Below are 57,363 nucleotides of genomic sequence, written 5' to 3'. Positions count from 1 at the left end.
TCGATCCTTTCTGGGCCTTGGAAAGAGAGGTCGCTTTTGAAACCGATGTCCAGTTGGTTTCAGACACATGGTTGCGGGAAATCGTCTTGATGGGGCCCTACGCTCCGCCTGGTCGATGGATGCCGGGCTCTCGACTCAGCGATGACGGTATCCACAGCAACGCTCGCGGTAGCATGGCGATCGCAAAACAGGTCGCGAATGCGATTCGCCAGATGTACGGTGATACCATCTTCCAACCTGGCTACCAGTGAAGGTGGGTCAGCTAAACTCATTGATGGTTGGTGTCTTCGCCTCGTCCGAGAGAGTCTCGATGAAATTTAATTGCTGCGTTCTGGTCGGTTTCCTGACGACTTGTTGCTTGATCCATTTGGCTGACCAAGCTATTGCGGGAGAGTTCAATACTGTGCTGGACATTGGCGATCCGGCGCCCGAATGGAACGAGTTGCCCAGCACAGATGGAAAGAAGTCATCACTGACGCAATGGTCCGATTCGAAGGTCGTGGTTCTGGCATTCACTTGCAACAGTTGCCCTTACGCGATCGACGCGGAAGAACGCTTGATCGCACTGACCAAGGATTACGCTGAGAGATCGGTCTCGGTGATCGCGGTCAATGTCAACACGATCGAAGAGGACGCGATGCCGGCGATGAAGGAGAAAGCGAAAGAAAAGCAGTTCCCGTTCGCTTACCTCTACGACGAATCGCAGCAGATCGCCCGCGATTACGGCGCCAAGTACACGCCCCAGTTCTTTGTGCTGGATGCCGATCGGAAGATCGCTTACATGGGCGCGATGGACGACAGTCCCGATGGTCGCAACGTGACTCAGCCCCACCTCCGCAATGCGATCGATGAAGTCCTGGCTGGCAAGCCAGTGACCGTTTCCGAAACGGTTCCGGTGGGATGCCGAATTCGAATGGAACGACAACGCCGTTCACGTCGCGAACGCTGAGGAAGCGGCTGTCAATGTTCGCTAGGCCGAGGTGCGGGCCAGGTCAATCCTTGGCAGCAGGATCGATTGCCAGTGCGTCGGGGTGCAAGCGTTCCCAGATCGAAGCGTGGACCAGTGGCTCCGAGACCGATGCATCGATATCACGCACCAGGCCCTGCTGCCGATAGTGATCGAGCAACGGTTCAGTTCGGGCCTCGTAGATCCGAAACCGCTCTCGGATGCATTCCTCGGCATCGTCGGCCCGCTTCTCTGTTTTGCCCCGTTTCCGGAGACGTTTGATCAGCACATCGGCGGACACCTGAAGGTGCAGCACGTGATCAAGCTTGACTGAGTCAGCAATCAGTTGCTGGTCAAAGGCACTGGCCTGGACCTGGGTTCGCGGGAAACCATCCAACAGATAACCGGTTTGGCTGTCTGGTTGTGCCAATCGTTTGGCGACCATTTGCAACACGAATTCATCAGGAGCAAAGTGCCCCCGATCGATTCGGAGATGAATCTGCTCGCCTCGGTCCGGTTCCAAGGCTCTCAGCATTCCACCCGTGCCAATGTGCGGCACGCGGAGGGCTTTGCTCAGCAGTTCACATTGAGTGCCCTTGCCCGCACCTGGCGGACCGATGAAGACAATTCGCACAACACTGCCTGGATCAAACGACCGGGGATGTGCCGCCGCCGGCACCTTCCAGCAGTCCGCGATAGTTTCGCATCACAAGGTGACTGTCGATCTTTTGGACCAAGTCAAACGCCACGCTGACGGCAATCAGCAGGCCCGTGCCGCCGTAGAAACCGGCGATCGAGTAAGGAACACCCAGCGAACCGTAAACGATCGTTGGAACAATCGCGATCAGACCCAAGAAGGCAGCACCAACATAAGTGATCCGGACCATCACCTTTTCAAGGTAATCCGTTGTGCGGCGACCGGGACGATAACCAGGAATGAACGTTCCCGAATCACGCAGGTTGTCGCTCATTTCTTTTGGGTTGAACGTGATGGCTGTCCAGAAGTAGCAGAAGAAGAAAATCAAGCCGACGTACAACAGGTTGAAGAAGTACGAGGTCTGATCGCTCATCGTCAAGCTGATCAGGTTGAATCCGCGGAACAAAGCTCCATCGGATGCGAACTGGCCAGCCAGGAAGCCGAACAGGACGCCGGGGATCATCAGCAGCGAGCTGGCGAAAATGATGGGCATCACGCCGGCTTGGTTGATTCGAAGGGGCAAGTGCTGACGGGTGCCGCCGTAGACGCGACGACCGCGAGTGAACTTGGCGGATTGGGTGGGGATCTTGCGTTGTCCCAAGGTGATGAACACCACACCGAAGACGACGACAACAAACAGCACGACCAAGATGATCAGTGTTTCAATTCCGACCTGTCCTTTGGCCAAACCGGTCAGTTCGGTCTTCATGCCCAGCACCAATTCGTAGAGTGCCTTTGGCATCTGAGCCAAGATACCGGCCATGATCAGCAAGCTGATCCCGTTGCCGATCCCGTATTCATCGATTTGTTCACCGAGCCACATCAGGAACACGGTTCCCGTGGTCATGACCAAAACGGCGACGATCTGCCAGCCAAAGAACAGCTGTTCGTTGGCGTTCATGAAGTTCGGGTTGATGCTGCTTTGCCCGTTGGCTCCCGCCATCAGCATGAACTTCAGGTACATGTAACTCTGAACCAGGCAGATCACCACGGTCAGGTAACGAGTGTATTCGTTGAGCTTTTTGCGACCTGCTTCGCCTTCCTTCTTCAGTTCTTCCAGCGGCTTGTAAACGCTTCCAAGCAACTGAAAGATGATCGACGCGGAGATATACGGCATGATTCCGAGGCCGAAGATCGTCGCTTGACGCAGATCGCTGGCCGCGAAAACACTGACCTTTTCGAAGAAGTCAGCAGCACCACCACCGGCGCCACTGTCCAAGTTCGTCGCGATCATCGGCAACGGGATGTGGAACCCGATCCGGTAAATGGCAAGCAACCCGATCGTCAACATGACCTTCTTGCGAAGCTCAGGGATCGAGAAAATGATTCGCAGCTTTTCAAACATCGATCCGTCCGTCGTCGATCGTGCAGGGTGAATTCGTCGCGCCCTACCAAGAGAAATGGTAAGCACGCACAATGTGTTTCAGGCAGAGCGAAGAGAAACTCTCATCGCCAAGGCAATCAAACTAGCAACCTAAGACCAATCGCGGAAGAACGATTGCCAGGAAGCCGAGGGTCGATTGCCAATTCTATGAAAACAGGCCTGACGAGATCGCCAAGGCCTGTTGTTGATTCAGTTGTATGGAGCATCGCGATGCAAAACGATCGCTGATTGAGCCAATTACTTTTCGCTCTTCAAAGCAGCAACACGTTCGTCTGGCGTGCGTTTCGGAGCCAGTTTGTCCACTGTTCCGCCGGCAGCCGAGATCTTTTCTTCGGCCGACTTGCTGAATCGGTGAGCTTGGATCGTGAGCTTCTTGGTGATCTCGCCATCGCCGAGAACCTTCAGTTCGTCAAAGTTGCCTTTGGCGAGGTTCTTTGCCGCGAGGGCTTCCAATGTGACGGTTTCGCCATCATTGAAAGCTTCGTTCAACTTGCCAACGTTGACCGCGAAGATCGTCAATGCCCAGCGGTTGTTGAAACCACGCTTGGGAACGCGGCGGAACATTGGCATCGCTCCACCCTGGAAGTTGGGCTTGCGACTGTAACCGCTGCGGCTCTTGTGTCCCTTGTGCCCACGACCCGACGTTTTGCCGGTGCCGCTACCAGGACCACGACCGATGCGTTTTCGAGAGCGGTGTTTGGTAATACCGCGATGAACGTCGTTGAGTTGCATAGTAGTGATGGAAAGGCTGGGGGCGGGATACTGAACGGAAGGCGTCAGTCATGCTGCCCGAGTGTTTGAATGAGTGTCTGTGCCAATGGCGTCCAAGGTCTGTCGCTGCAATGCGAAGTGAACTGATTCAGCCGGTGTTGACGGGAGCAAACTGCCCCCGATGTTAGGCTTCGATCAGGTCGTCTGGGTTCAGACCACGCAAGGCGGCAATTTGTTCGCGAGTTCGCAACTTGCTCATCGCGTCGAGGGTGGCTTTGACCAAGGTCACTGGATTGTTGGTTCCATACGACTTTGTCAAAATGTCGTGGATCCCGCATGCTTCGCAAACCGCACGAACCGCTTGGCCAGCGATGATACCCGTACCAGCACCAGCAGGAATCAAGAGCACACGAGCGGCACCATAACGACCCCAGATTTGGTGAGGAATGCTGCCTTCCACCAAGGGAACGTGAATCATGCTGCGGGAAGCTTGCTTTTGCGCCTTTTGAACGCTTGGCGGAACTTCGTTGGCCTTGCCGTAGCCCCAGCCAACTTGACCGCTGCCGTTGCCGACAACCACCATCGCAGCGAAGCTGAAACGACGACCGCCTTTGACGACAGCCGCACAACGTTTGATCTTGACCACTCGGTCCAGCAGACCTGCGTCCAGACCTTGCTCTTCGTTCTTGTTGTTGCGTTTGTTTCGTGCGTTGCTCATGGCGGACTATGTTGATTCGTTGCGATGAATGTCGCGGGATGGGAAAATTAAAACTGCAAGCCAGCTTCGCGAGCGGCATCTGCGAATGCTTTGACTCGGCCGTGGTATTTGTTGTGACCACGATCCAACTTGACGGCTTTGACACCCGCCTCAGCAGCTTTCTCTGCGACCAGCTTACCAATCAAGGCTGCGGCGTCACAGTTGCCACCCGCTTTGACCTGTTCACGGACCGATTTGTCACGTGTGCTCGCACTGAAAATGGTCTTGCCCGCTTGGTCATCCACGACCTGGCAAGCAAAGTGCTTCAGCGTGCGCTGAATGCACAAACGTGGCTGGTCGGCGTTGCCTCGCAACTTGTTGCGAACATGGCGCCGGCGACGCAGGCGTTTGCTTTGGAGTTTTTTATTCTTGTCCATAGTGACGACCCACGATGATCGTTGTGAACGGATGAAATGAATGGGAACAGCGGAGCAACGCCCCGCCAAATGCGACGGCAAACCTACTTGGTGGCCGACTTACCTGGTTTGATCTTGACTTGTTCGCCCTGATAGCGAATCCCTTTGCCCTTGTAAGGCTCAGGCTTCCGAAGTGATCGAATTTCGGCGGCAAATTGGCCGACGCTTTGTTTGTCACAACCTTGAATCACAACGTGAGTCTGGTCGGGGCAGCTGACCGTCAGGTCGGAAGGGATCTTGCGATGCAATTCGTTGGCATAACCAACGCGGAGTTGCAACGTGTCACCACTGATCGATGCCAGGTAACCGACACCGACGATTTCGAGCTTCTTTTCGTAACCCTCTTTCACGCCGACCATCATGTTCGCGACGATCGCACGGGTCAGGCCGTGAAATTCTCGCGATGGACGATCGTCAACATCACGCGACACAATGACTTGGTTCGTTTCGCTATCGACCGCAACCGTCACTTCTGGACGATGTTTGAACGACAGTTTGCCCTTGGGACCTTCCACATCAATGTTGCGGTCAGCAATGCTGATCGTCACACCGGCGGGGATCGCGACTGGCTTGTTACCAATGCGGCTCATGGCTGATTACAAATGTACGGGGAGAATATGAATGGTTTGGCAAGTTGGGAGTCAACGAGTGTCAATCAAGACACTTCGCAGAGCACTTCGCCGCCGATCTTTTCGCGGCGTGCTTCGCGATCGCTGATCACACCTTTGCTGGTGCTGATGATTCGGATTCCCAAACCACCCAGCACGGGTTTGAGTTCTTTGCTGCGGCTGTACAGGCGACGGCCGGGCTTACTGATTCGGCGGATGGACTGGATCACGCGTTCTCCGTTGGGACCGTATTTCAGTTCCAAACGAAGAAAGCCAACTGGCTCTTCTTCCAGTTTTTCTTCTTTCCAGTCCCAGATGAATCCCTCCCGTTTGAGAACATCGGCCACACCACGCTTCACGCGGCTGGCGGGGATGTCCACGAACGGTCGCTCAACGCGTACTGCGTTGCGGATTCGGGTGAGCATGTCGGCAATGGGGTCGGTCATCATGGCTGTGGTTTCCCTTTAAATATCCAAGCTCACCAGCTGCTCTTGCGAACGCCAGGGATCAATCCCGCATTGGCATTCTCACGGAAACAAATTCGGCACAAACCGAATTTGCGGTACACCGAACGTGGACGACCGCAAAACTTGCATCGGTTCTCTTTTCGAGATGAAAATTTAGGCGTGCGAAGCGCCTTGGCGACCTTGGATTTGCTTGCCACGAAAGGACCTGCGGTGTACGAATCGGGGAGCGTCTCAAGCGAGAGACGTGCGACGAATTGAAATAAAACGATGGGGTGGTTCCGGGGGGAACCGGATCAGGCCGCGCCGGCCTGTTCTTTTTCTTTGGGTTGTTTGAACGGCATGCCGAACAAACGCAACAGTTCTCGAGCTTCGTCATCGGTGTTTGCCGAGGTAACAAAGCTGACATTCATCCCTTGTGGACGAATGAATTTGTCTGGGTTCAGCTCTGGGAAAACGAGTTGTTCGTTGAGTCCCAGGGTGTAGTTGCCGTTTCCATCGAACGCCTTGCGGCTGATCCCGCGAAAGTCACGGACACGAGGAAGGACAATGGAAACCATGCGGTCCAGGAATTCGTACATGCGTTGGCGACGGATCGTCACCATGCAGCCGATTGGCATTCCCTCACGCAGGCGGAAACCTGCGATGGATTTTCGAGCGATGGTCGTGACAGGCTTTTGGCCGGAGATCTGGGTCATCGAGTCGATGGCCAAGTCAAGGACCTTCTTGTCGCCGACTGCGGCACCAACACCCATGTTCATACTGATCTTCAGCAGACGTGGCACTTGGTGCACGTTCTTGTAGCCGTACGTTTCTGTCATAGCGGCACGAACGGATTCGTCGTATCGCTGTTGCATTCGTGGAATGTAGCTGGACATGTTAGGCACTGCGCCGCCGAGGAAGAAACGGCCAATAGGGTAAGGTGTGTGTGGTGGAGGTCGTCAATCAGCTGGATGCTTTGGAAGCTTTGGCTGGCGCGATTTGCCCGAGGCTATCGCCGCTGGCTTTCGCGAAACGCTCTTTGCTGCCGTCGTCCAAGAAACGGACTCCGATGCGGGTCGGTTTGCCGGTCGATGGGTCGACCAACATGACGTTGCTCGCACTCATGGGCATCTCTTTGTTCAAGCGACCGCCCTGTGGGTTCTTTTGGCTTTGCCGAACGTGTTTCCACACGCGGGCAGCACCTTCGACAACGACCTTTTCTTTGTCGCGATCGACTTTCAAGATTTTGCCGCGATGACCTTTGTCAGCTCCGGCAATCACAATGACTTCATCGTCAACGCGAAATTTCATGGTAGTAACTTTGAGCGATAATTTGTTTGCGAATGGTGGTGGTTTCGACCGATGACTCAACGGAAGGTTGAGCAGTCGGGTCAGACCACCTCGTTGGCGAGGCTGACGATTTTCATGAAGTTGCTTTCTCGCAACTCACGAGCGACGGCACCAAAGATGCGAGTGCCTCGAGGGTTGCGGTCTTTGTCGACCAACACAACTGCGTTGGAGTCGAAACGAATGTAGCTTCCGTCAGGACGACGGGTGGGCTGCTTCACGCGAACGATCACGGCACGCACAACGGCCTTCTTCTTCACTTCGCTGCCCGGAATCACACTCTTGACGCTGCAAACGATCACATCGCCAACAGTGGCGAAACGACGCCGACTGCCGCCGAGCACCTTGATGCACATGACTTCTCGAGCACCAGTGTTGTCGGCGACATCGAGGCGGGATTCTTGTTGGATCATATCTGTTTACTTCAACGACAAAAACGTTGGACGATTGTGTGGAGGAGGTTGCGATTAAGCGTCCGTGGCGGTCGATTCTGCTTCGGGTTCACCAGCGTGAGCTGCGGCCAAGCCTTCGGCTTCGGCATTCTTACGAGCAGCACGCAAAGCGACAACGTCCACGGCGGTGCTCTTTTCGAGCACGCGAACCAAACGCCAGCGTTTGAGTTTGCTCAATGGTTCCGATTCAATGATCTCGACCTTGTCGCCAACACCCGAATCATTGTTCTCGTCGTGAACGTGACACACCGTGCGGCGGCGAATGTACTTCTTGTATTTTGGATGCTTGACCAAACGAGCGATCTCGACGCGACGCGTCTTGCTCATTTTGTCGCTGGTCACAATTCCGGCTACGACGCGTTTGGGCATGGTGCTAGGTGGACGTGCAGTGAATGGATGGGTGAGTTTGAGAAGTCAATTAAGCTTGCGGTTGAGCAAGTTGACGTTCTGTTTGGATCGTCTTGACACGAGCGATCGTTTTTCGGTTCTTCTTGATTTCGCTGGGCGTGTTCAAACGCTCGGACTGTGATTGGAACCGCAGGCGAAACAATGTTTCGGCGGCTTCAGTCGCAGTCGCGTCGAGCTGTTCGTCGCTCATTTCGCGAAGTTCGGTCAGTTTGGTCATCGAATTAGACAAAGGTCAAAGGGGATGAATCGTTCAAAGGCCAGAATCGTCTGGGTTGCAAGCCGTTTGACTCCGTAACCCCGATCAACGGAACAATCGATGTTTCGATCATTCACGTTGTTCATGTAGGCTGAAGTCTCTCGGGCGAACCCTGTCATCAACCCGCCGATCTACCGGATCGCCTTGCGATCAAGCAGAGCGACGTTCGACAAATCGGACTTTGACCGGCATCTTACTCGCCAGACGCGCAAAGCACACCTTGGCTTGTTGTTCGGTCACGCCACTGAGTTCGTATAAAATGGTTCCCGGCTTGACGACCGCGGCCCAAAAGTCAGGCTCCCCTTTACCTTTCCCCATCCGTGTTTCCAGCGGAGTGCTGGTCACAGACTTGTCGGGAAAGATTCGGATGTAGAGCTTGCCTTGGCCGCGAACGTATTGCTGGGCAGCGATTCGTCCGGCCTCGATTGTCGTAGCTTTGATCCAGCCGGCATCCAATGATTGGATACCATAGTCACCAAAGACGACCGTATTGCCGCGAGTCGCGTTACCTTTTATACGACCTCTTTGGCTTTTTCGATGCTTGACCCGTTTGGGCATCAGCGCCATCGTTGTCGTCTCCGTAAGTACCTTGGTTAATCCACACTTGAATCCCGATGTGCCCCTGTGGCGTCATCGCTTCGGTGAATCCGTAATCAATCTTGGCTTGTAGCGTGCTCAATGGAATTGAGCCAGCACTTTGCTTTTCGCGACGGGCCATTTCGGCACCGCCCAGTCGACCTGCCATTTGGATTTTGATGCCTTTGGCACCGGCGTCCATCGTCTGTTCGAGCATTCGTTTCATTGTGCGTCGGAAGCTGGATCGCTTTGCCAATTGCTGAGCGATGTCCTCGGCGACCAACTGACCTTGCAGTTCAGGTCGGCCCACTTCTTCCACTTTCAGGTTGATGCGACGTCCGACCAGGTTCTGCAGTTCGGCTTGCAGGATCTCAATTTCCTGGCCCTTCTTGCCGATGATCAAACCTGGGCGAGCGACAAACAGCATCACCCGTACTTCATCGCGGGTGCGTTCGATCTCGATGCGATCGATGCCCGCACTTTTGTATTGTGACTTCTTCGGGTGCTTGGTGATGAACTCGCGAATCTTGCGATCTTCCACCAGCAGGTCCGCAAAATCCTGCTTCGAGGCATACCAACGACTTCCCCAACCACGGGTGACGCCGGTACGAAACGCAATCGGATTGACTTTTTGACCCATGGGAGAGTGCTGAGTGCTTAAGGCAGGGAGTTGAATAAACGGTGTTGTATCAGGTGTCAGAGTGAATCACAGAGCAAGTTGCTCGTGCGAGTCATTTCACTCGACGCTTTCGATGTGTGTCAGGCCCACACGAATGTGGCTGGAGCGTTTCTTGATCATGAACGCCATCCCGCGAGCACGCGGTTGAATACGTTTGAACATCGGTCCGCCATCAACGCGGACGTCGGTGATGACCAACTCCTCGATGCGATGGCTTCGGCCGCTGTTTTGATCTGGGTCTTGAGCGTTCCCGACAGCACTCTTGATCACCTTCTCAAGCATTCGAGCTCCACGTTGGGGCTGATACTTCAGGGTGTCCAAGGCTTCGTCGGCAAACATGCCTCGAACCAAGTCGGCAACCAGGCGCACCTTTTGTGCGCTGATGCGGGCGTTCTTATGATATGCGTTGAATTGAGACATGTCTGTCGCTAGATCGTTTGACTCGTGAATTTCACCAACCGGATGGAGGGCCGCTTTGGATTAGCGTTTACCCTTGCCGCCGTGACCTTTGAAGGTCCGTGTGGGAGCAAACTCGCCGAGTTTGTGACCCACCATGTCTTCGGTCACCAACACTTTGATGTGCTGGCGTCCGTTGTGAACCATGAACGTGACGTTCACGAATTCTGGAACGATCGTGCAAGATCGCGCCCATGTCTTGATCGGTTCTTTGGAGCCAGTTTCGGCTGCTTTCTGAACTTTGAAAAAGACTTTCGGGTCAACAAAAGGACCCTTCTTACTGCTTCGACTCATGATTTTTTACCGGAGTTGCCGCTGAAAGGGTGGCCTACTTGTGGAGTTTCAATTGACCGTAGCGACGACTCTTGCGTCGGCGAACGATCGACGAATTGCTTGGTTTGCGTTTCTGACGCGTGCGTCCGCCCTTGGCACTCTTGCCTGATGGGCTGACCGGGTGACGTCCACCCTTGGTTCGGCCTTCACCACCACCGTGCGGGTGATCGACTGGGTTCATGGCAGTACCGCGAACGTGAGGTCGGCGACCGAGCCAGCGTGAGCGGCCCGCTTTACCGAGGACGACGTTCATGTGGTCGCTGTTGCCAACTTGGCCAATCGTTGCACGGCATGCACTGGGCACTCGGCGGACTTCGCCAGAGGGCAACAGCAGCTGAGCCCAATCGGCTTCGCGGGCTTGAAGGGTGGCTTGTGTTCCCGCTGAGCGGCACATCACTGCTCCGCGTCCGGCTCGCATTTCAATGCAGCAGACCGAGGTGCCCAACGGGATGTTCTTCAGTGGCAGACAGTTGCCGACCACGGGAGGAGCGTCGGGGCCGTTTTGCAGTTTGTCGCCAGCGGCAACGCCCGTTGGTGCGATCACGTAAAGCTTGGCACCGTCAGGGTACTTCAGCAATGCGATCCGAGCTGTGCGGTTGGGGTCATATTGAACCGAGTCAACCGTTGCAACCATGCCGTCTTTGACGCGACGGAAGTCGATGACACGGTACTTTTGCTTGTGTCCACCACCACGGTGACGTGAGGTGATCTTGCCTTGGTTGTTCCGTCCGCCGGTTTTGCTTTTTGGACGCAGCAAGGAACGTTCTGGCTTGTAGCCAGGCGTCAGTTCCTTGAAGTCGCTGACCGACGCGTTGCGTCGGCCGGCGCTGGTCGGCTTGTAGATTCGGATGCCCATGAGTATCGCTTTTTCGTGCGAGCTGTTTCTGTGCGGGGAAGTGTTTTGTGGTGATCGGTGTCAGAACTTGGGTGAACCCAATGCTCTTCACTGTGTCCTAGAAGAAGTCGATTCGGTGATCTTCGTGGAGTGACACGATCGCCTTTTTCCAGTCGCTGGTGCGGCCGATTTTGTGGCGGAACCGGCGGGCTTTCCCTTTGCGGGTTTGGGTGCGGACCTTGACGACTTTGACGTCGAACAGATGTTCAACAGCCTTTTTGACGTCGAGCTTGGTTGCGTCGCGGTGGATCTGGAACGCGTATTGGTTGTTCCGGGTCGCGCGGTGCACGCCTTTTTCGGTCACGAGCGGTTTGAGCAAGACCTGGTGGGGTTCCAGTTCGATCTTGCGTTCAACGGGTTTGGGTGGTTGGATCGCAGACATGTTAGGCCGCTGCCTCCGCTTCGTTGGTGTTCTGGGTGGAACCGGCGAATGTGCCGTCTTTGACTCGATCAAGAGCTTCTTGTGTGAAGAGCACTCGTTTCGGAGTCAGCAGAGTCAGTGCGTTCAGTTGGCGAACGGGTTCAACCGTCACGCCACTGATGTTGCGGCCACTCTTGAAGATGACTTGGTCATCGTTGGCAGTGGCGATCAACGTGGTGGTCTTGTCCAGGCCCAGGTTCTTGAGGATCTGAGCGATTTGGCTGGTTTTGGGTGCGTCCAGCTTGATTTCGTTGATGATCACGATTTCGCCATCGTCAATGCGAGAGCGGATGGCCATGCGAGTGGCGATCTTGATCGCCTTCTTGGGCAGGCGGTAGCTGTAGTCGCGAGGTTTGACGGTGCGTGCGACGCCACCACCACGGCGAACATTGGTTCGCTTGGAGCCGGCCCGAGCGTTGCCCGTTCCTTTTTGGCGGTACATCTTTTTGTTGGTGCCGCTGACTTGGCCACGGGTTCGCGTGTTGTGCGAGCCTTGGCGTTTGTTGGCTTGGTACATGACCACCACGTCGTGCAACAATTGCTTGCTGACTCGGTTGGCGATTTGTTCGGTGTCGATCTCGTACTGCCCGACTTCTTTGCCGGATGCGTCGAGGATAGGTAGGTTTGCCATGTGTGTATTCCTCAGCCGACTTTGTTGGTTTGACGAATCGAGACAAAGCCGCCGTTGGGGCCAGGAACCGCACCGCGAATCATGAGCAGATTGTTTTCTGCGTCGACGCGGACGACTTCGAGGTTGCGGGTGGTGACGTTGGCGTTGCCGTACTGGCCAGCCATTCGTTTGCCTTTGAATGTTCGGCTCGGTGACGCACTCATGCCTGTACCACCAGCGTGGCGGTGGCACTTCTTCACACCGTGCGTGGCACGTTGGCCAGCGAAGTTGTGGCGTTTCATGACGCCGGCGAAGCCGCGTCCTTTGCTGGTGCCGGTGACATCCACCTTTTTGACTTCGTTGAATTGCTCAACGGTCAGGGTGTCGCCGACAGTGGCGTCAGCTGATCCACGGAACTCGCGGATGAATCGCTGTGGTTCGCAGTCTGGCTTGGTGGGAGCTTCGATGCCAGCGGCGGAACGCTTCTTGGAGCGTTTGCTTTCGATGGTAGCGACTTGGCCACGCTCACTGCGTTTGGCCAAGCGGCGAGGTTTGTCTTCGAAACCCAGTTGAACAGCTTCGTAGCCGTCGCGATCTTTGCTGCGGACTTGCAGCACGTGGCAAGGGCCAGCTTGCACGACCGTGACGGGAACAGCGGTTCCGTCTTCCAGGAAGATCTGAGTCATCCCGATTTTACGGCCAAGGATAGATGGTGACATAACAGTTCCTGCCCGCGGTTAGCGAGCGATGTGCGATTCGTTAGGAGTTCCGAGACTTTCGTGACGATCGACTCAGTTGGTCGGCAAGTGCCGGGGCTGAGTGATTTCGTCGCGACATCCGTCCATGCGGAAAACCGTGACCAATTCGTGTGTGTGATGGGTAACTTGAGTCGGTCCCCGGTGAAGTGGCTTGTTGCCGTGGGGTCCGATCTTGTCCTGACGGGGAGGCCGGTGGAGAGCTGATCTTGCTCGCAGGGTTTCCCGTGAGTGCTGGATCAGTGTCGGCTCTTTGTCAGTTGAATGCCGGGGTTGCGAAATGCGATTGTCGACCAATCAGCGGGCGGACGCCTTGATTTTGATATCGACACCAGCCGGCAGGCTGAGCTTGTTGAGTGCTTCGATCGTCTTGGCGGATGCCTGAACGATGTCCACCAAACGCTTGTGCGTTCGGATTTCATATTGTTGGCGAGCCTTCTTGTTGACAAAGGGGCTCGACAGGACTGTGTATTTTTCGATTCGAGTTGGCAAAGGGATGGGGCCATGCACGATGCTGGCGGTCGCTTTGACTGTATCGACAATGTCGCGGGCACTCTGGTCCAGCACGGCATGGTCGTACGCTTCCATTCGAATGCGGATGACTTCGCTGGGGCCGGTTGACACTGCTTACTTCCAAGTCGTGAACGAGAAATGAGTCAATTCCTCACCGCAACTTTGCTGTGAGGAGGCGAGAATGTACGGCTGACGTCATTGAGCGTCAACGGCTTTTGAACAATTGATTAAAAAAAGCCGTCGAATTTGCCAGGATTGAACTTGGCAGCGGGGGTGTTTGGCCTTAATCGACGCTGGGAGGCGTGTTTGGTGCTTCGCGGAACCCGCCGTTGTTGACGTTTGGGTCAACCGAGGCAATGGTCATCGTCGCGTTTCCTGCGGTTCCTTGAGTCGGTGTTGCGGGAGTTGTCGTGAATCGACGAAGCGGGGTGGGGTGAGGTGGCGTTTCGGGCGTGCTTGGGGTGGGTGCTTGCGGGGTTTTGTCTTGCGTTTCCCCTCTCGGCCTTGCTGTGCTGTGTCTTGTTGTTTCGGGTCTTGTCGTTCTGGGTCAGTCGGTGTGCGTGGGTAGGTTGTGTTTCATTGGGGGTGTCTGTGTTTGGGTTGTCAACGAATCGTTGTGGTTGGGGCTTTCGGGGCTTGATGGTTGCTGGCTTTTTGGTCGGCGGCGGCTTGTTGGGTGTCTCGCGTTGTTTGTCGCCTTCCTCAGCAGGTTTGGGGACTCATCAGCAATTGGGGTTGCCGCCCTGTTCCATGCGTTTGCTGTTTGGGATGCGGTGTCCTGCGTGTGGAATGACGACGTCGTGGAGTTGGTTGACAAGGGGTGAGTTGGTTGCGTCTGCGCAGGCGAATGTTTCGGGGATGCTACTTGGTTTGTTTGTGTTTTTGTTGTTGCTGGTGGCGGTTCGTGTGGCCTGGAGCGGGCGTCGTCCGTCCGTTGAGGCGAACTGGTGGATGGGGTTTGGTGTCGTGTTGATTGGTGTTCTCAGTGCGGTTGAATGGCTTGTTCGATTGCAGTTGGATTGAATTTTCCAGTCAAAAGTTTGATTCCCCCTACACGAAAGTGGCGGGTGCGTGAGAGAATGCCGCCCGTGTCGGTCACTCAGTGGCTGGCGAGTTTGGTTTTTTCCTGGCAATTTCCCTCTTGGCGTCAAAATGAGTGACACCTTCAATCCCGACACGCCCAACATCGACGCTCCTGCAATCGATTCGCCCACGACGGATCCAGAGCCAGCGGAATTTGAAGTGAAGATGGCCTCGCGAGTCGATCGCTTGCCGCCGTACATGTTTGGTCGCATCAACAGTTTGCTGTACCAGAAGCGTTGTGCGGGAGACGATGTGATCGATCTTGGGATGGGGAATCCCTCGGATCCGCCGGACCCGGTCGTGATTCAGAAGCTGACTGACGCGGCGTCGGATGTTGGCAATCACGGTTACAGCAAATCCAACGGGATCACGAATTTGCGTCGTGAGGTGGCCAGCAAATATCACCGAAAATACGGTGTGAGCTTGGATCCAGAAGGCGAGATCATCGCTTGTTTGGGGAGCAAGGAGGGCTTCTCGCACATGTGTTTGGCTCTGATGGGGCCTGGTGACACGGCGATTATCCCCTCGCCCTATTTCCCGGTTCACATGTACGGCGTGATTCTGGCTTCCGGAAATGTTGTGGCGCTGGATGTCGCGGATCCGGATAAGTTCCTGAGTAATGTGGCCTACACCTGCGAGAATTTGACGCCTCGCCCGAAGGTTTTGATCGTCAATTATCCCCACAACCCTTCGTCGGCTGTGATCGAAGCGGACTTCTTTGTCGAGGTCGTTCGGCTGGCGAAGAAGTACGGCTTGATGGTCATTCATGACTTCGCTTACGCCGACGTGGCTTTCGATGGCTATGTGCCGCCGAGTTTTCTGTCGGCGCCTGGGGCCAAGGACGTGGGCGTTGAGTTCACGACGATGAGCAAGGGGTACAACATGGCCGGTTGGCGTGTTGGGTTCTGTGCTGGGAATGCGGACATGGTCCGTGGGTTGGGTACCATCAAGGGTTACTACGATTACGGCATGTTCCAGGCCATTCAGATCGCGGCGATTGTCGCTCTTCGTGAGACCGAGGCAACTGTTTTGCAGCAGTCGCAGGTTTACCAAGGCCGGCGTGATGTGCTGGTCAGCGGTTTGCGTCGACTGGGGTGGAATGTCAATCCGCCCAAGGCAGGCATGTTCGTGTGGGCAGAGGTGCCGGAGCCTTGGAAGAGTCAGATGAGCACGATGGATTTCGCGATGAAGTTGCTGGAGGAAGGCAACGTTGCTGTCAGCCCAGGCAGTGGCTTTGGTGCGGCTGGAGAAGGCTATTTGCGGATGTCATTGGTTGAGAATGAGCATCGGTTGCGGCAGGCGGTCCGGCAGATCGGGAAGTGTTTGTCGCCCGGTAGGAAGGGTGCTGATTCGGTCGCCTCGTCGGCTTCGTAGTCGTTTTTTATTCGTGCTGGGGTTTGCCGGGCGCGATGGTTTGTGTTGGTCGGCCGGTTTGGGTCGTGGTTGGTTCTTGAGGTGACATCGAGATGCGTTTGGGTTTGGCTCTGAGAGCTTTTTGGAAAGCGATGTTTGACCGTCAAGTCGCCGAGCGCGTCGCGCTGGCTCTGGATGGCGTCGATTTGGCGTCGCAGTCAGCGGCGGAATCCACGCCGGCAGTCGTTGGGAAAGAACCGGTGGGGGGCGCCCCGCGGGAGTCTGCTCAGAGCGATGCTGTCACGTTGTTGGCGGCGCTTCAGCGGGACGCTCGTTTGGTCGATCTGATCCATGAGAATCTGGATCAGTACGCGGACGATCAGGTTGGTGCGGCGGCTCGCCCGTGTTTGAAACAGTGCCGTCAAACGCTGGATCGGTTGTTGGGGATCGTTCCGCTCGTGGAAGTGGGTGACGGGCAGGTGCTTCCGGTGGATGCGTCCACTTCCTCCGCTCGTTTGCGCTGGGTGGGTGAGTCCAGCGGTGCCTCGCAGGGCAAGGTGGTTCATCATGGTTGGGTTGCCACTCAGGTTCAGTTGCCCGCTTGGTCAGGCAGTGCCGACGACGCGTTGGTGATTGCTCCGGCGCAGGTTCAGGCTACCTAGTTCGTCGCGTGATGCCCTTCCCCGGAAAACTCGCTGAGCGCTCGTTTTCCGGCCCCTCCCAACTTCGAGGTCGTGCAGTTTTTTGGTGCTGGGTTTTGGCGGGTTTCTGCAGCAACCACCAATCACAACCCGAAGCGTGAGCGAGGGACGCCCCAACTCCCACGACGGCACCGTCCGGGGCGACCGTTTGTTTTCCGGCATCGGTCTCTCGGGGCTTCCGCCCCGAGCTAAGCATGACGGCCCCATCCGGGGCGATACCCAGACGCCCGCCACCAAGGTGCTGCAAGTCGTTGCTGGGTCGGCACTGAAGCGCTGCGCGGCCTCGGTTAGGTGGGGGCGCTGCGTAGCAGCACACCCCCGGAAACCGTGCCTCCCAATAAACTCTCCATCCCGCCGTGGCCAATCGCCACGGCGGGATGGAGGGTGGCGGCGTGGGGTTTGCATGTCCATCGGTGGCGCTATCGCTTACCGGCGGCTACCGTCTTGCATCCCTACCGGGATGAAAACTTGCGCAAGCGACAATGCTCTCCAACCCAAACGTTCAGCAGCCCAAACGTTCAGCAGCCCAGGCGAACGCCCAAGCGGCTCACATCGTTTTGCCCGATCATTTCTGCCGACGTGCTTAGTACTGGAAGCTGTCCGCGTCTTCTTGGGGAGCTGCTTGGTAGCCGTAGGGTTCCATGCTGCTTCCTGCTCGGCCTTGGCTGAGGCTTCGTACGGCTCCGGAGTAGCCGAACATCTCTTTGAGTGGAGCGTGGGCAGTGATCACGGTCATGGCTCCACGGCTTTCGGTGGAGGCGATGATGGCGCGGCGTTGCTGCAGGTCGCCGACGATCTCCCCCATGTAGTCTTCTGGCGTGGTGACTTCGACTCGCATGACGGGTTCGAGTAGCACGGGGCCTGCCGCTTGCAGTCCGCTTTCAAAGGCGTCGCCGGCAGCGATTCGGAAGGCAACTTCGTCGCTGCCTTCTTCTGCCGTTTCCGCGTCCAGCACATCGATTCGGACGCCCGAGAGCGGGAAGCCAGCGATCATCCCGCCGCCTTCTGCTCGGTCGCGGAGTTCTTCGATGGCGGCGCTACGGACGGCGTTGGGGAGGCCGACGTCGGGCGGGAGTCGGTCGAACACGACGACAGGGTCGGATGGGGTTTCGGTGGGGCTGATCTTCACTTTCAGGCGAGCGAACATTTGTGTGGATCCGACCACTCGGTTGCATTGGCCGACGATTTCGGCTTTGCCGCCGATGGTTTCACGGTAATTCACGCGAGGTTTGTAGAACTTGACGTTCAATCCGAAGTCGCGAGTCAGGCGGTGCTGGATGACCTCGAGATGGAGTTCGCCCATCCCGCTGATGATCGTTTGCCCGATCTCTTCGTTGTCGATCGCTCGGAAGGTTGGGTCCTGTCGGCGGAGCATGTCGAGTGTTTCTTCGAGTTTCTTTCGGTCGGCAGTGCTCTCCGGTTCGATTGCCATGGACAGCACTGTTTCGGCGAACTTGATGCTGGGCAGTTCGATCGTCTCTTTGGTGTCGCAAACGGTGTCGCCTGTGATGGCAAATCGGGGGCCGATCACGCAGCAGATGTCGCCTGCACCGACGGAGTCCACTTGTCCGTCGCGTTCCTTTTTGGAGGCGTGGATTTGCCAGATTTGGGCGATGTTTTCCTTTTTGTCTCGGTTGGGGCACTGCACCCGTGAGTTTTGTTTGAGCTCCCCGCTGTAGATCCGGATCCAGTAGTTGTCGCCCGTTTTGGCGGGCAGGATCTTGAAGACGAGTCCGCAGAAAGGCTCTTTGGGGTCTGGGTTTCGCGAGAGCGTTTGGTCTGGTTTTTTGGGGTCGTGGCCTTCAACAGGCGGGCGGTCCAGGGGGCTGGGCAGGAAGTTTCCGACGCCGGTCATCAGGGGTTGGACTCCGATGCCATGCAGCGCCGAGCCGCAGAAGACGGGTTGGATGATTCGTTCGAGGCAGCCGTGTCGGAGTGCTGCCAGGATGACTTCGCGAGGGATTTCCTTTTCCTCCATCGCCAGGGCCATGGCCTCTTCGCTGATTTCGTAGACCGCCTCCATCATCTGTTCTCGCCAGATTGCAGCGTCGTCGGCGAGTTCGGCGGGCAGTTCGGTCTCTGTGATCTGCTTGCCTTCCGTTTCTGGGTCGAACTGCAGGAGTTTCATGTCGACCAGGTCGATCACGCCGCGGAACGGGTTGTCGACGTGGGCGGGGCCTTCTCCGACCGGCAGTTCCACCGCGACTGGTCGCCCACCGAGTCGTGGTCCGATGTCGTTGAAGACGGTCTCGAAGCTGGCGCCTTCGCGGTCCATTTTGTTGATGAAGACGATCCGTGGGACTTCGTAGCGGTCGGCCTGGCGCCAGACGGTCTCGCTTTGGGCTTCCACGCCTTCACGGGCAGAGAAGACCACCACGGCCCCGTCGAGGACTCGGAGGCAGCGTTCCACTTCGGCGGTGAAGTCAACGTGTCCGGGCGTGTCGAGGAGGTTGATGTTGTAGTCGCCCCAGGCGTACTTCACGCAGGCGCTGAAGATCGTGATGCCGCGTTCTTGTTCCTCGGGGTCGTCATCGGTGTCGGTGGTGCCGTGGTCCACTCGGCCGACCCGGTGTTTCGCCCCGCTGAGGTAAAGCATTCGCTCAGTGACGGTGGTTTTCCCCGCGTCGATGTGGGCGATGATACCGATGTTGCGAATCTTGGATATGTCGGCGGCCATGGCGAGTCGGTGCGGTGGGAAGCGGTTTGGGGCGGGTGCGCAAAGAAAAATCGCGATCCGGCAGAGCCGAATCGCGACCAATTGTGAACGTTAGAGGGCGTTGCGCGTAGCGGCTGAATATGAATTCAGACGTTCGCGGCAGATCACCAAGCGAAGTGAGCGAATGCCTTGTTGGCGTCAGCCATGCGGTGCGTGTTTTCGCGTTTGGTGTAAGCGGCGCCTTCTTTCTTGAAGCCAGCCAGCAGTTCATCGGCCAGTTTCAAGGCCATTGGGCGGCCCTTTTTGTCGCGGACAGCGGACAGGATCCAGCGAATCGCGAGGCTCTGTTGGCGAGCCTTGTTGACTTGCATTGGAACCTGGTAGCTGGCACCACCGACTCGCTTGCTGCGAACTTCGATGTAAGGCTTGATGTTTTCCAGGGCTGCTTCGAAGACTTCGATGGGAGTCTCTTCGCCTTCGTGGCGTTTGCCAATCTCATCCAGGGCATCGTAGAAGACTCGCTGAGCGGTGGTCTTCTTTCCGTCCAGCATCAAGCAATTGATGAATTTGCTAGCCAGCAACGAGTGGTGCCGCGGGTCGCCTTTGAGTTGCGAGCGGCTGGAAGTGATGCGTCCCATGAATGTCAGATCGAGCTACGAAGGGAATGGGTGGGTTGGAAACGACGGATGCCGAGAAGAGGAAAGCCGAAGCTTTACTTCTTGGCTCCGTAACGGCTGCGAGATTGCTTGCGGCCATCGACACCCAGTGCATCGCGTGAACCGCGAACCACTTGGTAACGAACACCGGGCAAATCGCGAACGCGGCCACCGCGAACGAGCACGATCGAGTGCTCTTGCAGGTTGTGGCCTTCGCCGGGGATGTAAACCGTGACTTCTTTGCCGTTGCTCAATCGAACCCGGGTGATTTTCCGCAGAGCCGAGTTTGGCTTCTTGGGGGTCATGGTCCGGACTTGCAGGCAAACACCCTGTTTTTGAGGGCATTTCTCGAGAACCGGCGACTTGCTCTGGCTCTTCTTCTGCTTCCGGTTTTTGCGGACGAGTTGATTGATGGTTGGCATGAAAACAATGCAATTGAACGGTGATGTGTCGCGGCACGCAACTTGGGCCGAGATTTTTGCAAGCGGCGAAGTATGGCGGCTGTGCCATTTCTGTCAAGGCCGAAATGCGGTTGAAACGCATTCTGGTGGCATTCTGGGGCGTTTGCAAGGACTCCCCATCCCGATGTCGTGACAAAGCTTCGCGAATCGCGTGGCTTCGAATGAATCTCTTTTCGTCTGGGTGTGGCGTGTTCCCCAGTTTTCTTCGCTGTGGCAGGATGATTTGCCGAGGAAACAGGTCTCGTTGTAGAACGATTGTCCTTGCCGTCGCCACCATCCATGTTTTTTGCTTTTGACTCTTGGTGACCTTGTGAACCAGCCTCGCGAAATCCTTTCGTCACCGAAGTGGCCGCTTTCGGTCGGGGCTCCGGTCTGGGCCTGCGACGGTTGGGCTGGCGTGGTTTATCCCTCCAAGACCCCGCGGAGCGAATGGCTTGCGTGGTACACGCGGACGTTCAACACCGTCGAGGGAAATAGCACGTTTTATGCGGTCCCCAGCGAGTCCACTTTTCGCGGTTGGGCCGAGCAGGCAGCTGAGGGATTTGAGTTTTGCTTCAAATTTCCCAAGCGAATCTCCCACGACAGCATGCTGCAGGACTGTGACGAGGAAGTGCGAGAATTCTTATCGCGGTTGCGAGTGATTGCCCAAGCGGATCGGTTGGGGCCGACGTTCTTGCAGTTGGGGCCCCAGTTTGGTCCGGATCGGTTGCCAGTGCTGGCTCGGTTTCTCCGCCGTTTGCCGCGTGAATTGCCCTGGGCGGTTGAGTTGCGGCATCACGATTGGTTTGATTCCGGGGACCAGGAAGCACGCGTGAACGAGCTTCTGAGAGACCTGCAAATTGACAAGGTCACCTTCGACAGTCGGCCGCTGTTTCAATCGCCGCCAGAAGATGCCATCGAAGAGAAGTCGCAGGTTCGCAAGCCACAAACGCCGGTTCGGCAAACCGTCACTGGTCAGCGTCCAATGCTTCGCATCGTGGGACGCAATCGAATTGAATTGACTCAATCGTTTCTGGATCAATGGTTGCCGATCTTGGTCGGCTGGGTGGAGGCGGGGTTGCGTCCGATCGTGTTCACTCACACGCCTGATGATTGCTTGGCACCTCGGTTTGCTGAGTTGTTGCTCGCAAAATTGGCCGGCGAGATGCCCGGTGTGGACTTCACCCTGCCCCGCCCTCCACAATCTCCCGAACAACTTTCGCTGCTGGATTGAGCCAATCTGTTGCGGCGCACTTTCAATCGGCTTCTCCTCTCAGGGTTTTCTCATGCAACATCTGGATGTTCGAATTCACAACAACGTGGCAACCGTGTTGATGGATCGGCCGGAAAAGCATGGCGCGCTCAGTCCCGGGTTGCTGTTTGATCTCAACGAAGCTCTCGGTGATGTGCATCAAGAGAAGCGTGTTCGGGCGGTCGTGCTGTCCTCGCGAGGTGATCACTTTTGCTCGGGAGTTGACCTGCAAGTGTTCCAGCAGATTGCGGATTTGCCCGAGTCCGAGCGGATGCAGCAATGGTTCGAATACTGGCGAGCGGTTTCCGAGACCTGCGAGAAGATGCTGCGATTCCCCAAGCCCATCATCGCGGCGGTGGACGGCGCCGCGATTGGAGCCGGTTTCGCCCTGATGCTGGCGTCGGACCTGTGCGTTGCCAGCAAGCGAGCGACCTTCGCTGCTGACGCCGCTCGCCGTGGCTTGGTCGGAGGCGTGACGACGGCGTTGTTGTCCTTTCGGGTTGGCGCGGCCGCCGCTGCCAGGCTGACTTTGGCGGGCGAAACCATTGATGCCAACGAAGCCCAACGCTTGAATTTGCTGTGCCAATCGCCGGTGGTGTCGGACCAAGTTTGGGTGGTGGCCAGCGAGTGGGCGGTGCGCTGCAGCGAAGGGCCTTCCGAAGCCGTCCAGGCGTCCAAGCGATTGCTCAATGAAAGCGTTGGCGAAGCGTTGCTGACTCAGATCTCGGCCGCGGCCGCGGACAGTGCGTCCGCTTGCACGACGGAATCCGCCGCCGAAGGGGTTGCCGCGTTCCTGGAAAAACGCAAGCCAAGCTGGCCGTAGTTGGCTGGTGGATAGCTGGGCTGCGTCAACTAGGTGGAGGATTGCCGCGTTTTCATAACCCGACGCGTGACGGCCTGTTGATTGAATCCTAACCCATAGCGCGAGCGAGGGATCGCAACGAGCCTGTGGGTCCCTCGCTCACGCATCGGGTTGTGAACTCGAGTGAATCAACAAGCCGGTGAGCGAGGGAAACAACGCAACTCGATTCCGCTTCGGGTTATGACGGAGAGCTAGTTGGCGAGGTACCAGTCAGATGCGTTTGCGGTAGCAAACTCGGTAGACTGGAATGCCCATCTTGCGACTGCGGCGTTCGAAGTGGGTGTGGAAGTCCAGGTCGTGGGTGGATTCCCGCTGAGTTTCCGGCAACGGCACGCCCAGTTCCGGTGCGATTTCGGCGATCAATTCCACGGTCAGCTCAAAGTAATCCAACACGTCCGTCCAGAAATGCAGCCGGCCGCCGACGCGGAGGCAGCGACTGAAGTTGAGAATGTTGTCGTGACTGAGGACGCGACGTTTTCGGTGCCGTTTTTTCCACCACGGATCGGGGAAGTAAACATGAACGGCTTCCAGCGATCCGTCTTCGATTCGTTTGCCCTCGTCGGTGACCGCAAACAGCGGGGTGGCGTCGCCGGCTAGCATTTTTGCGTTGGCTCGCTCTCGTTTGGCCAGCCTGGCGGCGGCGTGAGCGGCGTATTTGCGAGCGATTTCGATCCCGAAGTAATTGTGCTCGGGGCGACGATCAGATTCCGTCTGAATGAACAGCCCTTTCCCGCTGCCGACTTCGATTTCCAGCGGTTGATCGTTGCCGAATAGCGATTGGCTGTTGATCACCGCCGGCAAATCCTCGGGCGTTTTCAGCCAGGAATCCAGGTCCAAGGCGGGGTTGGGTTTTCGGAGGGCGGCGCGAGGCATGCGAACGAAGCTGTTGAGGGAAAGGCGAAAGACGGTCTGCCGTCATCGTAACGCGACGCAAAATCTCTACAATCTTGCCTTCCCGCTTTCTTCCCGGCTCGATTTGCCTCCCCCTAACGGATCCAGCACCTGCATGGCTGCGACGACAAACAATTTCGATGGACTTCGCGTGGCCGCTTTGGAAAGCCGACGGGCCGACGACATGACGCGGCTGATCAGCAAATTCGGGGGCGACGCCTTTGTCAGCCCATCGATGCGGGAGGTGCCGATCGAGCCGAATCGGGCGGCGATCGACTTTGCCTATCGGATCATCACGGGCGACATCAGCATCGTGATTTTGATGACCGGCGTGGGATTTCGGTACCTGCTCAAAGCCACCGAAAAGCACGTCGAACAACAGCGTCTGATCGATGCGCTCAGCGACATCACGACGATCTGCCGTGGTCCCAAACCGGTGGCGGTGATGCGAGAGTTTGGACTGAAGCCCACTCACCGTGTGCCGGAGCCGAACACCTGGCGGGAACTGTTGCAAACCATTGACGCTGGCATCCCCATCGCCAATCAGACAATCGGGATCCAAGAGTACGGCGTCAGCAACACGCAGTTGATCGCCGGCTTGGAAGCTCGCGGTGCGATCGCCGAATCGGTCAAAGTTTACGGCTGGGAATTCCCCGAAGACACACAGCCTCTGAAGGCCAACACACTGGCGCTCGCGGAAGGCGAACGAGACATCTTGCTGGTCACGAGTGCTCACCAAGTCGTCAACTTGCTCCGCATGGGCGAAGAACTCGGGATCACCGATTCACTTCGTGAGGGGTTGTCCAAGACGGCGATCGTGTCGATCGGGCCCACCACCAGCGACATGTTGCGAGAGCATGATCTGGCCATCGCGATGGAACCGTCGCATCCCAAGATGGGGCACCTGGTCAGTGAGTCGGCTCGCGATGCCAAACGCTTGGTCGACGAGGTTCGTTCTGAATCGTCGGCCACTCGAACGCCCAACTCTCAAACGTCTGTCTCTCTGCGGGCAGATGATTCCAGTCTCATTTCTGCTAGCAAGACGCCCATGCCTGCCATCGATGACCACCCCTCCCAGTCCAGTTTGTTCATGCGTGCCTGTCGTGGTGAGCCCACGCCTCGCACACCGGTTTGGATGATGCGGCAAGCCGGTCGCTACATGCAGGAGTACCGCGCCGTTCGTTCGCAGCAATCGTTTTTGGAACTCTGCGCCAATCCCAAGTTGTGCAGCGAAGTGATGTGCACCGCGGTCGAAAAGCTCGATGTCGACGCGGCAATCATCTTTTCGGACTTGTTGCCGATTTTGGTCCCGATGGGATTCGATTTGGAGTTCGTCAAAGGCGACGGCCCAGTCATCCACAATCCGGTTCGTTCGGCGGCGGATGTGGACCGGGTCAAAGGCCTCGACAACCCGCAGGACCTCGGCTTCGTCTATGAGACGGTCAAGCAAACGCGAGCGGACCTGCCCGAAGGCATCCCGTTGATCGGATTCGCGGGGGCTCCGTTCACTCTGGCCAGTTATGCCATTGAAGGTGGCGGCAGCCGGCAATACAGCAGCACGAAAGCTTTGATGCGTGCTGCCGATGGTGGCTGGGCCGCACTGATGGATCGTTTGACCGACGCGATCATCGTTTATCTGAATGAGCAGGTTGCCGCCGGAGCCCAGTGTGTGCAATTGTTCGACAGTTGGGCGGGTTGTTTGTCGCCAGCCGACTACCGCGAATTTGTGTTGCCATGGATGAAACGCATTTTGGAAGGCGTGACTCCCGGCGTGCCCTTGATCAACTTTGCAACCGGTAATCCGGAGTTGTTGCCCTTGCTGCGTGGCGATCGTCGCACCGTGGTGGGAGTCGATTGGCGAATCGAACTGGATGTGGCTTGGAAACGTGTCGGGCATGATATCTCCGTCCAAGGCAACTTGGACCCGTCGGTGTTGCTGACCGATGCCAAGACCATTCGCGCGGCAGTGCAAGATGTTTTGAACAAGGCCGGCGGTCGACCCGGACACATCTTCAATCTCGGCCACGGCGTGTTGCAGCAAACGCCGGTTGAGAATGCCATTGAGTTGGTCAAGGCCGTGAAAGAACTCTCGGTGCGAGATGATTTCTCAGCCGAAGATGGTGGAACGGATTCGTGAGCGAACCGTCTCGTGTCGTTTGCCCGTTGTGTCCACTGCACTGCGACGATGTCGTGGTGAATGCGGACGGATCGGTTCAAGCAAACGGGTGCGAGATCGCCGAGTCGGCAGGTTCGTTGATGAACCAAATGGCTCGCGCAGACGAGGCGACGTTGGCCCAGATTGCTGCCTGTGAGCAACCCATTCGCGTGATCACTTCGGGCGTGGATTTGGTCGCGGCTCGGCAATTGGTCCCGTGGCAATCCGACGGTGCGATCGCAGTCGAAATCGAATCAGATCCTTCGGTCCAGGCCATCGGGACGGTCACACGTCGTGATGGAATCGTTGCAGCAACGCTGTCCGAGGTCGTCGCGCATGCCGACTTGGTTTGGTTGATCGGCGAAGTCGATCCGGCTTGGCCTCGTTTGGAAGAGAAGCTGCGTCTGGAGTCCGTTGGTTCCGGCGCATCGATTGACAAGCGACAGGTGAAGCGTTGGGAACGATGGACGGCCGATTTCGCGGGGCGGATGCATCACGCAATCGAGCACCCGGAGGCGACCGAAGAAGGTTCCGAGTTCCAGACTCGGTCTTCGCATTTTCGCGCCAGTCAGTACGCGGCGATCGTGATCGGTCCCGGAGCGTTTGACGCGGACGAAGCGGAGATGACCGCCGCGATGGTGGCGCGAATCATCCGCCGCCGCAACGAGTTGGCTCGCTGTGTTTGCGTGACCTTGGATCCCGCCGCGACGCTGCGAAGCGTTCATGCATGGCGGACGAATGAATCACTTGCGCCGATGATGTCTGGTTCAGAAATCGATTCCACTCCTTTGATTCGGTTGGTGGGGATTGGGCATCGAAGGTCCGGCGATCGACCGGTCGATCTTCAGATTGGTGGGCATGATCCAGGGGAGGAGCAGGCCAAAGCGTTCTTGCCCGCGAGTCCCTGGACAACTTCCATGGTCATCCGAGGCGACGGATCCGTGACCCTGCCACTTCAAGTGCCAGACGCTCTGTCAGTCGAGTCCCCCACCGCCATCGAGCAGCTCCAAAAGGTGCTTCGAGAGACCGGTCAGGCAATTTGCTAGGTTGACGTTGTGGCTTCGAGTCAAAGGCGTGTCAGCGATTGGGAGCTCAGCGAACGTTTGAGTTTCGTTGGTCGAGGCTCACGCAAAATCCACAATTCTGGCAAATGCAATGGAGAGGGAGTCGTGTTCAAGCAAGAAGGCTACGACCTGATGGGGGCCGCATTCGAGGTCTACAACGAGCTTGGCTATGGAATGGCAGAGGAAATCTATCAGTCCGCTTTGGAGGTGGAACTCGGATTGAGGGGGATCTCATTCGTTGCCCAAGCTGAACTAAGCGTGTATTTCAAGGGGCATCTTTTGACTCCGAAGTACCGACCAGACTTGCTGGTTTTCGGAGGAATCGTGGTGGAGTTGAAGGCTTTGAAAGAACTTTGCTCTGAACATGAAGCTCAGTTGTTCAACTACATGCGAATCGCGCGGAAGCGAGTTGGTTACCTCATCAACTTTGGAAAGAAAGGTGACTTGGAATGGAAGCGATTCGTGATCGATGATTTGCATTCCCAACGAAGTCATTGAGGTGGTGGACGCCGGGGGGGAACACTAATCTTCTCTCATCGCACACTAATGGTTGTGAATTGGGGCGGGTTGCCCCGGAGATTAGTGTGCGATTAGCGTCGATTAGTGTTCTTTAAATTCATCCGGCAGGCTATCTGAAGCGTGTGCAAGAGGTGTGATCGCTTGGAGGGGCTGCCGCTGTTTGGTACTTCACGAGTGCTGCTCGTAGGACACCTCATGAGGTGAAATGGCGGAAGGGAGGGGAACACTAATCTTCACTCATCGCACACTAATCGTTGGGGACTGGGCGTGGTTGTCTCGGAGATTAGTGTGCGATTAGCGTCGATTAGTGTTCTTCAAATTCATCCGGCAGGCTATCTGAAGCGTGTGCAAGAGGTGTGATCGCTTGGAGGGGCTGCCGCTGTTTGGTACTTCACGAGTGCTGCTCGTGGGACACCTCATGAGGTGAAATGGTGGAGTCGGGGGGGGAGCACTGATCTTCTCTCATCGCACACTAATGGTTGTGAAGTGGGGCGGATTGCCCCGGAGATTAGTGTGCGATTAGCGTCGATTAGTGTTCTTTAAATTCATCCGGCAGGCTATCTGAAGCGTGTGCAAGAGGTGTGATCGCTTGGAGGGGCTGCCGCTGTTTGGTGCTTCATGAGTGCTGCTCGTGCGACACCTCATGAGGTGAAATGGCGGAAGGGAGGGGAACACTAATCTTCACTCATCGCACACTAATCGTTGGGGACTGGGCGTGGTTGTCTCGGAGATGAGTGTGCGATTAGCGCCGATTAGTGTTCTAGAAACAGTCGTCGACGGTAGATTCAAGACCGGCGTTGTCATTCGCTTTCGGATCGCTGTTTGAGGTCGTTTAGCATGGCGTGCCAGAAGGCTTTGGGGTCTTCGGTTGATTGTTGGTACATCGACAGTTTGGGCATTGAGTTGACCAACCGCTCCAGTCGATCGTGGGCCTGTGCGGGCTGTTCGACGTGAGTGGTGTAGACGGATGCCAGTCCTTCCTGGAGACGTTGCTGAAGATAGGTCAGCGGGTGAAGCCATTCCGCGTTCTGGCTCGCTTGGTATTGGCGATCCATTTCTTGGAAGCTGCGGTCGAGATGGAAGGCGATCAGCGAAGGAGCTTTCGGATCGATCGCTGTCAAGGCTTGGACCACGTCGTTGAGGGACGAATCGTCCATCGAGTACCAATTGAAACGCGGGTGTGCGAGCGTTTCCGCTGCGAACTCGATCGGGAACTGAACACGCCCTTCCCTTCGCATCTCGATGGCGGCGAGATAGAGCTCGGTGGGCAAAATCCAATCAGGTGGATTGGGGGTGGTGTTGGCCTGGGGGCCACCGCCGAAACCGCCCATTGAAAACCCGTAAACCGCGTTGGGATCGGCGTAGTCCCATTTGGTTTGCCCTGTCTCGGGATCGACCTCTCTTTGTTCGTACTTGGCAACCGCCTCATCGACCTGCTCTTCGACGTAGTCAGCGATCCATGCTGGAGGGGATATCTGTGGGCCCGATTCCTGGACGATTCGAACAGCAATTGCCCAGGCCGTTTCACGAGCGATATTAGCTTCCTCTGATGGGCTTCGCGGGTGAGGGGTGGATGTGGCTGTTGCTTCCTTGACAACTGATTTCAGGCCAGCGGATGCGGATTCAATCTGCTGAAGGAGAGTTTTGGTTTCATTTCTTCCTTCAGAGGTTCTGCTTCTTGACGCGAAAAAAGCTTCAGCCGACATCCGTTTGGGTGACGAGTTCATGTCAAAGTTCAGATCCATCACAAAGTTTCTGAGTTGCAGGATGCTCGCGATCCTAGCCTTCTGATTGCCATGGGCTAGCTTCAGGCCGATCGTTTGCACTCCGGGAATCGGGAAATAGTGCTTGTACGACTCCTGGAGATGTCCCATGAATTGCCGGTCAATTGGAGGGGAGCTACTGAAGCCGCCACCCATGAATCCGCCGTGTTCAACCGGAGGGGCGACGTGCCACGTTCCGTATTCATCGGTTAGATCGAGTGTTGCTTTTGCCGCTTCAGCACGTCTTGATGTGCCACGAGAAAGTCGTTCCACGGCTCGCATGGCTCGACCGATAGCTCCTATTTCTTTTTCGCTTGCAAGTGTTTCAAGCCATGCGTCGAGATTCTTTCCTTCGTAAACGATGTCGCGGTTTGTATTTGCAAAGTCCAATTTAGAATCCTCGCGGGATCTCTTTTGAAGCGTCGCCGTGGGGAGTGGGCTCTCGTTCTTTTCCACCGCAACCTTGGTGTCGTTCCCGTCTGTGGTCACCGTCACCAGCCCCTTGTCGGTTTTGATTTGAATCACGACCGTTGCGAGCAAGACGGCTGCCGCGAACCATCCCAGCGGACCCATCCATACGGTCCAGGTGTGCCTGCCGTTGCCTGGTGGCGGTGAAGCGGGATTTGTTGCCAGTGGGAGCGATGGTGTGATCGGTGCATCGGATGCAGGTGTCGATTCCGCTCGCTTGAGCAAGGCTTTTAAGTTGGCGTCGCCGGACCAGGTCGCAAGTCGCTCGGCAACGATCGATCCGCTGGGACGCTGGTCGGGTTGCCGGTGCATCATCCGGCCGACGAACGATCCCAATTCTGTTTCGACCGACGGTTCCAAACTGCTCAGCGGAGGCGGAGTCGATCGATTGGACTCGCTCGTGATCGCCAACACTCGTGCCGCCAGGCCACCTTCGTTTGCATGCGGCCAACGGCCTGAGATCAGACGGTAGAGGGTTGCGCCGAGCGAATAGATATCGGACGCTGGTTGGACTTTTCGGCTGTCGAGCAACTGTTCGGGCGACATCGCGGGCAAGGTGCCCATCAGGTGTCCCACTGTTGTGAGTCGGTCATCCGTTGCTAGCGGATCGTCGCCTGCCAGAACCAAACCCAGGTCCAATAGTTTGACGGTTCCGTCTCGCGTGAGCATCAAATTGGATGGCTTCACATCGCGGTGGATCAAACCCGTCTCATGCACGTGCATCAGTGCCACGGCGGACTGGCGAGCGATCTCGCAGGCGTCCGCGACCGGCAATGATCCCAGTCGATGAGCGATCTTGCCGACGTCCATGCCGTCCAAGTATTCCATCACCAAGTAGTGCCAGCCGGAATGAGTTCCCGCATCGGTGGCACGGACGATTCCTGGATGTTCGAGAGACGCGACGGTTGTCATTTCTCGATCGAAACGATCCAACCAACCAGGTTCCATCACTCGGTGAGGCGGCAGCAACTTGATCGCGCATTGTCGTTTCAGTCGGTTGTGGCGAGCCAAGCAGACCATGCCCATTCCGCCCTGCCCGAGTTGCCCGAGGATCTCGTACGGACCGATTTGGTCGATGGGCAGGTCGGCGGCAGTATTGGGAACCGGGACGTTTGCGGTCATCAATTGAGCGACCGCGAATTGGCAGGCCGATTCGGCCAGGACAGAGTCTTCCTCTGAGTCCGCATTGGCAATTGGAGACAACGCGTCCCACTTTTCCGGGATGCGTGACTGACATTGCTCGCACTCATCGACGTGCTTGGATGCCGAGTCGAACTCCTCACTGGACAGTTGTCCGTCGAGCAAACGGTTCAATTCTTCGACACTCAGACAATCGGTGCTGGTGGCAATCATGACGGGCTTTCGGTGCGAGGGATCGATTGGTTGACCACACAACGCTTGGATGGGGCGGCGATTGGACACCTCAGCGATGAAAATCTTCCAATTCTTTTCGCAGTCGTTGCAGCACCCGGGCGCGAGCCTTGTAGACCGTCCATCGACTGACGTTCAGTTCGCTTGCTACCGTCGCGGGATCGCAGCCTTCGACGGCGGTCCGCCAGAACATCTGCCAGGTCTTGGGATCGGTTGATTGCCTCAGGACTTGCAGCATGCGGTTCTGAATCGACTGCACATCGTCGGCCAGTTCGCTGGGCGGATCAGAGCTTTCTCGCTCGGCCCACTGCAACGCTTCGCCATCGAGCACGAGCGGAGACCGTTGGTCGGCACGTTGGCGATCGCGAAGTTTGTTGCGAGCGATCGTCCACAGCCATCCGCGAAAAGTGGCGCCCGTTTGGTCCAGGTTGAACCGTGGGAGAGCCTTGGCGACCGCGAGAAACGTTTCTTGCATCACGTCCGCCGCATCGGCCGACTGAGCTCCGCATCGGCGGATCCATCGGTAGACGATCGGTCCGTAGACCTGGACCAACATCTGCCAACCCTCCTCGTCGCCGTGCCGGGCTCGTTCGAGCAAGGAGGGATGAGTCGATGGTTCCTCGACGGCGCCGGGGTTCATGAGGTGGCCTGATGCATGGGACGAACGAGTTTGCGAGAGCCGAACCGGCATCCCGCAAGCGTTCCTTCCAAGATAGCAGCCTGGTCACATGGCAAGTGATGGAGGCCTTTTCACCCTCCGCATCCACCACAGCCTCCGCACCCGCCTCCACAGCCCGCATCGCCCCCGCCTCCGCTGAAGTCGAAACTGCTGCCTCCGTCTCCGCTGCTCCAATCGATCCATCCCGTTGAGTTGGACGCGTTTTGGGCAGCCTGTAGCTCTTCCCCGTACAACATGTCGTTGGCGAAAAGTTCCGAGGGATCGGTGAGCACGTAGGCGGCCACTGCGGGACCCCAGCATGCCAGGCAGGGCAACTCATCCACGTCGCCTCCGTCACTTTGGTGAGCTGACTTCAACCCCGTTTCGGGATAGCTTCGCTGCGATCGTTCTTGGACCGATTTGCCCAAGGAAGTCAAACGCTCACGAACCGCCATGTGAAACGCGACTGCGAACCCGACGGTCGCGATGACCATCTCCAAAACGAGAAAGCCAATTGGGCGATCGTTTTGGATTCCCTGCATGCACCTGAGTCCACCCACGGCCAGCAAGATGCCCGCCAGCCCCAACGCACCCACATGAAAACGCTTGCGTTGTTCGGGCGATCTCAGCAACCCCGATTCACGCATTTGTGATTCCGCATTGGTCGCGGTGGAATGGATCGCCACCAGCAATCGTTGGAAGGATTGCGGAGCGTTGCTGGAAGCCAGGTAGTCGGTGGTCGCCTTCATCGCACCGGCGGCGACCGGATCATCATCGTGTTGGGCTTGCAGTGCCCCGCGGTCAAGGATCGTGAATCCATGTTGATCGCAACGGACGATGCCGCGCTTTTGTAGCGCCACCAGAGTTGTTTGCAGCAAACGTTTTTTGCCTCCTGCCAGGATCGACAGTTGCCCCCAGCCAACTTTGGTAAGAGCGGAAGGATTGGATGACCAGCCGTTGCTGATGTGAAACCAAACCAACAGGTAGACAAAGCCGACGACGATTGCCGCTCCGTACAACGCAAGGAAGGTGGGACCATCCAGATTGAATGGGAACAACGCCGCGAAAGGTGTCGCAGCCAATCCCGCGATTGCGAGGTGCGATCCTTGCAATGACTTGCCAGTCAAGTTCGGCTTGGGAATCAGCCAGAACTTGCGTCGGTCAATGCGAAGTGACGCGATCGATTGAGCGAAGCGTTCTTCCGTCGGCGGCCAAATCTCCACCGGGGCTTTGCCAAATGCCCGCTCATAAGATGCAAGCGTTTGTTCGTATTGGTCTTGGTAGCGGACACGTTCTTGGGAGCCACCTTTGGTCGGGCCGTGATGAAGCGGTGATGGCAGGACTTCTTGGCACAAGTCCACCCAATAGTTCTCGGTGTAGACCAAGTGTTGATGCCAAACTTGATCGACCGCGTCCGATGGGGTCACACAGTGACCCGCGGTGGCTGCCAAATACAGAAACCTTCGGTACTCGTCGATGCAGTGACGGGCGTGTTGGATGCTCCAATCGTTTTCTCGGGCCAATCGTTGCGAAAACGAGAGACCCCGAGTGGGCGGATCGGCGGTCCAATCCGCTGATTCGCCTCCAATCGGAAAATGAAGAAGTTTCTGCCACAACGCGTCATTCGTGACGTTTTCATGCATTGTTTTCATCATTGAGTTCCTCCAACACAGAAGGGCACGTACCCAACCCAAACGAGGCGCTCGCGAAACGGATTTTGCAGATGCGGAATGCACGGTGAATGTCCGCCGATTCGGAAATCACCGGCGAAACATCGCGTGAAAACAACGGACGTAGTGGACGAGGCAACGAGTCCCAAGCGGAGGGACGCGTTGCCTCGTCCACTACAAAACGGGCACTTCTTCCTTACGCGATGCTAAGATGTTCCCCGATGGATTGCGATTGAAAGGTGTTTTTGGTGCCGGTCGCAAGTTGCCCCCGCCGAATCGAGGAAGTCCCATGTTTGCCTGGAAAGATCCATTCTTTCGCCGATTGTTCGTCGCTTGGTTGCTTTGTTCGCTCATGACAGTGACAGCGTCGGCACAGTCGCCAAGCGGGAAATTATCCGTTGAACAGGACTCAACCGCCACGGTTGCGCTGACCTCTGACATGGCAGGTCAGTGGGCGAATTTGGTGCTGCATGGCGTCGACACGGAGTTTCCAAACAAGCTGTCGCTGGTCTATTCCAACCCCGATCAAATCGGCACGCCCAAAGAACACTTTCCAGCGTTCTACGGATGCTTTGATTGGCACAGCAGTGTGCACGGTCACTGGGTGTTGGTGCGTTTGCTGAAGCAATCTCCCGAGATGCCCGCGGCCACCAAAATTCGCGAAACGTTGTCTCGGCATTTGACGGCTGAAAACTTGAAACGCGAAGCGGAGTTCTTTGCTCGCGAGGAGAACAAGTCCTTTGAACGCATGTATGGCTGGGCTTGGTTTCTGCGTTTGGCGATGGAGTTGGATTCGTTCGACGATGACGATGCCGTCCAGTGGCGCGGGGCACTTGAACCGCTTGAGGAATTGTTGGTTGAAAGGATCACCGCTTACCTGCCGCTGTTGACGTTCCCGATTCGAACGGGCCAGCATCCCGACACGGGGTTTGCGCTGGGCCAGGTGCTGGACTACGCGAGGTCTCGTGACCTGGATGAGTTGGAACAATTGGTGATCGCGCGGGCTCGCGATTTCTATTGGACCGACATCGATTACCCGGTTCAGTACGAACCGTCCGGTCATGACTTCTTCTCGTCGGCGTGGAACGAGGCGGACTTGATGCGGCGAGTGCTAACGCCGGAGGAGTTTTCAGACTGGCTGAACACGTTTGTTCCAAAACTAAAGCAGCAACTCACCGATGGGACGATCTCGCCGGTCAGCGTCAGCGATGTCACCGACGGCAAACTGGTTCACCTCGCCGGGTTGAATCTCAATCGTGCCTGGTGTCTGCAAGCGGTTGCGAATCATTTGCCGGAGCAGCATCCTCTGGTGAATGCCATTCGAACCAACGCGAGAGAACATTTGGTCGCGGGATTGGCCTACATCAACAGCGGTCACTACGAAGGCGATCATTGGTTGGCCACGTTTGGGTTGTATGCGATCAGTGGAGTTGGGCAGTGATCAGCCGTTGCGACATCTTCCTTTTGACCGCACCAACACAAGCGTGAACCGATGAAATCGATCTCCAAGTCCAATCGCCGCTGGTGGCGGCCGCTGGTTTCAATCGGCTGCGGTTTGCTGTGCTCGATGTTCTTTCTGGCGGCGATGATTTGGGGAGGCCAGACGGCATTCGAATTCTCTCGAATGGTCAGTGACGCGGTGATGCTGCGGGAGGGCGGACCGCGGTTAGGGGCACGGGAGCTGTCAGGCGACGTGGTGTTGGTGTCCTACGGTGAATCCAGTGCGACGCGGTTGGGGAAGAAGCCCGACCTGGAGACCGATCGGAAGCTTTACCAGACCCTGATGGACGCCGATGCGAAGGTGGTGGCGGATCTGCGGAACCTCGTCTGCACCGATCCGGCCGATTTCGAAGCGAACGTGCGGCCGACATTGGATTTGATTCAAGAGGTGGCACCCGATGGCAATCTGGCTCGGGATGTGTTTTTGACGCTGGATGTCGACTACGAAGTTGTGGGGAGTTACCACGATTGCATCGTGCACCATGGGATGAGTTTCAAATCACCGACGATGGCCAATCGCCATTCGCGGATCTTTCCCATCGCGATGCACGATTACTTTGCACTGCGTGAGACGACCCCATTTTGGGCTGTGCAGCGGTTGACCGGCCAGCCAAACGGTGGCGAAGCGGGGTTTTACCAACGGCTTGATCAGGCGGGGTTGGTTCAGCACTGGTTGGACATTTTTCCCGAGATGGGCGATCTGCTGCAACTTTCCGGCGGAGAGGAAGCGATCACCCCCAATCCAACTTCAGCGGACTATCAGGTTGGTGACCAGGAGGTCAGCTGGATCAGTTTCGGGAGCGAGTTTCCGACCGTGTCTCCAGCCGGTGTTTGGGTCGACTATGGGTTCAATCCAGGCGAACTGACCCGTCTGGAATATGGCGATTTGGTCGAGGGTGATTTCGATCCCGAATTGGTTCGTGGCAAGGCGGTGTTGATCGATTTGGAACTGTCGTTTGTCCCCGCCTCGGATCGATATGACATTCCCATTCGCGACCGGCAAGCGGACGCGTTGGATGTCACGGGGGTTGCGATGGAAACGTTGCTGAACGGTGTCACCATGCATTTGACGGCTTGGTACGTGACACCGTCGCTGCTGATTGGATTCAGCGTTTTGGGTTGCGTGATCGCGGCCCGTTTCCGGGCTCGTTGGGCGTTGCTGTGGGTGGCGTTGTTGTTGCTGGGGTACCTCGTGATCTCCACGGTTGCGTTCCGTGATGGATGGTTCCTCGACATGGCCTTCACGCCCGTTTCGATTTTGGTGGCGGGAGTGCTGGGCGTTGGCATTCGATACTTCGAAGAAATTCGTTGGCGTCAGCGAATCACGGATTTGTTTGGTCGCTATGTGCCGCGGGCGGTGGTCAATCAATTGGTCCAACAGTCCAAGTTGCAGTCGATCGTTGTCGGAGGCGTGACTCGCGAAGTAACCGTCATGTTTGCCGACATTCGGGGCTTCACGCAGTTTTCTGAACGCCTGCAACCGGAAGACGTTTTAGAAGAACTCAATGGGTTGCTGGAGGTGATGGTCCGGTGCACGTTTGAGGAGGAGGGCACGGTCGACAAGTTCATTGGGGATGCGATCTTGGTGTTGTTCAACGCGCCACTGGATCAAGCCGATCACGCAGAGCGGGCGTCGCGAGTTGCGTGGCGGATTCAAGAAGCGTTGCGATCGCACGAGAGTGGTTTGTCGATTGGGATCGGGATCCACACCGGGCAGGCCGTCGTCGGCAACGTCGGCACGCCACAGCGAATGGAGTACACCGCGATTGGGAACACCGTGAACGTCGCGTCGCGATTGTGCGATCGAGCCGCGGCGGGCGAAATCGTGGTGTCGGGTGAAGTGGCCCGTCAGCTCAGCGGTTCGTTTGAGCTGGAAGCCAACGAGCCCATGCAGGTCAAAGGCATCGCGGAGTCACTGGCGACCTCGAGACTGGTCGGTTTCGAAAACGCCGCTAGTGCATGAGGGAACGATAGCCGCAGGCAAACAGCAGCAGCCCAGCGATGGCCAGGTCCATTCGCGAAATTTGGTGGCTGGTTCCTTTGAAACGCATCCAGTCCAGCAAACGACCGGTCGGGCAACCCAGTCGGCAGTAGGCCATCGGAACGAAGCAGGCGATCGCGAGCGTGCTGATCGTCCAGGCGATCGCGGACCACGATGCCAAGTGCCAAAGGTAGCCGTGAAACGGTTCGACAAAGGAGACATCGGTGGCGGGACGAATGAGCAAAGCGAGGTAGACCAACAACAGAGTCACCGCGGGTAAGAATCCCAACGGCTGGGAAAGCCACGATGGGAGGTTCCACTTCAAGCGTGAATCGCGGCTTGGCCGGATCAATTGTTGGGCCGCACCGTGAGGGCAGAGGTGGTTGCAGTAAGGGTTGCCCCGCCGCGTCGGCGGGATGACCACGGAGACGATCGCCAGTGCGACCAAACCCAGGGCGAGTTGCCAGGTGACTCCTGACGTGGCCCAGCCGGCCAGCAACGCGAGCGACAGAAGGTTGCCAGCGTACAGACCGATGACCAACCAGACGGCGAAAAGCCAAAAGCGACGCAGCCAGGTTTTCCGCATCACTCCGAAACGAATCAGCAGCGGCAACAGGACCAACGCGACGAGCGTGGCGATGTCAGCGTCGGACAGACGAGTCGTTTGGATTGATTCTTGGAACGCATGCAGTCGCCTTTGAAAAGGTGTTTGCCCGAGCGTTTTCCATTCCTCATCTGCCAGCAAATCGGCCGCGAATCTTGGCAGCGTGTAGGCGATGGCCATGCTGGTCATGGTGGCTCCGGAGACGCCTTCGACCTCTTCGGCGGGAGGATCAAACGCCGCGAGTTCTTCCAGCGTCAGGCCTTCGAACCGTTTCCAAAACGAACGCTCCTGGCGGACGTAATCGACGTAGGGTTCGTTGTCGAAGGAGTGCCGGATCTTGGGCCGCAAGAGCCGATGTTCCAGATCCAATCCGATCAGAACGCTGGTCGGACCTTGGTAACCGATCTCGTCATCAACCAACGCACCGGTTCGAATCAGGTATCCAAGCGTCGTTCCGTTTTCGTCCTGCACCACCGCCATGTGATCGCCCTGGATTTGGGAGGCGGCGGGAAAGAAACTTTGGGCTTCGGCCAGTGTCAAAGGTTCTGGGAAGATGAGCGATCCAGGGGCGGTTCCAAGACGCTTGAGGATGCCACCCGCCATCGCCAGACTGGTCAGCGTTGCTCCGCTGACGCCATCGATCTTGGGGACGCTTCCGTCAATCAGTGTTCCGCCCCAGGTCAACCCGCTGAATTGTTGGAAGAACTCGGGGGAGTTTTTGACAGCGTCGATGTGCTCATCGGTGTCATGGCTCTGCAGGACCGAGACCGAACGCACGACGTTCTGCTGATCGAACAACAGCAGAGCCTCGGTTGGCCCGCGATAACCGACGAACGCATTGGCTTCGGGCAAGGTTCTGGCCACGGAACCAAGCGGGATTCGATCGGCATCCGAGATCGCCCACCGACCGCTTTCGTCCGGCGTGTCGGCAATGGTGCGAGTAGCGGGGGCTATTCGTTGGAGTTGTTCCAGCGTGGGTCGGATCGCCACCTCACTGCGATTGTGCGGCGATGGCAAACAACCCAGCAATCCGATCAGCATTCCGATTCGGATCGCATGCAGCACGCGTCCTCGCCGGGCGCTCCGCTGCCCGGGCGTGGTTGGGGCATGAGAGCCGGCTGCTATCGGCAGGCTTCTCCCGGACTGTTCGAGTTTTGAGGGGGCAGCGATTTTGGTGTCCGCTAATTTCTGGCTCGAATCAACAAGTCACGTTTTCCCAAGTTGGTTTTGGGAAGTGCCGTTCGCGTGACGGACTATACGACAAAACATGTGTCTTGAACGCAGCGGGCCCCCCTCACCCGGATCTCGCTGGACGCTCGGTCCGACCTCTCCCCCAACTTCGTCGGGGAAGAGGTGACAGCTGAGGAATCGTAAACGCTGCGTCTGTCTCGAGTTGATCAGCCTCGGTTTGGCTCAAGGTCGTTTGACCCATCCGATCGCGTCGAGGTGCACCGTGCCGCCCGAGTCTTTGGCGGAGAAGTCGACGGTCACTTCGGCGCCTGCGGGCAAGAAGTACTTGCCGGCCGGAATCGCACCGCCCTGCGAGTCGCGTTGGTTGATCCGAACGGTTTTCGGTTCTTGGCCGGGTGCGGTCACGGTGATTGCCAGCTTGGTGGCACGATTCTCATGAGGAGCACTGTAAATTTGCAACTCGTACTGACCAGCTTCCTTCAACTTGGTTTGGAAGGTCGCCGTGGCGTCGGAGTTGGCCGATGCGTAGCGGTATTCCCAACCGACGTAACCCTTGAGTCCTTGCCCCTTGGTCCAGTTGCCTGTCGTGTTGGCTTGCCGGTCATCGATCACGATGCCGGGCAGTTTCTCAGGGTCCAGGCCTGACATGGGGCCAAAGGGGCCGGCTTTTTCCATCGCGTCTTCCGGGATCACGATCGTCGCGGAAGGCGTGCTCCGGCGAGCCTTGCCAGGCAGTTCGAGCAATTCCAGCAGGTCGTCCAGGTGGTCTTCGTAGATATCGCGAGGCGTGCAGTCATTCAGCGTGCAGAGCGAGGCCGCTTTGCCGACGACTTCGCCCATCATGCCGCACGTCTTCATCACGCGAACGGTGCCAAGCGCTTCGTGGGTGACGCTGATGCAGCGACCGGCCATGAACAAGTTGTCGACGTTGCGGCTGTAGAAACAGCGATACGGAACCGGATAACCGTATGAGCGATCCACGCGGCGATCGTGCACCGCGATGCTGATGAAGGGGTTCTCAGGGAACTTGGTGGCGTATTCTTTTTTGGGATAGTGCAAATCGATCGACCACGTGCTGGGGACGCAGCCATCCGGGAATTCGCGTTTGCTGACGACGTCGTCCTGATTCAAGACCACGTCACCGAGCAGTCGACGACTCTCGCGAGGGCCACCAATGTAAGCCACCCAGGTCAATTGGGCGTTCGCATGATCGGTGGCACCGTCGCCATTCTTCATCGCATTGAACGCACCGTAGACGGCTCGCAGGTTCCAGTCGCGAATCGCTTCGGCGTCGCCGAGTGGATCGATGTCAAAACCGCTTTCCCAGAACCATTGGCCATGGTGGTCACGTGGGTAGGGAAAATCGTCCATGCTCAGCGGCAATGCCCAAGGCGTGGCGGGGAATTCAGGAGCCTGCTGGACTTCGTCCCAACGCCACATGTTGCTCATGCCCATGCGGCCCTTGTCGGTGATGTCCAAGTCGGCGTTGGCCCATTCGCCGATCCATCCATGGCCGGTGCAGTCGACGAATCGGTCGCCGGCAACCCGCAGGTCTTCGCCGGTTTTGGTGTTCAAGGCCAGGACGTGTTCGATCTGCTTGGTTTCGCTGTCCGCTTTCATCTTCACCGCATAGGCGTGATGGTTCAGCAGCAGATCGATGTTCGGTTCGGCTGTGACGACTTCTTCTTTTTGTTCATCACCGAATTCCTCGTAGGTGCCGGGGGACTTGGTGGCTTTGTCGGAGAACTCTTCGACGATCTCACCAATGCGAGGGAATTTGCCGCGACGGATGTTGCCCATCGCCCACACTCGCACTTCACTGGAACCGTTGCCGCCCAACACGCCGCGGTCTTGAATCAATGCCACGCGGCATCCCATTCGGGCCGCCGAGATTGCCGACGCCATGCCAGCGTAACCACCACCCACGACGACCAAGTCGTAAGGGCCTTTGGTGACAGGTTGCTCTGGCAATCCCAGTTGGGTTCGGCGCCATGGCGACAAGACGTCGTCCACTGCGGGCGGTGTTTCGTCCAGTTCGGTGGTCAGATAGATGCAATCGCAGCGACCATCAAAACCGGTCAAGTCTTTCAGCGACAGCGTGTGATCGCCTTCGTCCAGCGAGACCACGCCACCGTCTTGCCAATCCCAAGTCGCGTGCTTCGTTCCAAAGGTGGTGTCCAGTTTTTTGCCATCCACACGGAGTTCGAATTTTCCGGGGGAAGGAGCCGCGTCCCAGCGACGAACCCAGTCAATTGTGCGAACCCAGACGCGGTACTTGCCGGACTCGGGGATCGTCACGTTGGTGGTCGCATCTTCGACCGGTTGACCCAGTCCATGCGCGATCAAGTACGGCGATCCCATTTGCTGGATGAATTGGGTGTCCAACTTCCATCCGCCATGCGTGTCAAAGCTTTCCGCTTCGACGAACACGTCGGCCGCTTTCGTGGATGTGGTCGCCATCGTCGCCGAGGCCATCAACGCAAGGCAAAGCCAAACAGGGACAGATGGGCGGTTTGAATCCGATGATCGGGAGCTCTGGTGGTACTGCATTCCAGGGATCGCTTCTCGTTGTGGGGTGGGTTTGCAAGGTGGGATGGGGAACCCAATGAGCAGGTCGGCAGGAGTCGTTTGGAATTGGGACTGTTTTGGCAAGCGTTGTTGCTTGCACGTAGAACCGGGGCTAATGCCCAAACGGCTCACGGAATTCAACCGGGGCTAACGCCCAAACGGCTCACATCGTTGTGCCTGATCATTCCTGCTGGACCTGCTTAGGACTGAGCGGAAAATAAGTGGCATCGGCTTCTAGTGGTCTGTCACAGCTAAAAGTTAGGGTTGATCGTAGTGGACGAGGCCACGAGTCCTTGGATTTGACGCCAGTTCAGGACTCGTGGCCTCGTCCACTACCCTAAAAACAAGTCCTGACAGACCACTAGCCTGTGATTGCGCGGAACACAGGCTGGAAGCCTATGCCACACTTTCTTTTCGACACTTATTCTTCGCTCGTTGCTTATCATAGCCAAAGGTGGCTTTTTGTTCGCCCATCTCACGGGCTGACGGCAAGAAATTTCCCGTCCGAGCGAGACTCACTTCAGAACCTTGATCTTCGCGATTGGCCAGCGAATGACGGGTTCATTTTGGGATGACAGCAGTCTTAGATTTCGAATTTGAGCCAACCCTTTTCCTTCACTGACGTCCAACCGCAATCGATAGATTTGGGTGGCGTCACCGAGAGCAATCGTGTGCGAATGCCATTGCCCATCGGATTCAATTTCGATCGGGATGTGCTGACCTTTGGGAAGCGATTGTTCGGCGCGGGTTGTGTAGAACACTTCTCCGTTGCCTTCGGCTTCGCTCAGCAGATCAAACGCCAATCGGTACGGGCCCGGTGGCAGGTTCTCCGGCAGATGATCGATCGCGATTCCTGGATCGTCCCCGGTGAACGTCAGGTGCAACTCCGATTCACGACGTTGAAGTTGCGTGTTCTTGCGGGCTCGGATGGAATCGCTTGCCTTTTTGGGAGTGTTGGCTTTTGACTTGGGTGTCTTCTTCCGGCCGACGCTGCCTCGGACGTTGTTCATCGGGTCGACTGAGAAGTCCGTCCACTCCGGGTGAGTGGCTGTCATCGAAATCGGCTCCTCGGATTCAGTCCCGAATTTGGGGTCGAAGGTTTGGGTGTGCAGCACCTCCTTCGCCATTTCGTTCCATTTGAGTGCCATGCGAGTCAGGCGATCGCGGTGCTGGGGAGCGAGGTTGTGCTGCTCGATTCGATCGGACGCGATGTTGTAAAGCTCCCAAGGGTTCTGCCGGAAGCTCACGATCTTCCAGTCGCCATCGCGAAGGCCGCGATCGGATGAAAACAGCAAGTGAATGGGTTGCTCACGTTCGATGGTTTCGCCTTCGAAGATCGGCAACAGCGATTGGCCCGAAACCGGTCGTAAATCACGATCGGCGAACTCGCTTGGGATCTTGCTGCCGGCCGCATCGGCGATGGTCGGCAGAATGTCGATCAAGTGAGCCGGGCTGCGCTCGATGCTGCCAGCCTTGGTTTTCAGACCCGCTGGCCAATGAACGATGGCCGGTGTGCTGATCCCGCCTTCGGTTTGATTTTGTTTGTACAACCGGAACGGTGAGTTGCGAGCCCATGCCCATCCGGTGGAATCGCTCCAAGAGACATCGCCGCTGGTGGGTTCGGCTTCGATCTTCTGGCTGACTCGATCGTATGGGCAAGCACCGTTGTCGGAGACGAACCAGATCAACGTGTTGTCAAGTTCGCCGGTCTCATCAAGGTGTTCGATCAACCGGCCGACTTCTTGATCCACGCGATCGATCATGCCAGCCAAGGCCGTCATGCGTTTGTTTTCAAACTCCTGGCGTTTCTCTGTCAACGTCTCCCAAGCCGGGATGTGCGTGGGTCGCTCGCTAGGTTGTGGTGTCTTTGGCAACAGGCCCAGTTCGTGTTGGCGCTGGACACGTTGCTCACGGATTTTGTCCCAGCCCTCGTCGTAGCGGCCTTTGTACTTGGCGTAGTCTTCCGGCAAGGCTTGCAGTGGTGCGTGCGGCGCATTGAAGGCGAGGTAGAGGAACCACGGATCGGTGGTCTGTTCGGCTTCGTTCAGGAACAGCATCGCATAATCGACATCCGCGACGGTGGTGTAGAAGTCCTTGTCTGGAACGATCCACGGTTCGCCGTTCAAACGGAATGTGTTGTCGCCGCGAAAGTAGTTGCAGGCGCCGCTGAGGTGACCGAAGTAGCGTTGGAATCCGAAGTCGGTGGGCTGTTTGTCGAGGTGCCATTTGCCGGACATGGCGGTGAAGTAGCCATCGGCTTGCAACACTTCAGCGGTGGTGACGGCATGGGACAGCGAGGTGTCTCCTGCCGCGATGCAGTATTGTCCGGTCAGCAACGACACGCGTGAGGAATGACATTTGGCGGTGTTGTAGAACTGCGAAAAACGCAATCCGTTGGCTGCCAATGCATCCAAGTTGGGTGTTTCGATCTCGCTGCCGTAGCACCCCAGGTCGGAATACCCGAGGTCATCGACCATGATCAACAAAACATTGGGACGCGGAGGTTGAGTGTCCTCGTTCTCAGCACCGTGGGCGAAATTCGCGACGCTGAAACAGAGCGTCAAGAGTGCGGTGCAGGAGATTCGCGTAGCGTTCATTGCGTGTTTTCCTAGGTCGTCGTTCATTGCCTTGGTCGGCATGTTAATCTGAAAAGGATCGTGGCAACCCTGCCGAACTCACTTGATGACCAAAGATTAGAACCGAAATATGAACCTCGCGAGGCTGGTCCCATCTCAAACGTCGTCTCAATTCCTCCGGTCTTTCCCGCGTTGGGCTGGGGCGTTTTGCTGGATCGTCGTGAGTTGCCAAATCGTCTCAGGGGACGACTCGAACACAGCCGGTTCGTCCGTCAGCGGCGAGGCACTCCGACCCAACATCATTTATGTGATGGCCGATGACCTTGGATACGGCGACTTGGGGTGCTACGGCCAAACTCGGATTCAGACGCCGCATCTGGATCAAATGGCGGCGGATGGAATTCGATTCACCGATCACTACGCCGGACACACCGTGTGTCGCCCTTCACGCTTGACGCTGTGGACGGGCAAGCATGTTGGCAGCACCGGGCTAATTGGCAATGCGGCTCGCAATTTGACGGGAGATCAACCGACCGTGGCTTCGTTGCTGAAACAAGCTGGGTACGCGACGGGCGGGGTTGGCAAGTGGGCACTCGGTAATGTGAATGTTCCCGAAGAGATCGAGAACCCGGGCCATCCGCTCGCCAATGGATTCGACGCTTGGACGGGCTACATGAACCAATCCAATGCCCACAATTACTACCCGCCGTTCCTGTGGAAAAACTACAAGCAGAGTTTCTATCCTGGCAACGTGATCAGCACCGACCCGATCGCTCGGGGTCGCGTTGCGGTCAAACGAGAAACGTACTCGCACGATGTGATGACCGATGCGGCGTTTGATTTCATTCGCGAGCATCAGTCCGACCCTTTCCTATTGCATGTTCACTGGACGATCCCGCATGCCAACAACGAAGGGGGGCGGTTGAACGGCGACGGGATGGAGGTGCCTGACCATGGCATCTACGCCGATCGTGATTGGCCCAATCCAGAAAAGGGATTCGCGGCCATGATCACTCGGATGGATCGAGACATGGGCCGCATGATGGACCTGCTCGAGGAGCTGAACCTGTCAGAAAAGACGTTGGTGATTTTCACGTCTGACAATGGGCCGCATCACGAAGGTGGCCACAGCGATTTGTTTTTCAACAGCAGCGGTCCGCTTCAAGGCAGCAAGCGTTCGATGCATGAAGGAGGGATCCGAGTCCCCTTCATCGCGAAATGGCAGGGCGCGATTGAGGCGGGAAGCATCAGCGATCATCCCTCTGCCTTCTGGGATTTTTTGCCCACTGCGTGTGAGCTCGCTGGTGTGGACCCGCCTGCGGAAACCGATGGGATTTCTTACTTGCCCGCTTTGCTGAATCAACCTGAGAAGCAAACCAAGCACCGCTATCTGTATTGGGCCAGCAGCGAAGGGCCGACGTCGGTCGGGATCCGCTCCGGCCGCTGGAAAGCGGTGAATTACCCTGGCAAGACCAAGCAACGACGCAGCGGGAACGGCAAGCCGATGGTTCGGGAAGACGGTTGGAAACTGTTCGATCTGACAACGGATCCGGGTGAAAAACAGGACCTGGCGAAGAAACACCCCGAGGAGCTCAAGCGGCTGGTCGAGATGGCTCGGGAAGACCAACTGTTTTAGGCGGTTTGGGCATTCGCTCCGGTTGTACGTGGGAACTTTGGCTCACGCTGGGCTGTCCAGTCTTTGGTGTCGACGGCTTCTTTTGGACGCCTGTTCTTGTTCCGATTTCAGGCTTTCTTCATCCCGGTAGGGATGCAAGATGGTAGCCGGGGGTTGCTGCGTAGCAGCGTACCCCCGGAAAGCGAGCCTCCCAAAAACACTCTCCATCCCGCCGTGGCCAATGGCCACGGCGGGATGGAGTGTGGCGGTGTGGGAGATTTTGCCTGGAACGTGATCCGTGGATTTTTTGCTGTGCGATCCACCGTCGCAATTAGGATGGCATTGGAAGAGTCGTGTACAGGATCGACTCTCTCCGATCCCACCTTTTTGACCCACCTTGGAAGATCGACACCATGATGAAGACATCGGCCGCCGCAATCACGTTGGCCCTCTCGTTTTCCGTCCCCACTTTCGCAGGCGATTGCTTTCTTCGGAAATCGTGCTCGCCGAGCTGCGTTCCAGTGACCGCCTGTTCCACCGAAGTGACGAGCTGTTCGTCGGTTGCCGGTGGGATGACCACGCATGACATGGGTGGAATGGACAACCCCAGCCAGCTGAACGTCGCTCTGACGACCGAACTGGTGGCTCTTCGCGAGCAGGTTGCCGAAGCCAATCAGTCGCTGGAAGAGAAAGACGCTGCGATCGCGGAAGCAAATGAGAAGGTCGCTTCATTGGAAGAGCAGATCGCTGCCTTGAAAGCCGATGTCGCAGCCCAAACTGAGCGAGCCAAGAAGGCTGAGAAACAGTCTGACGCCGCTCGGGAGTTGGCCGAGCGAGCCCAGACGATCGCTCAGCAACAACAGAAAAGGCTTCAGCAAGAAGTCGAAACGCTGAAGAAAAACATGGAAGCTCAAACGAGCAAATTGAAACAGCAGCTCACCAGCACCCAAGCGGACTTGGACAAAGCCAACCAGGCATTGGAAAAAGAACGTAAAGAACGAGAAGAAGAGCGTCGTCAGCAAGAACAAAAAGCGACGCCTGCTCCCGTGGTTCAGCCCAAAGAAGACGAAGCACCTGCTTCGGAAGGTGACCAGGAGCCAGCGGAAGACGATTCCGAAAACTGATTTCGCGGTCACGCAACAGAACTGAATTTCAAACGGCCCGCCAACTTCGATGCTCCGACAGGAGCCGAAGTGGCGGGCCGGTTTCGTTGGTCGTAGGCGAATGCGTCGAAGATCGCCGATTTGGAAAGGAAGGGGGCGGTTTCGCACCATCGAGCGAGATCGTGTACTCTAGGGGGCCCTCCGTGTTCCCCCCGCCCTTCGCCCGACGGTTCTGCGATGAAGAGTCCGTGCGCCTCTCCCATGACGCCGAACGTTGTCTCGCAATCCAATCGCGACCAACGCATCTGGAACGCCATTCAGTGGTGTGTGCTGGCCGTGTTGATCGGCAGTTGCTCCGACGCCGTCGTCGCCGACGAAGCAAGCGACGCCTCCTTTGACTTCTTTGAAGCTCGGATTCGTCCGGTTCTGATCGAGCATTGCTATGAATGTCATGCGGAGGATTCCGATGACCTCGGTGGTTCGTTGCGTTTGGATGTGAAGGAAGGCTGGGAAGTTGGCGGTGACAGTGGTCCGGCCATCCGCCCCGGCGATCCTGCGGCAAGCGAACTGATGGCGGCGATTCGTTATGAGTCGTCCGAGATGCCACCCTCGGGAAAGCTCCCCGACAACATCGTCCGCGATTTCGAAAAGTGGATTCGCGATGGAGCCGCTGATCCAAGATGGATGGATGAAGAGGAACAGCTCACAAGTTCTCAGCCGAAGTCATTGGATTGGGAACAGGCTCGCCAGTTTTGGGCGTTTCAGCCTCCACGTGCGAGCGAGTCGCCGGTTGCTTTTGATTCTGAATCGGCGATCGATGTCTACCTGCAACGACGCTTGGACGCGGAAGGTTTGACCGCGACTCCGATCGCAAGCCCAAGTGTGCGGCTGCGACGTTTGGCGTTTGATCTGACAGGATTGCCACCTGATCCTGAAACGCTTCGGCAATTTCAAGCGGATCCCAGCGACGCACATTGGAGGCGATTGGTGGATCGCTCTCTGGCCAGCCCGCAGTTCGCGGAACATTGGGCGAGGCACTGGATGGACGTGGCTCGCTACGCCGACAGCAACGGCAGTGATTTCAATGCGACCCATCATGACGCTTGGCGGTATCGCGATTACCTGGTGCGGGCCTTTGCCGACGACATGCCGATCGACCGGATGATTCGCGAACAGATCGCGGGTGATTTGATGCCGGCATCTTCCGATGACGATCGACGAGACAAATTGGTCGCCACCACGTTCTTGATGATCGGCACCAAGATGCTGAGTGAACGCAACAAGACCAAGTTGCGGATGGATGTGGTCGACGAGCAACTCGACGCGGTCGGACGTGCTTTTCTTGGCATGACGTTTGGTTGTGCGCGATGTCATGATCACAAGTTTGATCCCATCACCACACGCGACTACTACGCGATGGCGGGGATCTTTCGAAGCACGCGGACGTTGCACGGCGAGTCCCAGGAATACGTCAGCACTTGGAAGAAGACTCCGCTTCCGATTTCGAAAAAGCACCTGGAGGCAATTCGTGACCACGAACGACTGCTGCAAGGCCTCGATCAAGAACTCAAGGGAGTCGAGTCCGAACTCAAATTGTTGGCAGAGAAAACGGAACTCGAAGGCATCACCGTCGACGATGTGGATGCGGTGCGAGCAGGCCACTGGGTGGAATCGACCTACACATCAGGGTTCATCGGCAAAGGTTATCTGCACGATGCGAACCGAAACAAAGGTGAGTCGTCGATCCGGTTTGCCGCGGTGTTGCCTGATGCTGGACGATATGAACTCCGCGTTCACTACAACTCCAGTGGCAATCGGGCATCCAATCTTCCCGTCACGGTGCAGTTGAACGACGAGACTCACAACCTCGTCTTGAACCAGACCGTTCGTCCGACAACCGGCACCTACAGCGTGCTAGACGAATTTGATTGTGGGGCAGAAACCCAGGCGGCGGTCACGCTCTCCAACCTTGGCACCGATGGTTATGTGATCGCCGATGCCGTGCAGTGGGTCCAGGTCGATGGCGAACAAGACCAGGGTGAATCAGACGCGGCGATTGAACAAAGCATCGCGATGCGAACCGCGTTGACTCAGACGCTCAAGCAACTGAAGTCACAACGAGCTGATTTGGTCGCCAATGCTCCGCCCCCCGTTCCAACCGCAATGGCGCTGGCGGATTTGCCGAGTGAGGAGCAGGAGGATTGCCCGATTCATATTCGGGGTGAGGTGAACAACTTGGGCGACATCGTCCCGCGAGGCATCCCGCAGGTGTTCAGTGAATCCACCACCGCGTTTGAACCCTTGGAAGGAAGTGGTCGCTTGGAGTTGGCACAGTGGTTGACGGATCCGGATCACCCGCTGACCGCGCGAGTCAGTGTCAATCGAATCTGGATGCACCTGATGGGCGAAGGATTGGTGCGGACCGTCGACAACTTCGGCGTTCGGGGGGAGAAACCGACTCATCCCGAGTTGCTGGATGCGTTGACAATCGACTTTGTACGAAACGGTTGGCGGCAGAAGCGTTTGATTCGACACATCGTTTGCAGTGACGCGTATTCACGATCGATGGTTTCGGATGATGACCCGCGAGTCTCACTTGATCCTGAAAACCGATGGCGAGGTCGGGCCGTTCGCAGGCGGATTCCTGCGGAAGCGATTCGTGATGCGATGTTGGTTGCTGCCGGCACGCTCGACCCCAGCGGCCGTGAAAACTTGATGGACAGCTACGCGACCTTGGTCAGCCAAAACAACGCCAATTCCAAAGCCACCACCAAGTTCGGGTTGGATGATCCGAAGCGAACGCTGTACCTGCCGTTGATTCGTTCGGAGGTGCCACCGCTGCTAGCGAACCTGGACGCGGCGGATCCGGATTTGCTGGTTGGGAAACGACCGACCACCAATGTTCCGGCGCAAGCGTTGACGTTGATCGGCAGTCCCGAAGTGCGGCAGTGGGCGATGCAGACGACGAAGCGAATGCTGAATCAGACGACCAACGACACGCAGCGTGTTCGTTGGGCTTGCGCGGTGTTGTTCTCTCGCGACCCTCGACCGGTCGACGAACAAATCTTGCACGCTTGGTTGGAAAGCGATGTGGCGAAGGCCATGTCGAGCGACGAAGAACGCTATCGCGAATGGATCGCGGCGATGTTTGCCAGCACCGAATTTCGATTCTTGGATTGAGGCGAAACTGATGAAACGGAACCGTCGCGAATGTTTGGTTCAATCGACTTGGACGACCGGTGCGTTGGCTGTCACCGCGTCAGCGATGCCCGCTTCGAGTGTGTGGGCCAATGACTCGGGTGTGCAGACGCCTGTGCAGCATCATCCGGCGAAAGCCAAGCGGGTGATCTTCTTGTTCATGCATGGCGGGCCCTCGCACGTCGACACGTTTGACTACAAACCGCGGTTGATTCGCGATGACGGCAAAGATCTGCCGTTTGATCTGCCACCACAACTCAATGCCAAACCGACGTTGCTGGCGAGCCCTTGGAAATGGGCCCAGCACGGTGAGGCTGGTTTGTGGGGGACGGATTTATTGCCGGAGATGAACCAACATTTGGATTCGTTGTGCGTTGTCCGGTCCATGCACACTCGCGGCCAATCACACGGTCAGGCGGTTGGGATGGTGAACACCGGCAGCGACAACTTTGTCCGCCCCAGTGTGGGTGCATGGATCAGTTATGCCTTGGGGGCCGGGCATCCGGATTTGCCAGCTCACGTTGCGATCGCGCCGGCAACAGCGCATGGCGGACCACGAAACTACGGGGCGGCGTTCTTGCCCGCCAAACACCAAGCCACTGTGATCGGTAAGAACGGTCAGATTGGCGATGGAAAGATCGCTCACTTGGATGCCGCCCAGGGGCATCAGTTTGAATTGGTCAATCAAATCAATCGCGGCCACGCCGAGTCGGCTGGACGCGATCGCGCAATCGACGGTGCCATCGAGGCGGTGGACTTGGCCAATCGGATGCGAAGCACCGCGCCGGAGGTGATGGACTTGTCGAAGGAAACCGACGCAACCAAGAAACTGTACGGGATCGGTGAGAAGACGACCGATTCGTTTGGACGCAGTTGTTTGATGGCGCGTCGGTTGGCGGAATCCGGTGTGCGTTTCATCACCGTCAGCAGCGGCCAAGTGTGGGACCAGCACGGCAATCTGAAGAACGGTCACGAGAAGAACGCCGCCAAGACGGATCGTCCGATTGCAGGATTGTTCGCGGATCTGAAGCAACGTGGGCTCTGGGAAGACACGTTGGTGGTGTGGGGCGGCGAATTTGGGCGGACTCCCGTTGTGCAGGGGAGCAACGGCCGAGACCACAACCCACAGGGTTTCTCGATGGTGCTGGGCGGTGGCGGGATTCGAGGAGGCATCACGTATGGAGAGACCGATGATTACGGCTACTACGCCGTTCGCGATCGCGTTCACATGCGCGATTTGCACGCCACGATGCTGCATCAGTTGGGAATCGACCACGAACGTCTGACTTTTCCCTATGCGGGGCGTGATTTTCGTCTGACGGACGTGCACGGGCGCGTGGTCCATGAGATTTTGCAGTCCTGAGCGGTCGTGGTTGGCCAGTTTTGGGATCGGCTGGTAAGTTGGCGGTCATTGAAGACCGAATTCAAACTTGCTGGCTCGATTGAACCGAAATGAACGCTGCTGAAACTCGCTCCGGGACCCGCCGGCCAAGTGGCAAAAAAGCCAAACAGACGACCGTGGCGGGAATCGTCATCGCCGTGATGTTGGGCGGCTACACGCTGCTTCGCCCGTCGATCAACGAGGCCACCGGCTGGAATTTGCCCGCCTTGCCCGCCAAGCAGGTTGCCAAAGACTCGGTTGCGGAAAACTCAAACGCACCGATTTCGGACCAAGCGTCCAATCCGCGAGCGGTGCCAAAACCGGCTGATTCGTCGAAGGCATCGACTCCTCGGGCGGAGAACCAGACTCAATCGCAAGGCAACGAAACCGCTCCCTCACCGGGACCGCTGGCGTCCAAGATGACACGTGGGTCGCCGGATTCGGATGCGAAATCCGCGGCCGAGACATCCGATCTGAAGTACGGGTTGCTGCGAGAGATCAGCACGGACCGGTTCTTGTCGCCGGCGGGTGTGCTGTACACGCCTGGAAGTGCGGAAGGTCACCGCCTCGAACATCTGCGCCGTCACACCAAAGACCAACCCAACCGATCGGGAAAACACGGTGTCTTTGATGGCGACATGGAGGGGGCCTTGGCCACGATCGACAACGCGTACGAGAAAGCCCAAGCGAATCAGCGGACCACCAAAGAAGTCGACGGCAAGCGAACGATTTACACCGTTGACATGGGGAAACGTGTTGGCTTTGTCGGTGGACGTGATGGGCAGAGGAGTCGCAACCCGATGGCCCGGCGAGTGCGTTTGGTGTTGGAAGGCAATCGATTGATCACTGCGTTTCCGCTGTAGGTCCCATTCCGCATCGTTGAATCGACATGCGAAAATGCCACTTTGAAATCAATCTTCAATGGCACCACCCGAATCATTCCGTTCTTGTTTGGAAGTCAATTCTGTGACTCACCCCGATTCCAATTCCGATGTTCGATACAGCGTCGGTTCGTGCCCGATTTGCGAACAAGGTTTGTGTTCCATTCGCGCGGGTGGATTGGTCGACGACAAACCAACCCATGGTTTGGTGGTCTGCGATGAATGCGAAGCCATCTGGTTGCAACCCAACCTCCAGGGCGTTCACATCTACGCGGATGCCGAGACTCCCAAGTGCCCGATCGATCAATCACCGCTGTACCACGGCAACAACCGTTGGGCGACTCTGGATGACATCGAACAATTGGGATGGTCCGATGCGGTGAAGCCTGATCTGACGTATCAACCGGATTCGGATGAATCCTAAGCCGACGTTGCAAACTTTATTCTCGCAGTCCCCTGTGGTTGCGACCGGATGAACAGCGGTTTTGCTCTCTACCGCCCTGCTCTGCCCTGCCCTCCCCTGCCCCAATTTACATCTTTCACTTTTGGAACCTTGACCTTGTCGGAAATCTCCTTTGACCCGATTCTTGCCGCCGGCGCCGACCCGGTTCAGGCCGGCGTGGCCCTGAAGCAATTGGCAGACGATCCCAACTTGGATGGCCAGACATTGGTCGCTGCGCTCGCCGGTGAATCCGCTCGACTGATGGACGCGGACCCAGCGATCACGGGTGGATTGCTTCGTCTGATTCACTTGAAAACGTTGGGAGGCGAAGGGGATTCGCTTTCGAAAATCGAACCCGCCACGTTGGCGACGATCATCGAATCGCTGTCGCCGGAGGTTTCCAACCGCCATCTGATGCTTCAATTGCTGGCGATGAAGCGCACGCCGGAATCGTTGGCGGTGTTGGTCACGCAATTGGCTCAGTCGCCACCGAAAGGCTGGATGGCCGCGGCGCAGATTCTCAGCCCGTTGATGCAGCACAACGATTGGTCCATTCGAGCGGTGTTCCCTGCCCTGTTGGACTTGATTTCAGAACCTTCGCTGGCCGCGCCTATCTTGGATTTGGCCGGTCACCTCACGCGAACGGGGCTGGTCAGTCAGCACCCTGCCAAGGATCGGATCGGTTCCCTCAATGCATTGCTAGGAAATGTCGCCGGGCGTTTGGCAAGGTTTGAAGAGGACCCGCGAAGTTTTGGAACCGAAGTCGAGCAGGTTCAAGCGGTGCTGGGCGAAGCGGTTGCGTTGGCGGTGTCGCTGTGCGATGCAATCGCTTTGATTGGCGACGAAAGTTCCATTGGTGAATTGAACAAGACGTTGGATCTGAAGCACCGCCGCGTGCAGTGCGAGGCCGCCGGTGCGTTGGCCAAGCTAGGAGAAGAAAACGGCAAAGAACGCTTGGCAGAATTGGCGGGCGAACCCGCCGCTCGTTTGCGAGCGATCGCTTACGCGGACGAGTTGGGACTGGAGGATTTGATCGAGGAGGAATACCGTGAGCCACGTGCGATCGCCGAGGCCGAGATGGCGTTGTGGTTGACTCAACCACAGCAGATGGGAGTGCCGCCGACCGGCGTTGAAGTGGTGGATTCTCGGCGGATGCTGTGGCCCAGCTTTGAAGATCCAGTCGACGTGTTCTTGGTTCGCTTTGAATACAACTTTGGCGAAAAACAGTACAGCAACATCGGCGTGACGGGGCCGACGATCTTTGCCATGTCGTGCGATGTGGCGGACTTTCCTCCCGAAGACATCTATGCGATCTATGCGGGCTGGCATGCGGATCACCCAGACATCTTCACCGTGCCGTCGAAGGAATTTAACGAGGCTCAGCGCCGGATCGTTGAACCGTTGCAGACCTACTTGGAACGGGTTGGGTATGAAGAGGTGAAAGTCGACCGATTGGGATTCTTCTTGGATGAAACGGCGGCCGTGTTCACCGCGGCGCAGAACGAGAAAGAATGCGTTGTTGTGACCGATGGTTTGGAAACAATTGATTTGCCCACCGGCGGCCGCGCGCGTCCGCCTCAGCCCGAAGATTTGTTTCACCTTTACAAAGGCCGCAAGATGCTGCGAACGTTCAATCCCAACGGCATTTCGGAGTGAATCAGCGATGAAACCGTTTGGTACCGGAGCGATCCAGGAAACACAAAACCAACTCCGACATGAATTCAGTGAATTCGCGGAGCAGTGGCAACGGACCAAGTCGGTATGGCGTGACGAGCCGGCACGTCAGTTCGAGGAGCAGTGCTTGGCCGATCTGGCCCCGACGCTCAATCGAGTGTCTTCCGCCCTTCAGGCCTTGGTCGACGCCATTCATCAAGCCGATCGAGTCCTGAAGGACCCCGAGGAAATGTCGGGTTAAGCAGGTCGGCAGGAATGATCGGGCATCACCATGTGAGGCGTTTGGGCGATAGCCCCGGTTGGACGTGGAAGCAACCACGTTTGCCAAGACATTTCAAATGCCGAAAGACTCCTGCCAACCTGCTTAGCTCAAGCGGAGACGGTTGCATTGATGCAGCGGCGTGTTCGTCCTGAACTCGAAGCAGCGATTACTGTTCGACGAAACCGTCCACATCATCCAGCACCAACTTCGGACGTTCGTCCGCGTCGCGAGTCGTCAACTGGACATTCTTGAACTCAACGTTCTTTGCATGGCGGATGTAGGCACCCCATGCTGGCAGCACGCCAAAGAAAAACTGCTCCGGGTAGCGATCGATGTCTTCAGGAACGGTTCGTCGTGCATCTTCTTCGGTGCCATCACCCGGGAAGGAGATCGTGATATTTTCTAGGACAACGTTTTCGATCAAGTGACCGGGGATGCCTGTGATCATGATCGGCCCAGCTTTCGACTTCTCGTTGTCGGTCACGCCGCGGGTCGTGTCCACTTTGAGATTCTTGTACACCGCTTCAGCCGCCTTGGCTCGGTCCTCGACGGTGACCTCGGCAACCACATTGCTGACTCGGATGTTTTTCAATGTGCCCACGGGAGAGCTTTCTCGTCCTTCGTCAAAGGTGCTGCCCCGGTTGCCCAAGCGTATGAACAGGGGACATCCCACATCTTTCATTGTCACTCGGGAGATATCGATATTCTCCAGGCGGCCGCCGTCCACCGACTGCAGCTTGATCGCGCCCATGGGGCAGTCGTGAAAATAGCAATTGGTCACCGTCACATGGAGGAACCCGCCGCGAGATGAAGTGCCAAACTTCAGTGCAGCCGTGTTGCTGTCTAGCCGACATCCTCGCACCACAATGTTTCGGCAAGGGTTCTGGGAACTCTTCAGGCAGATCGCGTCGTCCCCGGCGCTGAGATCGCAGTTCTCGATGAGCACGTTCTCACAGCCGTCCAGATCAAACCCATCATTGTTGAAGTTGTTGTTGCGGAATCGCAAGGTAACCGCATCGAAGTGAATGTTCTTGCAGTCGATCAAGTGCAAGCCCCAGAAGGCTGGACGCTTGTAGGTGACGCCAGAAAAGGTGACGTTTTCACAGCTCTCCATGCGTAACAGACGAGGACGGATGCCAGAGTTTCGACCACCCCTTCTTTTCCGGGGGAAATTCTTGTGAGTTCCCCTGCCATCGATCACACCAAGTCCTTCGATAGTGATATTTTTCGAATTTTCAGCGTAGATCAGGCAATGTGCGGCGCCCTCTCGAGGCTTGCTGAGCTTGTCTGTGGGGTAGTCAGCGACATGGGGGCTTCCTAGCAAGCTGGCCCCGTGATCGAGCGAGAGGGTGACATTGCTTTTCAAAATGATTGTTCCGATTTGAAAATCACCAGCAGGCACCCAAACAACACCACCACCAACATCGTGGCAGGCATTGATGGCGTTTTGAACGGCTTCGGTATCCATCGCAACACCATCGCCGACCGCGTCAAAGCTGCGGATATCAAATACCTGGGCCTCACTCGCCTTGCTTGCTGCTTCGAACAGGACCTGGTTGTCGATTCCAAACAGGGGCGTTGCGGTGAAGGTGCCGCCAATGAATAAAGCGAATCCTGAAAGGATGGCCCGCCATGCCGCACAATCGAGGTTCGTGATCATGTTGACGAAACGATCCAGGGGGCGACGAGTGTCGCACTCAACGATGATTGCTGCTTGCCACATACTCTCAATCCTAATACGCAAAAATTTTGTCAAAGCAATGGCAGGATGACTCGGGTTCGAACCGTTCCGTCAAGCTTCTGGAGCACTTGTTTGCCTCGCCAAAAACGGGATTGTTGATTTTGGCGGGTTTGGACCAGGATGTCGAGCATCATGAAGTCGACCACACCCAATCCCGTGTGCCCCCTTTTCATGGCTACCAATTGATTCCAAGCCATTGGTATTCCGCCCTGCTGCCAGCGGGGAACCCTGTGATGCAACGGAGAACGAGTACCGCGAGGCTGAGTACGAGTACGATGAAGGCAGGGCGCCCGAACCAAGCCGTGCGTCTGAGAACGGCTTGCGCGGTTTTGCAAATGGAAAATCATTCGACCGTCCCAGGTGACGGCCGCCGATCTGCCCAAGTCCCGTCACACTGACACGTTGTGAGGTCCAGAATGAGATGTCGAAACTTCGCCCTGCTGCTCGTTCTATCCACGCTCACGACCTTTGCTGCTGAGCTACCCGCCCAGAATCCGACGCCAGTGTCGATCGCGCGGAAGCGATTCAACCAGGTGTTCGTCAAGGTCATCATTCCGGTCACCGAGCGCACTCCAAAGCAGGAGGGACCTGTCGTCGAGTCCTGGGTTGCAGAGCAGCTGACACAACTGGGCCTGTCCGAGTATTCCGTTGTCACTGACTGGGTGCCTGTTTGTGACGGGCTGCTTGCTGACGATGAGGTCAACAATCGCGTCTGGAGTGGCCATCTTGTCGGCAAGAACACCACCAGCTTTTGCCCTGTCGGTGGCGACCTTCCTGATCGCAAAGACGGTCGCGTGTTGGTTTTCGTTGATGGCTGGGCGCCCGGTTCTGGATACGCGGCGAAGGTCACACTGGCAGATGAACCTGGCATGCGAGCCGTTGAGCCGGTGCTGTATCATTCTGTTAGCGGGGAGAAAAAGCTGATTCCGGGCGAGAGGCCGCTGGCTTATGTGGCCATGCTGATCGGGCCGCCACCTCGAGAACGTGTCACGTCACACAGCAATGACGAATAGGCAGAACCATGCGGTGAACGGAAGTTGCCGATGACGCGTGGCCGTATGGTGCCATCCACCAAAGGTCTGCGTCGAACTCATTCCAATTGGGCCCGGGAGGGCCGACACAGCCATTGCCGGGGGCGTCAGGTCCCGGAAAAAGCAACCTTTAAGAACAGCAAAAACCCCGAAGGGCTGACAGAGGCGGTTCCAGTGTCCCGTCCCGCTTGGGCGTTGGCAAGTTCGATGGATTGAGACAGGGATGGCAGTCGGCAGACTGACTGTGTCGGCCCTTCGGGCCTTGGCTTTGGACGGACGCTGAAACCGGTGGCTGACGCCACCGGCTAAGATTGTGTCGCCCCTTCGGGACTGGATCCGTCAGCCTGCCGTGGGTGATCGACGGATGGGGACACCTCTCAAATGGTT

At 57.0% G+C, this 57,363-nt stretch carries 54 protein-coding genes (1 of these 54 running past the window's edge); 21 read left to right on the top strand and 33 right to left on the bottom strand.

What is annotated here, in order from left to right:
- Positions 1 to 251: the end of a GDSL-type esterase/lipase family protein gene (locus UH5x_RS12735; protein WP_482635853.1), read on the top strand. The gene continues 778 nt to the left of window position 1, outside the view; the window shows 251 of its 1,029 coding nt (coding positions 779–1,029); its start codon lies beyond the left edge, outside the window; the stop codon is at positions 249 to 251.
- A 59-nt stretch (positions 252 to 310) separates the two neighbouring features.
- A complete protein-coding gene (locus UH5x_RS12730) occupies positions 311 to 949 on the top strand; it encodes a thioredoxin family protein (RefSeq protein ID WP_482635852.1) in 639 nt (212 codons plus the stop codon).
- Positions 950 to 992: 43 nt separating this feature from the next.
- Here the strand turns inward: UH5x_RS12730 and UH5x_RS12725 are convergent, their stop codons facing one another.
- From UH5x_RS12725 to rpsJ, 22 genes are all read right to left on the bottom strand, one after another.
- On the bottom strand, positions 993 to 1,580 hold the full coding sequence (locus tag UH5x_RS12725; protein WP_047812380.1) for an adenylate kinase family protein: 588 nt from the start codon (positions 1,578 to 1,580) through the stop codon (positions 993 to 995).
- A 13-nt stretch (positions 1,581 to 1,593) separates the two neighbouring features.
- Positions 1,594 to 2,988, bottom strand: a complete 1,395-nt coding sequence (gene secY / locus UH5x_RS12720; RefSeq protein ID WP_047812381.1) for a preprotein translocase subunit SecY — start codon at positions 2,986 to 2,988, stop codon at positions 1,594 to 1,596.
- 276 nt (positions 2,989 to 3,264) lie between these two features.
- Positions 3,265 to 3,759, bottom strand: coding sequence for a 50S ribosomal protein L15 (gene rplO / locus UH5x_RS12715; protein WP_047812382.1), 495 nt, complete (start codon positions 3,757 to 3,759; stop codon positions 3,265 to 3,267).
- Positions 3,760 to 3,922: 163 nt separating this feature from the next.
- Complete coding sequence (gene rpsE / locus UH5x_RS12710) at positions 3,923 to 4,456, bottom strand: 30S ribosomal protein S5 (RefSeq protein ID WP_047812383.1); 534 nt, start codon at positions 4,454 to 4,456, stop codon at positions 3,923 to 3,925.
- Between the two features lie 47 nt (positions 4,457 to 4,503).
- Entirely contained in the window at positions 4,504 to 4,872 is a 369-nt protein-coding gene (gene rplR / locus UH5x_RS12705; protein ID WP_047812384.1) for a 50S ribosomal protein L18, read from the bottom strand.
- Positions 4,873 to 4,955: 83 nt separating this feature from the next.
- Positions 4,956 to 5,501 (bottom strand): 50S ribosomal protein L6, encoded by a 546-nt coding sequence (gene rplF / locus UH5x_RS12700; protein ID WP_047812385.1) that lies wholly within the window; start codon positions 5,499 to 5,501, stop codon positions 4,956 to 4,958.
- A gap of 65 nt (positions 5,502 to 5,566) precedes the next feature.
- Positions 5,567 to 5,968, bottom strand: coding sequence for a 30S ribosomal protein S8 (gene rpsH / locus UH5x_RS12695; RefSeq protein ID WP_047812386.1), 402 nt, complete (start codon positions 5,966 to 5,968; stop codon positions 5,567 to 5,569).
- Between the two features lie 29 nt (positions 5,969 to 5,997).
- Positions 5,998 to 6,183: a type Z 30S ribosomal protein S14 gene (locus UH5x_RS12690; RefSeq protein ID WP_053061012.1), complete on the bottom strand. Its 186-nt coding sequence runs from the start codon at positions 6,181 to 6,183 to the stop codon at positions 5,998 to 6,000.
- 96 nt (positions 6,184 to 6,279) lie between these two features.
- Positions 6,280 to 6,861 carry a 50S ribosomal protein L5 gene (rplE, locus tag UH5x_RS12685; RefSeq protein WP_047812387.1) on the bottom strand — a complete coding sequence of 194 codons (582 nt, stop codon included), beginning with the start codon at positions 6,859 to 6,861 and terminating at the stop codon, positions 6,280 to 6,282.
- Between the two features lie 67 nt (positions 6,862 to 6,928).
- Positions 6,929 to 7,276: a 50S ribosomal protein L24 gene (gene rplX / locus UH5x_RS12680; protein WP_047812388.1), complete on the bottom strand. Its 348-nt coding sequence runs from the start codon at positions 7,274 to 7,276 to the stop codon at positions 6,929 to 6,931.
- Positions 7,277 to 7,356: 80 nt separating this feature from the next.
- Entirely contained in the window at positions 7,357 to 7,725 is a 369-nt protein-coding gene (rplN, locus tag UH5x_RS12675; protein WP_047812389.1) for a 50S ribosomal protein L14, read from the bottom strand.
- A 54-nt stretch (positions 7,726 to 7,779) separates the two neighbouring features.
- Positions 7,780 to 8,133 carry a 30S ribosomal protein S17 gene (gene rpsQ / locus UH5x_RS12670; RefSeq protein ID WP_047812390.1) on the bottom strand — a complete coding sequence of 118 codons (354 nt, stop codon included), beginning with the start codon at positions 8,131 to 8,133 and terminating at the stop codon, positions 7,780 to 7,782.
- A 49-nt stretch (positions 8,134 to 8,182) separates the two neighbouring features.
- Positions 8,183 to 8,389 (bottom strand): 50S ribosomal protein L29, encoded by a 207-nt coding sequence (gene rpmC, locus UH5x_RS12665; protein ID WP_047812391.1) that lies wholly within the window; start codon positions 8,387 to 8,389, stop codon positions 8,183 to 8,185.
- A gap of 189 nt (positions 8,390 to 8,578) precedes the next feature.
- Entirely contained in the window at positions 8,579 to 8,986 is a 408-nt protein-coding gene (gene rplP, locus UH5x_RS12660; RefSeq protein WP_261340135.1) for a 50S ribosomal protein L16, read from the bottom strand.
- A complete protein-coding gene (gene rpsC / locus UH5x_RS12655) occupies positions 8,934 to 9,644 on the bottom strand; it encodes a 30S ribosomal protein S3 (RefSeq protein ID WP_047812392.1) in 711 nt (236 codons plus the stop codon). Before rpsC ends, rplP begins: the two co-directional genes overlap by 53 nt.
- A gap of 96 nt (positions 9,645 to 9,740) precedes the next feature.
- Positions 9,741 to 10,052 (bottom strand): 50S ribosomal protein L22, encoded by a 312-nt coding sequence (gene rplV, locus UH5x_RS12650; RefSeq protein ID WP_047812423.1) that lies wholly within the window; start codon positions 10,050 to 10,052, stop codon positions 9,741 to 9,743.
- Between the two features lie 111 nt (positions 10,053 to 10,163).
- Positions 10,164 to 10,433 (bottom strand): 30S ribosomal protein S19, encoded by a 270-nt coding sequence (gene rpsS / locus UH5x_RS12645; RefSeq protein ID WP_007326800.1) that lies wholly within the window; start codon positions 10,431 to 10,433, stop codon positions 10,164 to 10,166.
- A 34-nt stretch (positions 10,434 to 10,467) separates the two neighbouring features.
- Positions 10,468 to 11,328 (bottom strand): 50S ribosomal protein L2, encoded by an 861-nt coding sequence (gene rplB / locus UH5x_RS12640; RefSeq protein WP_047812393.1) that lies wholly within the window; start codon positions 11,326 to 11,328, stop codon positions 10,468 to 10,470.
- A gap of 97 nt (positions 11,329 to 11,425) precedes the next feature.
- Positions 11,426 to 11,749, bottom strand: a complete 324-nt coding sequence (gene rplW, locus UH5x_RS12635; protein WP_047812394.1) for a 50S ribosomal protein L23 — start codon at positions 11,747 to 11,749, stop codon at positions 11,426 to 11,428.
- A gap of 1 nt (position 11,750) precedes the next feature.
- Entirely contained in the window at positions 11,751 to 12,419 is a 669-nt protein-coding gene (gene rplD / locus UH5x_RS12630) for a 50S ribosomal protein L4 (protein ID WP_047812395.1), read from the bottom strand.
- An 11-nt stretch (positions 12,420 to 12,430) separates the two neighbouring features.
- Positions 12,431 to 13,117: a 50S ribosomal protein L3 gene (gene rplC / locus UH5x_RS12625; RefSeq protein WP_063838424.1), complete on the bottom strand. Its 687-nt coding sequence runs from the start codon at positions 13,115 to 13,117 to the stop codon at positions 12,431 to 12,433.
- Between the two features lie 333 nt (positions 13,118 to 13,450).
- Positions 13,451 to 13,777 (bottom strand): 30S ribosomal protein S10, encoded by a 327-nt coding sequence (gene rpsJ, locus UH5x_RS12620; RefSeq protein ID WP_083434712.1) that lies wholly within the window; start codon positions 13,775 to 13,777, stop codon positions 13,451 to 13,453.
- Positions 13,778 to 14,305: 528 nt separating this feature from the next.
- Here rpsJ and UH5x_RS12615 point away from each other — a divergent pair.
- The 3 genes from UH5x_RS12615 (at position 14,306) to UH5x_RS12605 (ending at position 16,764) form a co-directional block, all read left to right on the top strand.
- Positions 14,306 to 14,689, top strand: coding sequence for a DUF2752 domain-containing protein (locus UH5x_RS12615; protein ID WP_482635851.1), 384 nt, complete (start codon positions 14,306 to 14,308; stop codon positions 14,687 to 14,689).
- Between the two features lie 129 nt (positions 14,690 to 14,818).
- The gene (locus tag UH5x_RS12610) at positions 14,819 to 16,123 is read left to right on the top strand and encodes an aminotransferase class I/II-fold pyridoxal phosphate-dependent enzyme (protein WP_047812397.1); all 1,305 of its coding nucleotides are present in this window, start codon (positions 14,819 to 14,821) and stop codon (positions 16,121 to 16,123) included.
- A 131-nt stretch (positions 16,124 to 16,254) separates the two neighbouring features.
- The gene (locus UH5x_RS12605; protein WP_482635850.1) at positions 16,255 to 16,764 is read left to right on the top strand and encodes a DUF2760 domain-containing protein; all 510 of its coding nucleotides are present in this window, start codon (positions 16,255 to 16,257) and stop codon (positions 16,762 to 16,764) included.
- A gap of 622 nt (positions 16,765 to 17,386) precedes the next feature.
- On the opposite strand, the gene fusA is transcribed toward UH5x_RS12605, so the two are convergent.
- The 3 genes from fusA to rpsL all read right to left on the bottom strand — a co-directional run bounded on the left by fusA (position 17,387) and on the right by rpsL (position 20,537).
- A complete protein-coding gene (fusA, locus tag UH5x_RS12600) occupies positions 17,387 to 19,561 on the bottom strand; it encodes an elongation factor G (protein WP_482635849.1) in 2,175 nt (724 codons plus the stop codon).
- 62 nt (positions 19,562 to 19,623) lie between these two features.
- Positions 19,624 to 20,097, bottom strand: a complete 474-nt coding sequence (gene rpsG, locus UH5x_RS12595) for a 30S ribosomal protein S7 (RefSeq protein ID WP_047812400.1) — start codon at positions 20,095 to 20,097, stop codon at positions 19,624 to 19,626.
- A gap of 74 nt (positions 20,098 to 20,171) precedes the next feature.
- Complete coding sequence (gene rpsL / locus UH5x_RS12590) at positions 20,172 to 20,537, bottom strand: 30S ribosomal protein S12 (RefSeq protein ID WP_007326865.1); 366 nt, start codon at positions 20,535 to 20,537, stop codon at positions 20,172 to 20,174.
- A 349-nt stretch (positions 20,538 to 20,886) separates the two neighbouring features.
- On the opposite strand from rpsL, the gene UH5x_RS12585 reads away from it, so the two are divergent.
- Both UH5x_RS12585 and UH5x_RS12580 read left to right on the top strand, forming a co-directional pair.
- On the top strand, positions 20,887 to 21,789 hold the full coding sequence (locus UH5x_RS12585; RefSeq protein ID WP_482635848.1) for a DUF72 domain-containing protein: 903 nt from the start codon (positions 20,887 to 20,889) through the stop codon (positions 21,787 to 21,789).
- Between the two features lie 52 nt (positions 21,790 to 21,841).
- Positions 21,842 to 22,630: an enoyl-CoA hydratase/isomerase family protein gene (locus tag UH5x_RS12580; RefSeq protein ID WP_482635847.1), complete on the top strand. Its 789-nt coding sequence runs from the start codon at positions 21,842 to 21,844 to the stop codon at positions 22,628 to 22,630.
- A 249-nt stretch (positions 22,631 to 22,879) separates the two neighbouring features.
- Here UH5x_RS12580 and trmB read toward each other — a convergent pair whose 3' ends face one another.
- Positions 22,880 to 23,542 (bottom strand): tRNA (guanosine(46)-N7)-methyltransferase TrmB, encoded by a 663-nt coding sequence (gene trmB, locus UH5x_RS12575; RefSeq protein WP_047812403.1) that lies wholly within the window; start codon positions 23,540 to 23,542, stop codon positions 22,880 to 22,882.
- 133 nt (positions 23,543 to 23,675) lie between these two features.
- On the opposite strand from trmB, the gene hemE reads away from it, so the two are divergent.
- The 3 genes from hemE (at position 23,676) to UH5x_RS12560 (ending at position 27,277) form a co-directional block, all read left to right on the top strand.
- Entirely contained in the window at positions 23,676 to 25,697 is a 2,022-nt protein-coding gene (gene hemE / locus UH5x_RS12570) for a uroporphyrinogen decarboxylase (RefSeq protein WP_482635846.1), read from the top strand.
- Complete coding sequence (locus tag UH5x_RS12565; RefSeq protein ID WP_482635845.1) at positions 25,694 to 26,761, top strand: molybdopterin-binding domain-containing protein; 1,068 nt, start codon at positions 25,694 to 25,696, stop codon at positions 26,759 to 26,761. Before hemE ends, UH5x_RS12565 begins: the two co-directional genes overlap by 4 nt.
- 123 nt (positions 26,762 to 26,884) lie before the next feature.
- The gene (locus UH5x_RS12560; RefSeq protein WP_482635844.1) at positions 26,885 to 27,277 is read left to right on the top strand and encodes a GxxExxY protein; all 393 of its coding nucleotides are present in this window, start codon (positions 26,885 to 26,887) and stop codon (positions 27,275 to 27,277) included.
- An 821-nt stretch (positions 27,278 to 28,098) separates the two neighbouring features.
- Here the strand turns inward: UH5x_RS12560 and UH5x_RS12555 are convergent.
- The 3 genes from UH5x_RS12555 to UH5x_RS12545 form a co-directional block, all read right to left on the bottom strand.
- Positions 28,099 to 30,882: a serine/threonine protein kinase gene (locus UH5x_RS12555; protein WP_482635843.1), complete on the bottom strand. Its 2,784-nt coding sequence runs from the start codon at positions 30,880 to 30,882 to the stop codon at positions 28,099 to 28,101.
- A gap of 70 nt (positions 30,883 to 30,952) precedes the next feature.
- The gene (locus UH5x_RS12550; protein WP_482635842.1) at positions 30,953 to 31,540 is read right to left on the bottom strand and encodes an RNA polymerase sigma factor; all 588 of its coding nucleotides are present in this window, start codon (positions 31,538 to 31,540) and stop codon (positions 30,953 to 30,955) included.
- Between the two features lie 110 nt (positions 31,541 to 31,650).
- Complete coding sequence (locus UH5x_RS12545) at positions 31,651 to 33,213, bottom strand: TIGR04222 domain-containing membrane protein (RefSeq protein ID WP_482635841.1); 1,563 nt, start codon at positions 33,211 to 33,213, stop codon at positions 31,651 to 31,653.
- A gap of 304 nt (positions 33,214 to 33,517) precedes the next feature.
- On the opposite strand from UH5x_RS12545, the gene UH5x_RS12540 reads away from it, so the two are divergent.
- On the top strand, positions 33,518 to 34,669 hold the full coding sequence (locus UH5x_RS12540) for a DUF2891 domain-containing protein (RefSeq protein WP_482635840.1): 1,152 nt from the start codon (positions 33,518 to 33,520) through the stop codon (positions 34,667 to 34,669).
- 51 nt (positions 34,670 to 34,720) lie between these two features.
- Positions 34,721 to 36,691: an adenylate/guanylate cyclase domain-containing protein gene (locus tag UH5x_RS12535; RefSeq protein ID WP_482635839.1), complete on the top strand. Its 1,971-nt coding sequence runs from the start codon at positions 34,721 to 34,723 to the stop codon at positions 36,689 to 36,691.
- Here the strand turns inward: UH5x_RS12535 and UH5x_RS12530 are convergent.
- The 3 genes from UH5x_RS12530 to UH5x_RS12520 form a co-directional block, all read right to left on the bottom strand.
- Positions 36,681 to 38,378 (bottom strand): FMN-binding protein, encoded by a 1,698-nt coding sequence (locus tag UH5x_RS12530; RefSeq protein WP_482635838.1) that lies wholly within the window; start codon positions 38,376 to 38,378, stop codon positions 36,681 to 36,683. The genes UH5x_RS12535 and UH5x_RS12530 overlap by 11 nt on opposite strands.
- 348 nt (positions 38,379 to 38,726) lie before the next feature.
- Complete coding sequence (locus UH5x_RS12525; protein ID WP_482635977.1) at positions 38,727 to 41,054, bottom strand: FAD-dependent oxidoreductase; 2,328 nt, start codon at positions 41,052 to 41,054, stop codon at positions 38,727 to 38,729.
- Between the two features lie 533 nt (positions 41,055 to 41,587).
- Entirely contained in the window at positions 41,588 to 43,711 is a 2,124-nt protein-coding gene (locus tag UH5x_RS12520; protein WP_482635837.1) for an arylsulfatase, read from the bottom strand.
- A 157-nt stretch (positions 43,712 to 43,868) separates the two neighbouring features.
- On the opposite strand from UH5x_RS12520, the gene UH5x_RS12515 reads away from it, so the two are divergent.
- The 8 genes from UH5x_RS12515 to UH5x_RS12480 all read left to right on the top strand — a co-directional run bounded on the left by UH5x_RS12515 (position 43,869) and on the right by UH5x_RS12480 (position 54,183).
- Positions 43,869 to 45,284, top strand: coding sequence for an arylsulfatase (locus UH5x_RS12515; protein ID WP_482635836.1), 1,416 nt, complete (start codon positions 43,869 to 43,871; stop codon positions 45,282 to 45,284).
- A 392-nt stretch (positions 45,285 to 45,676) separates the two neighbouring features.
- Entirely contained in the window at positions 45,677 to 46,387 is a 711-nt protein-coding gene (locus tag UH5x_RS12510) for a coiled-coil domain-containing protein (RefSeq protein WP_236695929.1), read from the top strand.
- A 240-nt stretch (positions 46,388 to 46,627) separates the two neighbouring features.
- The gene (locus UH5x_RS12505) at positions 46,628 to 49,546 is read left to right on the top strand and encodes a DUF1553 domain-containing protein (RefSeq protein ID WP_482635835.1); all 2,919 of its coding nucleotides are present in this window, start codon (positions 46,628 to 46,630) and stop codon (positions 49,544 to 49,546) included.
- Positions 49,547 to 49,556: 10 nt separating this feature from the next.
- Positions 49,557 to 50,927 carry a DUF1501 domain-containing protein gene (locus tag UH5x_RS12500; RefSeq protein WP_482635834.1) on the top strand — a complete coding sequence of 457 codons (1,371 nt, stop codon included), beginning with the start codon at positions 49,557 to 49,559 and terminating at the stop codon, positions 50,925 to 50,927.
- Between the two features lie 89 nt (positions 50,928 to 51,016).
- Entirely contained in the window at positions 51,017 to 51,808 is a 792-nt protein-coding gene (locus UH5x_RS12495; protein WP_482635833.1) for a hypothetical protein, read from the top strand.
- A gap of 58 nt (positions 51,809 to 51,866) precedes the next feature.
- On the top strand, positions 51,867 to 52,250 hold the full coding sequence (locus tag UH5x_RS12490) for a hypothetical protein (protein WP_047815363.1): 384 nt from the start codon (positions 51,867 to 51,869) through the stop codon (positions 52,248 to 52,250).
- 129 nt (positions 52,251 to 52,379) lie between these two features.
- On the top strand, positions 52,380 to 53,924 hold the full coding sequence (locus UH5x_RS12485; protein WP_482635832.1) for a HEAT repeat domain-containing protein: 1,545 nt from the start codon (positions 52,380 to 52,382) through the stop codon (positions 53,922 to 53,924).
- Positions 53,925 to 53,931: 7 nt separating this feature from the next.
- Positions 53,932 to 54,183 (top strand): hypothetical protein, encoded by a 252-nt coding sequence (locus UH5x_RS12480; protein ID WP_047815361.1) that lies wholly within the window; start codon positions 53,932 to 53,934, stop codon positions 54,181 to 54,183.
- Between the two features lie 187 nt (positions 54,184 to 54,370).
- Here the strand turns inward: UH5x_RS12480 and UH5x_RS12475 are convergent, their stop codons facing one another.
- Positions 54,371 to 55,927 carry a glycoside hydrolase family 28 protein gene (locus UH5x_RS12475; RefSeq protein ID WP_482635831.1) on the bottom strand — a complete coding sequence of 519 codons (1,557 nt, stop codon included), beginning with the start codon at positions 55,925 to 55,927 and terminating at the stop codon, positions 54,371 to 54,373.
- A 434-nt stretch (positions 55,928 to 56,361) separates the two neighbouring features.
- Here UH5x_RS12475 and UH5x_RS12470 point away from each other — a divergent pair, with 434 nt between their 5' ends.
- The gene (locus UH5x_RS12470; RefSeq protein WP_482635830.1) at positions 56,362 to 56,958 is read left to right on the top strand and encodes a hypothetical protein; all 597 of its coding nucleotides are present in this window, start codon (positions 56,362 to 56,364) and stop codon (positions 56,956 to 56,958) included.
- Positions 56,959 to 57,363 lie beyond the last annotated feature (405 nt).

Source organism: Rhodopirellula sp. UH5 (assembly GCF_056839225.1).
This window is presented reverse-complemented; position numbering and strand designations above follow the sequence as displayed.

What these genes read in the sequence shown, in the direction of transcription:
- UH5x_RS12730 (WP_482635852.1), top strand. Translation starts at nt 311, where the DNA reads ATGAAATTTAATTGCTGCGTTCTGGTCGGTTTCCTGACGACTTGTTGC.
- secY (WP_047812381.1), bottom strand. Translation starts at nt 2,988, where the DNA reads ATGTTTGAAAAGCTGCGAATCATTTTCTCGATCCCTGAGCTTCGCAAG.
- rplO (WP_047812382.1), bottom strand. Translation starts at nt 3,759, where the DNA reads ATGCAACTCAACGACGTTCATCGCGGTATTACCAAACACCGCTCTCGA.
- rpsE (WP_047812383.1), bottom strand. Translation starts at nt 4,456, where the DNA reads ATGAGCAACGCACGAAACAAACGCAACAACAAGAACGAAGAGCAAGGT.
- rplR (WP_047812384.1), bottom strand. Translation starts at nt 4,872, where the DNA reads ATGGACAAGAATAAAAAACTCCAAAGCAAACGCCTGCGTCGCCGGCGC.
- rplF (WP_047812385.1), bottom strand. Translation starts at nt 5,501, where the DNA reads ATGAGCCGCATTGGTAACAAGCCAGTCGCGATCCCCGCCGGTGTGACG.
- rpsH (WP_047812386.1), bottom strand. Translation starts at nt 5,968, where the DNA reads ATGATGACCGACCCCATTGCCGACATGCTCACCCGAATCCGCAACGCA.
- rplE (WP_047812387.1), bottom strand. Translation starts at nt 6,861, where the DNA reads ATGTCCAGCTACATTCCACGAATGCAACAGCGATACGACGAATCCGTT.
- rplX (WP_047812388.1), bottom strand. Translation starts at nt 7,276, where the DNA reads ATGAAATTTCGCGTTGACGATGAAGTCATTGTGATTGCCGGAGCTGAC.
- rplN (WP_047812389.1), bottom strand. Translation starts at nt 7,725, where the DNA reads ATGATCCAACAAGAATCCCGCCTCGATGTCGCCGACAACACTGGTGCT.
- rpsQ (WP_047812390.1), bottom strand. Translation starts at nt 8,133, where the DNA reads ATGCCCAAACGCGTCGTAGCCGGAATTGTGACCAGCGACAAAATGAGC.
- rpmC (WP_047812391.1), bottom strand. Translation starts at nt 8,389, where the DNA reads ATGACCAAACTGACCGAACTTCGCGAAATGAGCGACGAACAGCTCGAC.
- rplP (WP_261340135.1), bottom strand. Translation starts at nt 8,986, where the DNA reads ATGCCCAAACGGGTCAAGCATCGAAAAAGCCAAAGAGGTCGTATAAAA.
- rpsC (WP_047812392.1), bottom strand. Translation starts at nt 9,644, where the DNA reads ATGGGTCAAAAAGTCAATCCGATTGCGTTTCGTACCGGCGTCACCCGT.
- rpsS (WP_007326800.1), bottom strand. Translation starts at nt 10,433, where the DNA reads ATGAGTCGAAGCAGTAAGAAGGGTCCTTTTGTTGACCCGAAAGTCTTT.
- rplB (WP_047812393.1), bottom strand. Translation starts at nt 11,328, where the DNA reads ATGGGCATCCGAATCTACAAGCCGACCAGCGCCGGCCGACGCAACGCG.
- rplW (WP_047812394.1), bottom strand. Translation starts at nt 11,749, where the DNA reads ATGTCTGCGATCCAACCACCCAAACCCGTTGAACGCAAGATCGAACTG.
- rplD (WP_047812395.1), bottom strand. Translation starts at nt 12,419, where the DNA reads ATGGCAAACCTACCTATCCTCGACGCATCCGGCAAAGAAGTCGGGCAG.
- rplC (WP_063838424.1), bottom strand. Translation starts at nt 13,117, where the DNA reads ATGTCACCATCTATCCTTGGCCGTAAAATCGGGATGACTCAGATCTTC.
- UH5x_RS12615 (WP_482635851.1), top strand. Translation starts at nt 14,306, where the DNA reads ATGGTTGCTGGCTTTTTGGTCGGCGGCGGCTTGTTGGGTGTCTCGCGT.
- UH5x_RS12610 (WP_047812397.1), top strand. Translation starts at nt 14,819, where the DNA reads ATGAGTGACACCTTCAATCCCGACACGCCCAACATCGACGCTCCTGCA.
- UH5x_RS12605 (WP_482635850.1), top strand. Translation starts at nt 16,255, where the DNA reads ATGTTTGACCGTCAAGTCGCCGAGCGCGTCGCGCTGGCTCTGGATGGC.
- rpsG (WP_047812400.1), bottom strand. Translation starts at nt 20,097, where the DNA reads ATGGGACGCATCACTTCCAGCCGCTCGCAACTCAAAGGCGACCCGCGG.
- rpsL (WP_007326865.1), bottom strand. Translation starts at nt 20,537, where the DNA reads ATGCCAACCATCAATCAACTCGTCCGCAAAAACCGGAAGCAGAAGAAG.
- UH5x_RS12580 (WP_482635847.1), top strand. Translation starts at nt 21,842, where the DNA reads ATGCAACATCTGGATGTTCGAATTCACAACAACGTGGCAACCGTGTTG.
- trmB (WP_047812403.1), bottom strand. Translation starts at nt 23,542, where the DNA reads ATGCCTCGCGCCGCCCTCCGAAAACCCAACCCCGCCTTGGACCTGGAT.
- hemE (WP_482635846.1), top strand. Translation starts at nt 23,676, where the DNA reads ATGGCTGCGACGACAAACAATTTCGATGGACTTCGCGTGGCCGCTTTG.
- UH5x_RS12555 (WP_482635843.1), bottom strand. Translation starts at nt 30,882, where the DNA reads ATGATTGCCACCAGCACCGATTGTCTGAGTGTCGAAGAATTGAACCGT.
- UH5x_RS12550 (WP_482635842.1), bottom strand. Translation starts at nt 31,540, where the DNA reads ATGAACCCCGGCGCCGTCGAGGAACCATCGACTCATCCCTCCTTGCTC.
- UH5x_RS12545 (WP_482635841.1), bottom strand. Translation starts at nt 33,213, where the DNA reads ATGATGAAAACAATGCATGAAAACGTCACGAATGACGCGTTGTGGCAG.
- UH5x_RS12540 (WP_482635840.1), top strand. Translation starts at nt 33,518, where the DNA reads ATGTTTGCCTGGAAAGATCCATTCTTTCGCCGATTGTTCGTCGCTTGG.
- UH5x_RS12535 (WP_482635839.1), top strand. Translation starts at nt 34,721, where the DNA reads ATGAAATCGATCTCCAAGTCCAATCGCCGCTGGTGGCGGCCGCTGGTT.
- UH5x_RS12525 (WP_482635977.1), bottom strand. Translation starts at nt 41,054, where the DNA reads ATGCAGTACCACCAGAGCTCCCGATCATCGGATTCAAACCGCCCATCT.
- UH5x_RS12520 (WP_482635837.1), bottom strand. Translation starts at nt 43,711, where the DNA reads ATGCCGACCAAGGCAATGAACGACGACCTAGGAAAACACGCAATGAAC.
- UH5x_RS12510 (WP_236695929.1), top strand. Translation starts at nt 45,677, where the DNA reads ATGATGAAGACATCGGCCGCCGCAATCACGTTGGCCCTCTCGTTTTCC.
- UH5x_RS12505 (WP_482635835.1), top strand. Translation starts at nt 46,628, where the DNA reads ATGACGCCGAACGTTGTCTCGCAATCCAATCGCGACCAACGCATCTGG.
- UH5x_RS12500 (WP_482635834.1), top strand. Translation starts at nt 49,557, where the DNA reads ATGAAACGGAACCGTCGCGAATGTTTGGTTCAATCGACTTGGACGACC.
- UH5x_RS12495 (WP_482635833.1), top strand. Translation starts at nt 51,017, where the DNA reads ATGAACGCTGCTGAAACTCGCTCCGGGACCCGCCGGCCAAGTGGCAAA.
- UH5x_RS12490 (WP_047815363.1), top strand. Translation starts at nt 51,867, where the DNA reads ATGGCACCACCCGAATCATTCCGTTCTTGTTTGGAAGTCAATTCTGTG.
- UH5x_RS12480 (WP_047815361.1), top strand. Translation starts at nt 53,932, where the DNA reads ATGAAACCGTTTGGTACCGGAGCGATCCAGGAAACACAAAACCAACTC.
- UH5x_RS12475 (WP_482635831.1), bottom strand. Translation starts at nt 55,927, where the DNA reads ATGTGGCAAGCAGCAATCATCGTTGAGTGCGACACTCGTCGCCCCCTG.
- UH5x_RS12470 (WP_482635830.1), top strand. Translation starts at nt 56,362, where the DNA reads ATGAGATGTCGAAACTTCGCCCTGCTGCTCGTTCTATCCACGCTCACG.